Raw genomic sequence first — 57,127 nt, 5'->3', positions numbered from 1 at the left:
CCCCGCACCCCGATACGAAGCGTCCCTGCGGTCTGGGGTTGCTTGTCAAGGCATCTTTCCCGCCTTGACAAGCAACCCCAGACCGTCAGCACAATCACGCTTCGGGGTGCCCCACGCACGCCAGGGCCGATGTCGCCACCAGACGACGAGCCAAATCACCCACTCAACACCGAGCCGCCCACCCGCTCAGCAACCAGCTCCTCAAACCCGGGAAACTCCCCAGGCGCCAACGCCCGCACAACCCCGCTCCGTCGAGCCTCAGCCCCGCCAGGACGCCGAACCCGAACAGTCACCAAACCCGGCCCGCCGTCATGCCAATGCCGAACCCCAGCCGGAACCGTCAACACATCCCCGGCCTCGCACAGCACCGCATGCACCTCACGCCCCGCATGCAGATACCAAACCGCGGCCCCCCGAACGAAAAACCGATCCTCGGCGCCGTCCCCGAGACGCTCGACAAGCCCCGGCTCCCCAGTCACAACGCCAACCGAGCAACTCCCGCCGACCCGAGACTCGACCAACCCCCGGTACCGAGCCGACAAGTCGCCCTCGGAGCCGACTTCACCAACGGGGAACCGGGCAAACCCAGCCCCCACCCGCCCCAGCTCAGCGACGATCGCCCCCGTGTCCTCAGTCCGCAGGAGCACATGCCCAGGCTGATCGTCAGGCCACACGGTCAACAGCGTCATCGCCGCTCCCCTCTCCTTGAAGAGAAGCAACCGACGACACAGCCGAATGTTCCCGCCCACAGCACCGCCGAGCAGAAAGTGGCGCCCCTCACTCAGCCCACAAGACCGCTCAGGCTTGCCGCTCCCCCCGGATAGTCCGCCGCAACCGAGGCACCCGCTCCGCCAGCGTCCGCTCCCCGCCCCGCTGCGTGGGCTCGTAATAATCCCGCCCCACCAGCTCATCCGGCGGATACTGCTGCGCCAGCACCCCCTCCGGCACGTTGTGCGGATACCGGTACCCCTGCGCGTTGCCCAGTTGCTTGGCCCCCGCGTAGTGCCCGTCCCGCAGATGCGGCGGCACAGTCCCGATCGCCCCCTTGCGAACGTCACTCAACGCGGTGTCAATCGCCGTGACCACAGCATTCGACTTGGGCGCGGTAGCCAGATGGATCGTCGCCTGCGCCAACGCGAGCCGCCCCTCCGGCATCCCGATGAACTGCACCGCGTGCGCCGCCGCCACCGCCGCCTGCAACGCGGTCGGATCGGCAAGCCCGACATCCTCGCTCGCGTGCACCACCAACCGTCGCGCCAGGAACCGCGGATCCTCCCCCGCCTCGATCATCCGCGCCAGGTAGTGCAACGCCGCGTCGACATCCGACCCGCGAATCGACTTGATGAACGCGCTGATCACGTCGTAGTGCTGATCGCCGTCCCGGTCATAACGAACAGCGGCCTTGTCCACAGTGGACTCAACGACGGCCAGGTCGATCGTCTTGTTCTCCGTGGCAGACGCGGCATCCGCGGCCGCCTCCAGCGCGGTCAGCGCACGCCGCGCGTCCCCGCCAGCAAGCCGCACGAGATGCGCCCGGGCTTCGTCAGTGAGCGTAAGTTCCCCGCCGAGCCCGCGCTCGTCGGTCAACGCGCGCTCCAGCACAGCGACGATGTCGTCGTCAGTGAGCGGCCGCAGCTGCAGCACCAACGACCGCGACAGCAGCGGCGACACCACCGAGAACGACGGGTTTTCCGTGGTCGCCGCCACCAGCAGCACGGTCCGGTCCTCGACCGCGCCGAGCAGCGCGTCCTGCTGGGTCTTGGAGAACCGGTGCACCTCGTCGATGAACAGGACGGTGTTCTCGGTGTTGTACTGCCGGCGCCGCCGAGCCTCCTCGATGACGCCGCGCACCTCCTTGACGCCCGCCGACAGCGCGGACATCGCGACGAACCGGCGGCCGGTGGCGATCGACACCAGGTTCGCCAGCGTGGTCTTGCCGGTGCCGGGCGGGCCGTAGAGCAGCACGGACGCCGGGGCGGCCCCCTCGACCAGCCGGCGCAGCGGAGCCCCTTCCCGCAGCAGGTGCTGCTGGCCGACCACCTCGTCGAGCGTGCGCGGCCGCATCCGGACCGCGAGCGGCGACGTCGCCGGGTCGGCCTGCGGTTCGACCGGGTTCGCTCCGGTGGGTTCCGGCGGCGGCCCCGCGTCGGGGTTCACCGTGAAGAGTTCGTCCTGTGCCACGCTGACGACGGTAACCGACCACCCCGACAATCCCGCTCGCCCGGCCCCGCAGCGCCGCCGGAGGGGCAGACTGGGGCGATGGTCTCCTCGGTCGCGGTGTTGTCCGATATCCACGGCGTGCTGCCCGCCCTCGACGCGGTCCTCGCCGAACCCGACGTCCAAGCCGCCGATCTCGTCGTCCTCTGCGGCGACCTGGCCGCGGGCCCACTGCCCCGGCAGACCCTGGACCGGCTGGTCTCGCTCGGCGAGCGCGCGGTGTGGGTGCGCGGCAACGCGGACCGCGAACTCGTCACGCTCGCGTCCGGCGGCCCCACCAAGATCCCGGACCCGATCGGCCCATGGGCCGCGACCCAGCTGCGGCCGGACCAGGTGGCGCTGCTAGCCGGATTGCCGTTGACTGTCACCCTGGAAATCGACGGACTCGGCGAAGTCCTGTTCTGCCATGCCACTCCACGCGACGACGAAGAGGTCGCGCTCGTAGACAGTCCGCTGTCGCGCTGGGCCGAAGTCCTGGACGGCGTCACAGCGGAAACGGTCGTATGCGGCCACACCCACATGCCGTTCTTGCGGCTGGCCGACCGCTGCCGGATCGTGAACCCGGGCAGCGTCGGAATGCCTTACGGCACAACAGGTGCACACTGGGCTCGACTCGGCCCCGGCGTCGAACTGCGGCGCACGGCGTATGACGCGGAGGCCGTGTGCCGAGAGCTGACTGAAACGTCGGAGTTTCCCGGAATTCAGGACTGGAACGACTACTTCGTACGGAATCCGGCGTCAGATGCCGAGGCCTTGCGGGTATTCAGCCCACGCGCTCACGGAACGAGCGCCACATAATGACGGCGGCATAAGGCAGAAACTCGCGTCCACGTCGCCACAGCCACGGCACCCCCTTCGCGACGAGCCAGCCAAAGTGCCCGGCAGCGCTTGGCTCCACTCCCCCGGAGCAAGTGAGACTCACCGGCTCCGGGATCGCGTAACCCGCCGCTGCGGCGAGGTCCGTGAAGCCCTGGGCGAGCAAGCGGTGCCCCAGTTCGGACGGATGCAGCCGGTCAACGCTCCACACGGTGAGGTCGTAAGCACCGGGCAGGGCGTCCAGGTCCAGGCAAGCTATGCCTTCTGTTTCCACCACGCGGTCGATCGCCTCGTTCAGTTCCGCCACGCGGGCGCTCAAAGCCCGCTTGAGCGAGGGCGGAAGCCGAAAGACCTTGCTGTGGTCATGAAAACGTACTGGCAAGACGGTAGTTCCGACCGCCGTGAACTCACGGACGATCGCGGTGAGGTCAGCCGCGATGTCGTCCGGGTTGAAGTCTGGCCGGAGGGTGTCATTCATGCCCACGACGACCAGCGCTACGTCCGGCTTGTGAGCAAGCGCCAGCGGAAGCTGGTCGGTGCGCACGCAGGCCATCCTCGCGCCAGTAAAAGACGGATTCAGGTAGCCGGTTTCGTCGACGCCCAGGGCCTGCGCGACCAAGGGCCCCACTCCACGCCAACCACCGCGACGGGGAAGCGGATCGCCCAGCCCCACGGCGGTCGAGTCGCCGAGGATCACCAGACGTTCGGCTTGGCGGAGGGACGGGGCTCGTTCCGGGACAGGTTCTCGGGCTGCGGCTGGGGTGACTCCGACGCTGATCACGGTCACGACCAAGACCATCCGGTATCGAAACTCACCGCTGGTGATGGGAAGGTAACGCGGTATGGACGGAGGTGGGAACTTCCGGTACCTGACGAGGACGAGGTCTGATTTAGGGCATTTGAGCCTTCGCCGACAGCAGTCGCGCGCCGCCAACTGTCGCCGCCAGGCGACGACCGCCCCGCCTAGGACAGGAACTCAGCGAAAAGCCGGATAAAACGCCAGATCAGCATGCGGCCCCAACCGAGCACCCAACGCGGCTGCAACCCGAGTGGAGTGCTCAGCAACCTCAGTCAACCGCGAATACCCCGCATGCCGAGCCAACTCACGCCACCACGTGACCAGCGCCGCCTCCCGGCTGACCGGTGTGGCATGCCTGCTCAAGTCAAGATGGGGAAGCAAATCCCGAGCAGCCTGCCAAACCTGCAACATCTCGCTGACAGTCAACTGCCGAGCCAACTCAACGTCATCAGCGAACGACGGCCACACATCGACGATCTCAGCCCGCCAAGCAGCGATCATCGCCTCGCTCATCCCCGCGGGCAGGGCCATCGCACGAGGATCGGACACGAACGGCAGCCGCAGACAAGACGCATCCACCAGCGCAGTGCGAACCCGCCCCCGCTCGAAGTCCAAGAAGCGCACCCCGGACCCCGTGACCAGGTTGTTCTCCGGAGCAAGCTCAACAGGACTAAACGCCCGAAAGGCCGCCGACCGAGCCTGAGCGACAGCCTCGGCAAGGCGCTCGCGCACCGCCTCAGGAACGGGCACATCGAGCAACTCGGACAGCAGCTCTTCGACGTCGTCAACCAGCCCCGACAGCCCGTCGTTGTCGGTCCGCACCGGCCCGCCCAGCCGCCGCAGCAAAGCATTGAAATCAGCCTCGCGACTGGCAGTGCTGGCGTGCAAACGCCCCAACGACCGAGCCCAAGACAGCAAAGCCCGCTCAGCCGCACGAGAGTCCCGAGCAGCCAGCTTGTCCTGCAGGGTAGGCGCCCGCCCCAGGTCCTCGATCACCAGCACCCGATGCCCGCCGTCGTGGGCCAGCAGCTCAGGACACATCCGCTCGTCCGGAGCCAGCGCGGTGAACAGCTGGTAGCTCACCGCCTCCTGAGCGAACGGATCGACCCGCCCGGACTCCGGCGGATCCGGATAGTGCTTGACCACCAGCGTCCGCGGCAACGCGAACGAGGAAGACACGACTCGCGCCCGGACGACTGTCGCCGGTCCGCTCCCGGAGAGGTGCTCCGGCGAAACCAGCGTGATCGCACTCCCGAACCGGCGCGTGAGCACCGCCTCGCCCGCCGCGACGGCCGCGGCGACGGCGAGTTCCCCGGCTTCCGCCCGGACTCCGGCGTCGCCGGCGGAGGAGGTGTCGACTGTCATTGTCACCGACCCTACTCGTGACTGAGCAACCATGACCACAACGTTCCGGGCGCCGGGACGCGCCCGGATTCACCCACGGGAAAGCGGACGCAGCAATGCCTCGGAACGTTGCTTGCGTCGGCGAACTATCAGCACAATGGCCGCAGCAAGAACGATTCCGAAGAGGTTGACCAGCAGCTGCAGCACCGAAAAACCGGCCCGGTCCCACCGCCCCGCGACGGCCGCGACCATCGCGTAACCGGCCGCGGGAACGGTCGTCACCGAAATGAACACGCCGACCAGCGCGGCCGATTTCGCCGACGTCATCGCGAGCATTCCGGCCGCCCCGGCGAGCAATGCCACCACGAACGACGCGGGCCCGACCTGGTACACGAAATCGACCTGGTGGTTGTTGACGATCGCGTGCGGGTCGAAGAGCCCGGCCGTGCTGCCGAGCAGGACGCCGAGCAGCGTGATCGCCATGGAGACCGGGAATCCGACCGCCAGCGCGACCCCGGCCCGGCGCACCAGGTCCCAGCGGCTCAGCACCACGCCGACCGCGATCGCGGCGAGCGGGCCGAACTCGGGCCCGACCACCATCGCGCCGACGATCGTGACCGACGAGTCAGTGAGCACGCCGACCGCGGCGAGCAGGCACGCGATGGCGAGGAACGCCTGGAACGTGGCGTTCCACCGCGATTCCTCGCCGGTGCGGCCGAGCAGCTCCTGCCACACGACCGCGTCCGCGCCTTCGCCGGGAGCGGCTTCCTCGGCCGCGTCGGCGGCATCCGAAAGCGCCGTGTCCAGCGATTCCATGGTGATGCCGCCGCTGCGGTCGAGACCGAGCGCGCACAGTGCGTCGACGATGTCGTCGGCCGCTTCCCGCGCGATGTCCGCCTCGATGAGGTCGCCCTCGGGCGAGACGGACGCCCCGCGGTGCACGATCAGGTGCGCCGCGCCCGGGTGGGTGTGCAGCAGCTTCAGCGTCTCGTCAGTGCGCTCCGGCGGGCAGATCGCCCTGAGGTGCAGCACTAGCTCACCCCGCCCCGGCAGCCACCTTCAACGGACACGCTGTCCGTGGCCACTACTTCTCCTGTGCGGCAGCCGATTTGCTCTGCGGGACAACCGGTTTCGCGTCGATCCCGGCTTCCTTGCGCTGCTGCGCGGTGATCGGCGCGGGCGCCGCGGTGAGCGGGTCGTAGCCGCCGCCGGTCTTCGGGAACGCGATCACGTCGCGCAGCGAGTCGGCCTTGGCCAGCAGCATCACGATGCGGTCCCAGCCGAACGCGATGCCGCCGTGCGGGGGCGCGCCGAACTGGAACGCCTCGAGCAGGAAGCCGAACTTCTCCTGCGCTTCCTCCTCGCCGAGGCCCATCAGCGCGAACACGCGCTTCTGGACGTCCTCGCGGTGGATACGGATCGAGCCGCCGCCGATCTCGTTGCCGTTGCAGACGAGGTCGTAGGCGTAGGCAAGCGCGTTGCCCGGGTCCTGCTCGAACTTGTCGATCCACTCCGGGGTCGGCGAGGTGAACGCGTGGTGCACGGCGGTCCACTTGCCGGAGCCGACCGCGACGTCGTCGCCGATGTCCTCGACCGGCGCGAACAGCGGAGCGTCCACGACCCACACGAAGGACCAGGCGTCCTCGTCGATCAGGCCGAGCTTGCGGCCGATCTCGTCGCGCGCGGCGCCGAGCAGCGGCTGCGCGGCGGAAATCTTGCCCGCGGCGAAGAAGACGCAGTCGCCGGGCTTCGCGCCGGCGGCTTCCGCGACGTTCGCGCGCTCGGTCTCGGAGAGGTTCTTGGCGACCGGGCCGCCGAGCGTGCCGTCCTCGTTGACCAGGACGTACGCCAGGCCCTTCGCGCCGCGCTGCTTCGCCCACTCCTGCCAGGCGTCGAGCTGACGGCGCGGCTGCGAGGCCCCGCCCGCCATGACGACCGCGCCCACGTAGGGGGCCTGGAACACGCGGAACGGCGTGTCGGAGAAGAAATCGGTGAGTTCGGTGATCTCGAGGTCGAAGCGCAAGTCCGGCTTGTCGGAGCCGTACTTGGCCATCGACTCGCGGTAGGTGATCCGCGGGATCGGGGTGGCGATCTCGTGGCCGATCAGCTTCCAGAGCGACTTCACGATGGCCTCGCCGACCGCGATGACGTCGTCCTGCTCGACGAAGCTCATCTCGATGTCGAGCTGGGTGAACTCGGGCTGCCGGTCGGCGCGGAAGTCCTCGTCGCGGTAGCAGCGGGCGATCTGGAAGTAGCGTTCCATGCCGCCGACCATGAGCAGCTGCTTGAACAGCTGCGGCGACTGCGGGAGCGCGTACCAGGAGCCGGGCTTGAGGCGCGCGGGCACGAGGAAGTCGCGGGCGCCTTCCGGGGTGGAGCGGGTCATCGTCGGCGTCTCGATCTCGACGAAGTCCTGCCCGTGCAGCACCTCGCGCGCGACGCGGCTGACCTCGCTGCGCAGCCGGATGGCGGCCGCCGGACCGCTGCGGCGCAGGTCGAGGTAGCGGTACTTGAGCCGGACCTCCTCGCCGACGTCGACCCGGTCGTCGATCGGGAACGGCAGCGGAGCGGCCTCGGACAGCACGACGAGCTCGGTGGCGAGCACCTCGATGTCGCCGGTCGGAATGTCGGGGTTCGCGTTCCCCTCGGGCCGCCGCGACACCTCGCCGACGACCTTCACGCAGAACTCGGAGCGCAGCGCGTGCGCGCGCTCGGCCATCTCGCCCTCGCGGAACACCACCTGCGCGACGCCGCTGGCGTCCCGGAGATCGATGAAGATGACTCCGCCGTGATCGCGCCGCCGCGCCACCCAGCCGGTGAGGGTGACGGTCTGACCGGCCTGCCCGGCACGCAGAGTGCCGGCTTGATGAGTGCGGAGCACTGCGACTGCTCTCCCTAGGTCCACGAGTTCGGGTGCGGCGGCGTGTTCGGTTGTTTGGCCGAGCACGCATTTCGCCGGATACAGAGGCTAACGAACCCGGTGCTGGGGGGCGCGGGCAGGTTTGGGTCGGGGTGGTGGGGCGGGTGGGGTTGGGGTGGCGAGGGGCGGCGGGGCGGGTGGTCGGCGGGCTCGGGCTGGTGGGTGTGGCGGGGCTCGAGTGGCGCGTGGCGACGTGGGCTGGCTCGGACCGCACGGCTGGGACAGCGGCCGATTCAAGCGGCAGACCCGGCAGGCGAAGTGGCTCGGGCGAGCGGCAGAAGTCGGGCCGAAGTGGTGGGCGGGTGCGAGTGGTGACGCGAGTTAGCTCGGGCCGCGGGGCAGGCGCGGCGGCTGGTTCAAGGGCGGTGCGAACGCCCCGGAGCTGGGTCGGTGGCAGGTTCGGTCGGCCCGCCTCGCCGCATGGATCGCAATGCGGAATCCGAGTTGCCCGCGTCCCGGGATCGCCGTCCGCCTCGTGCCGCGGGCGGACTCGCCGCCCCAAGCCGCGGTCGCCCCGAACGGCGGTCGCCCGGCTTCCGGCTTCCGGCGCAGTCCGCACTGCCTCGATCGGCCCAGGCTGGGCAGACTCGAGCCGCCAGTCCAGCAAGTCACAAGAGCCGCAACTGCTCAGCCTCCCCCGCTCGCTGTTCCGGCACCGCAGTCTCTGTCTCCTCCGCCGGAGCCGCTTCCGTCCGGGTCTCCGAATGCGCCCGAGGTGCCCGCGGATCCAACCCATGCCGCCGCAGCAAGGGGCCGACCACCGTCGCCAGGCGTTCCCGGTAGCCGCGGTCGGCGTAGCTTCCTCGGGCGTACAGGCGGCGGTATCGCGGGGCCAGCTCGGGGTACTCCCGTTTCAGCCACTCCGCGAACCACTCCCGGGTGCCTGGTCGCAGGTGCAGCGGCAGCACCGTCACTCTGGTCGCCCCAGCCTCGGCTAGTTGGGCGAAAAGCGGGTCTAGCGCCTCGGCCGAATCCGTCAGGTACGGCAGCACCGGCGCGACCATTACTGAGCACGGCAGCCCGGCCGCCGCAGCCATGCGGATTAGGTCCAGGCGGGCGCGCGGGGTCGGGGTGCCGGGTTCCAGACGACGTTGCAGGTCGCCGTCCAGCAGGGCTAGTGACACTGCCAGGTGGACTGGGACGTCCTTGCTCACCGACTCCAGCAGAGGCAGGTCTCGGCTCAGCATGGTGCCCTTGGTGAGGATCGACAGCGGCGTGCCGGAGTCGGCGAGTGCGCGGATGATCCCGGGCATCAACCGATAGCGGCCTTCGACGCGTTGGTACGGGTCGGTGTTCGTGCCCATCGCGACCGGTTCTCGTTGCCAGCTCGGGCGTTTCAGCTGCGCGGTCAGCACTTCCGGGGCGTTGATCTTGACCACCACTTGCGTATCGAAATCCCGGCCGGCGTCGAAGTCCAGGTAGGTGTGGGTGTTCCGGGCGAAGCAGTTGTGCGACACCATCCCGTCTGCGATGAAATCGCTGGTGCCCGTGGTGATGTCGAACAGCGGCAGCTCCAGCCCCAGCGGCGAGACGCTCGTGACCGTGCGCCGGACGCCGCCGATGACGGTGCCGTCCAGGGAGCGTTTCCATTCGACCGCTGGGTCGACCAGGTGCAGGAAGCGCAGCACCTCGCCGGTGCCGCCGGTGAGCCGCGCTTGGCGGCGGCCGGGATGCTGACGGTGGCCGACGGTGTCGTAGCTGAACGAAAAACGGTCCAGCGCGGCGAACAGCATGTCCACGACTTCGTTCTCGTCGTGCGCGATGGAAAGCGTGCCGCGCCGGTAGCCGCCCGCGAGGTCGAACAGTCCGGCCAGGAATCCGCGCGCCCAGTGGGCGTCCGGCTCTCGCGGGATTCGCATGAAGCCCACTGACGAGCCGAAATCGGGCAGGTACGCCAGCGCTCGCGTGGCGGCGTCCGATTCCGCCGCGAAACCGCCTGAGCGGAGCATTCCGCACAGGTAACCGGCGCGGTAGCCGAGTGTGTCGTCCAGCGTGCGGGCGAACCGGCCGGCGCCGACCAGTTCCGTGCCGGGTTCCAGGTGCGGCCGTTGCGCGGTGCCGAGTTTGCTGCCGGTGACGTACTTCCAGCCGCGCGCGCTGAGGAACCGGTGGTCCGGTCCGGCGACGATCCGCGTGCCGTCGTCGAGCGTGACGCGGTACGCCGGGCGCACTGTGGTCCAGTGCGCGAGCACCTCGGTGGGCACGAGCCTGCGCGCGACGCCGTGCCCGCGCGTGCCCATGATCCGGTCGCCCACGCGCAGGTCGGCGATCGGCTTCGAGCGGCCGTCGGCCATCAGGACCGGCGTGTCGCCTTCGAGGCAGTACGTGCACGCGTGCGAACACCCGCGATACGGATTGACCGACCACCGGAACGGCACGGCGGACGACTCGGGCACCCGGTTCAGCACGGACCGGGCGCGCACCTCGTGAAAGGTGACGCCGCCGAACTCCGGCGCCCGCACCGAGCGCACCACATCCCCGAAGGCACCGAGACCGGGGAGCGCCGGCTCCTCCTTCCCCGCTCGCAACTGTTCCCAACGCACCCCAACAGTCGAACACATGTTCTAAAGCCGTGTCAAACATATGTTCGAACACCCCTCGAACGAGCGAGGCGGAAGCTCAGCCGGAGAACCGCTCCAAGGCACGGATCTTGTTCGTCGCGTCGAGCGCCGCCACCTTGTACGCCTCGGACAGCGTCGGGTAGTTGAACACCGCGTCCACCAGGTAATCCACCGTCCCGCCGCAGCCCATCACCGCCTGTCCGATGTGCACGAGATCAGTCGCGCCGGTGCCGAATACGTGCACTCCCAGCAACTTCCGGTCCGCAGTCGACACGAGCAGCTTCAACATCCCGTAGCTGTCCCCGGAAATCTGGCCGCGAGCGAGCTCCCGGTAGCGCGCGATACCGACCTCGTACGGCACCGAGGACGACGTCAGCTGTGCCTCGGTCGCACCCACGTACGAGATCTCCGGGATCGTGTAGATCCCGATCGGCTGCAACGCGCCGATGTCGTTCGCCGGTTCGCCGAACGCGTGGTAGGCGGCAAGACGACCCTGATCCATCGAGGTCGCCGCCAAAGCCGGGAATCCGATCACGTCGCCGACCGCGTACACGTGCTCGACCGACGTCCGGTAGTGCTCGTCGACCTCCAGCCTGCCGCGCTTGTCCGCGCTGAGGCCCGCGTTCTCCAGCGTCAGCGCGCCGGTCATGCCCTGCCGGCCGGCCGAGTACATCACCGCGTCCGCCGGGATCCGCTTGCCGCTGACCAGCGTCGTCACCGTCGCGTCGGCGGAGACCGCGACGTTCGCGACCTTCTCCCCGAACCGGAACGTGACACCCAGGTCGCGCAGCTGGAACTTCAGCGATTCCACGATCTCCGGATCGCAGAAGTCGAGCATCTGGTCGCGCTGCTCGACCACGGTCACCCGCGAGCCGAGCGCGGCGAACATCGACGCGTACTCGATCCCGATCACCCCGGCGCCCACCACGACCAGCGACGACGGGATCGTCTCCATCGCCAGGATCTCGTCCGAGTCGAGCACGCGCGCGGCGTCGAAGTCGACGTGGTCCGGGCGCGCGGGACGGGTGCCGGTCGCGATGACGACGTAGTCGCCGGTGATCGTGCGCCGGTCGCCGCGGTGCTTGCCGTCGACCAGGACGGTGTGCGGATCGGCGAACGAGCCGATGCCGCCGATGAGATCGACGTGGTTGCGCAGCAGCTGCGCGCGCACCACCTGGACCTCCCGCCCGATGACGTGCTGCGTGCGCGCCATCAGGTCCGCGATGGTGATGTCCTGTTTCACCCGGTAGCTCGCGCCGTACAGCTCGCGCTGGTTCATCCCGGTCAGGTACAGCACGGCTTCGCGCAGCGTCTTGGACGGGATGGTGCCCGTGTTGACGCACACGCCGCCGACCATGTCGTGCCGGTCGACGACGGCGACTTTCTTCCCCAGTTTCGCCGCCGCGATGGCGGCTTTCTGCCCTCCCGGGCCCGAGCCGATGACGATGAGGTCGTACTCGTATTCGCTCACGGCCCCGAGCCTGCGCACTCGCGGCGGTCCGCGCAAGTCCTCACGACCGGGTCGTCACCGGCTCGTCAGCAACAATTCGGCTGGTCAGGACCGCAAGGCGCCCCGGCGGCGGTGCAGATCGGCGACAGACCCGAGCGCGGCGTCGAGTTCCTCGCGCAGCAAGGCGGCCTGTTGCGCGGCGACGTCCTCCCCCAGCAACGCGGCGACCCGCCCCTCCCCCAGCAGCGCCAACGCCTCCCACGGCGACGACGCCAGCTGTCCGCTCAGGACACCCGCATCAGGCGGCGACAGCTGTTCGGCCAGACCAGCCGTACCCGCGGCGATCAGCGCGGCGACGACGAGGTGTGGCTGGGCGTCCGCACCCGCGAAGCGGAACTCCAGCCGCGGCGCGGACGACGTCCCGCACAGCCGGATCGACGCTGTCCGGTCATCCGGTCCCCAGCGCAGTTCGCGCGGCGAGAACGGAGCGGTCCGGAGCCGGACGTAGCTGTTCCAGGTCGGAGCCCACACCGCGGACAACGCTCGCGCGTCCCGGAGCACTCCGGCCAGAAATGCTCCTAGCGCGAAGGGAAACCCGACCGGCCCGTCTGAAGTGGACAGTGACAGATGGACGTGACAGGAATTCCCCTGGCCGCGTTCCGGCGCGGCGAGATAGTCGGCTTGCGCACCGTGCTCGGCGGCCACCCGCCGGGTCGCCATCTGCAGCAGCAACGCGTCATCGCAGGCCGCGAGCGCGTCCCGATGCCGCAGGACGACCTCGTACTGCCCCGGATGACACTCCGCCCGCGCCGATTCCACGCCCAGACCGGCCGTCGCGGAACGCAGATCAGCCAGCAGCGGCGCGAGGCGTTCGGTGCCGCCGACAGCGTAGTCCACGCCATGCGCGGTGAGCGGACCTCCTTCCAGGTCCCGGAAAACCACCTCGTGCTCGATCCCGATCGACGGAACCAGCCCGTGCTCCTCCAGCCTCGCCAGCTGCCTCCGCAACACCGTCCGCGGCGCGAGCCCGGCCGGTTCGCCGGACGGGAACTCCGCGTCCCCGACCACCGCCCACGTCTGGTCGCCGAGCGGGAACGCCGTCGCCGCGTCGAGCCGCACGCGCAGGTCGCCGAACCCGCCGAGATACGGCTTCAGCGGGCCGATCTCCGGCAGCGGCTCGCGCTCCGGCGTCCAGGCGAAGATGTAGCTGCACACGCCGTATCCGCTGTCCAGCACCTCGGCGGCGAACGGCGCGGCCAGCTCGACCGCCGCGAACCGCGCGTGCGGATCGGGCACCAGCAGCACCAGCCGAGCGCCGTCCTCGGCAAGCACTCGACGCAGCACCTCAGCCGCCGCCGAGCCCGCTTCGGCGCGCACGGCCAGCGACCTCGGCCCGACCGGACGGTCGAACGGGCTCACCAGGCACCGTCCGGATCGGGCGCGTGCAACGGGTTCGGCACGCGGCCCCAGCGGACGTCGAACTCGTCGTCGCGCTCGACCTTGTCGAAACCCTGTCCGGCGAGATGCTCACGGTTGAGCGTGACCCGCTCGACGTCCGGCGCGAACAGCCGGCAAGCGTCGAATCGCTCGGCTACCTCGGGGTTTTCGTCGCGATAGCGGCCTACTACTTCGCGCACCAACGCCCAGAAGTCGCCGCGAACCAGCCCGAGATCGTCCAGCAGCAGCTCCGCCCAGAACCGCAGCTGGCCGGAGAAAACCGAGCTGAACAACGATTGGGCGAGCAGATGCGCGGGCCAGCGCAGCATGTCGGCATCGGCGTCCGGGGGAAGGTCCGCGTAGCAGGGAAGTTCCTCGTCCAGCAGGTCGACACCCTGCGCGAAGTCCTTGATCGCGACCCGCAGCGGGCGGCCGTCCGCGTCCACCACCAGCACGAGATTCTGGCCGTGCGGGCAGAATCCGACGCCGTACTGGAGCAGCCAGTGCAGCAACGGCGTGAGCAGCAGGTCGAACAGCCGCGACAGCCACACCTCCGCACCGTCGCCGGACTGCGTGATCAGCCTGGTCAGCACGGTCTCGCCGGCGGCATCGCGGTACAGCAGCGCGGCGAAGGAGATCGCCTGCTCCCCCTCGTCGAGCCGGGCGACGAGCGGCTCCCGCCACAGCGCACCGAGCGTCTCGTGGAACCGGTACGGCAGCTCCTCCAGCAACCCGAACAGCGGGTGCTGCACCGAAACGCTCGCGACCTCGCCGAGCAGCTCGAAGCGGTACTTCTCGGACAGGAGTGGATCGGCCGCGTCGATCCCGCGCAGCCATTCGGTGACCGACGGCCCGGCGAGCGTCGCGGCGGAGTTCAGGCCGCGGTAGACGAGCGTATTCCGTACGGACACAGCGGTTTTCACGTCACGGCGGTCGGGCCGCGAACGGTTGGCCAAGGTCCGCACGGTCTGATGTGGACGGTAGACGTCGCTGCTCTCCCCCAGCTCGGCCATCCGGCCGGTCGCCAGCTCGGCCGCGTAAAGCGTGCCGATGATTTCGTCGGCCTGCCAAGGATGCACCGGCACCCAGACGTAGTCGGCGGGAGCGCCGAGACGCGCCGTGCGGGCGGTGAACTCGGCGCGGGTCGACTCGTCCAGCTCCTCGCGCAGCAAGGCTTCCGCGTCAAGTCCGGCGACGCTGCGGAACTGCGCCAGATCGCGATGCACGGCGTACCAACGCAACCGGATGTCGGCACCGGACTCCGGCGCGTAACGCGCGCGGTCGCGGGCGGAGAAGCCGACGCGACCCTTGTTGAGCACCAGCCGAGGGTGACCGGTGAGGTGGCCGTCGGCGAGGTTGTAGTCCATCGTGGACAGTGCGGCGGCGGTCGGTGCGCGGAGCAGCCGGGTCGCCTCGTTGGCGACCGTCGAGGTCAGCTCGGCGAGCACATCAGCGAGCCGGAGGCCGGTGAGCCCGAGCCGTTCCCGCGCGTCGACGACCAACGTGCGCGGGTCGTCCGCCGGGGCTTCCGCACCGCGAGCGACCCGGATTGCGCTGCCGGGCAACACTGTCCACGATTCGAACGCGCCTCGGCGTGCCTCGAAGCGGTACGAAACGTCGTCGGGAAGATCGAGCTGCCAGCTGCGATGCCCGGCCCGCGTCGGTTCGCCGGGCACCGGCACCAGCATCGCTTCGTAAGACAGCTCGCCGAGCATCTTATGCGTGACGAGCGAGCCCGCGGCCCGCCAAGCGGCGTCGTCGGTCAAGGTCACTGGTCCTCCGTCTGGTCGAGGCCGAACGTGGTGAACGCCGTCCGTTCGGGCAGGTCGTACACCGGTTTTCCGCATACCGCGTTGAGAATCGCCGCGGCCCGCCACGCGCCGAGCCCGAGATCCGGCGCACCGGGGCCGTGCGTGTGCCGTTCCGCGTTCTGCACGAACAACGGTCCCGGCACGTCGAGTTCGACGCGATAGTCGGCACCGATCACGAGCCGTCCTTGCGCGTCACGGCCGACCGCTTCGCCGAGTCCTTCCAGCAACGGCCCGGTCGGTGTTTCCGCGTAGCCGGTGGCAGCTACCACGGCGGCCGTCCGATGCACAGCGGTCGTCCCTTGCTGGGCATGCCGCAGCCCCAGCTCGATCCCGTCGCCGACGGTCGCGGACACCACCTCGACGCCCGGCGTCAGCACCGCGCCCGGCCAGCCGCCGCCGATGCTCCGCCGGTACAGCTCGTCGTGGATCTCCGCCATTGTCTCGGCGTCGATCCCTTGGTACAGCTGCCATTGTGTCGGAAGAAGCTTGTCGCGGGCCGCTTCGGGAAGGCCGTGGAAGTACGCCGTGTAGTCCGGGGTGAACTGCTCCAGGCCGAGCTTCGAGTACTCCATCGGCGCGAAGGCAGTCGTGCGCGCGAGCCAGCGCAGACCGTCCATAGTGGACCGCGAACGCAGCAGATCGAGAAACACCTCCGCTCCCGATTGCCCCGAACCGACGACCGTCACCGAATCCGCGGCGATCAACTCAGACCGGCGAGTGAGGTAGTCAGCGGAATGCACAGCAAGGACATCCGGCGCGGATACCAAGGGCTGCAACGGTTCTGGCACGCTCGGCTGCGTTCCGACGCCGAGCACGACGGCCGCCGCCAACACCGGATCCGCCCCAGAGACGGTCAGCTCGAACGCCTCTTCGCTCTCGATCCAGCGCAGCCCGGTGACCTCGTGCCCGAACCGGCACGACGGCAGCCGGGACGCCGTCCAGCGCGCGTAATCGTCGTACTCGGCGCGCGGCAGATGGAACCGCTCGGCGAAGTAGAACGGCAGCAACCGGCCGCGTTCCCGCAGGTAGTTGAGGAAGGAATGGCGACTGGTCGGGTCGACGAGCGTCACCAGATCGGCGAGGAACGGCACCTGCAGCGTCGCGCCGTCCAGGAGCAGCCCGGGGTGCCAGCGGAACTCGGGGCGCGCGTCGAACAGCACGGCTTCCAGCTGGTCGAGCGGATCCGCCAGCGCGGCCAGCGACAGGTTGAACGGCCCGATCCCGACCCCGGCGACGTCGTAGCGCCTCACGACGCGACCGGGCTTTCCCGCGAGACGTTCATGCGCGGGTCCGCAGCGACGATGGCCACCGCGTCGAGCAGCGCCCGGTAGTCGGCCGGTTCGGTGTGCGGATGCAGGAGAGTGAGCTTGAGCCACAGCTGCGAAGCACCGTCCGGACCAGTCGGCAACGCGCCACGACCGATCACCGCGGTGCCGTCTTCCAGCAACGTCCGGCGCACCTGCGCGACCAAGCCGTCCCCGGCCAACCCCGGCAGCTCGTCCGCCACCACCGGACGGAAGACCACTGTGGACAGTTCAGGCGCACCCCACGACCGCAACGCCGGATGGTCCTCGACCATCGCGTGCACTCCGGAAGCGTTGGCACAGCAGCGTTCCACGAGCGCGCCGATCCCGGACGTGCCGAGCGCGCGCAGCGTGACCGCCATCCGGAACGCGTCCGGACGCCGGGACGTGCGCAGCGAGCGACCGAGCAAATCGGGCAGTCCGGCTTCAGTGTCGTCGTCGGCGTTGAGGTACTCGGCGCGGACGGTAAGCGCCCGCAGATCAGCCTCCCCGCGCGCGCAGAGCACCCCGGCCGCGACCGGTTGCCAGCCGAATTTGTGCAGGTCAAGCGCGACCGAATCGGCCAGCTCCAGACCTGCGACGCGGGAGCGAAGGGTTTCGCTGCAGAGCGCGAGACCGCCGTACGCCGCGTCGACGTGCAGCCGCGCTCCAGTCCGGCGGCAGATCTCGGCAATCTCTGGCAACGGGTCGATCCGCCCGGTGTTGGTGGTGCCAGCGGTCGCGACGACCACGGCCTGCGCGCCGAGCGGTGCCAACGCCTCGGCCAGCGCGGACGGGACCATCCGGTCGTCCACGCACGGCACCACAACCGGCGCGGGCAGTCCCAGCAGCCACGCCGCGCGGGCGACGCTGTGGTGCGAATTAGCGCCGCAAACCGGTCGCGTGACACCGGATTCGCGAGCGAGCAGGAGGCCGAGGAGGTTGGATTCGGTGCCGCCGGAGGTGACGACGGCGTCCGGGCGGGCGGCGTCCGGGTAGTAGAGCCGGGCGAGGCCGGTGGTGAACTCGCGCTCGATCTCGCTGGCGACCGGGGCCTGGTCCCAGGAGTCCATGGACGGGTTCAGCGCGGAGGCGACGACGTCAGCGGCGACGGAAACCGCCAGCGGCGGGCAGTGCAGGTGCGCGGCGCACGCCGGGTCGGCGGGGTCGGCGGATCCGGCGGCCAGCAGGGCGGAAAGCTCTTCCAGCGCTTGTTCGGCGCCCACCCCGTGCCGCGCGAGCCCGGAGGACTGCCCGCGGGCGAGCGTCGCCGCGACCGCGGCCGGGCCACCGGCCGGGACCGGCCCGCCGCGTTCCGCCGTGCCCGCCGCCATCCCGCGCAACGCCGCGGGAAGCAGCCGGGCCAACCGGTCCGCGCCGCCGGACCCCCCGGCAAGCCACTCCGCCGAAGTGACGCCGGACCCGGGCCCGGAGGCCGCCGGCGCTGAGGGCGCATCCGCCATGGAACCGCCTTTCTTAGGGTAACCTTGCCTTACCCTGCGCAACAATACGGATACCCACCGACGTCCCGCGACCGGGGCCGCCCCCGTGCCCAGCATGCTGGGCAAACCGCCCCCACGCGTCGCCCCCGAACGCCGCAGCACACCAGGACCCGCCCAGCCCCATTCACCGCACAAAAACGGCCAGTGCCCCCGCGAAGGAGCACCAGCCGCTTCCTAAGATTTCAGCGCTTCAGACCAGCCCGAAACAACCGCCGACTTGAGTCGAGAGCGATTCCAACTGGACCGAAACGCGGGATCGCGTCGGCGAAGCCGGCGCAATCAGACACAGCCGCGACTACGAAGCCAGACCAGCCAATTCCCCGTGAATCCACTCGACCTGCGTCCGCATCAGGTTCTCCGCAACCTCCTCAGCCTGCGGAGTCATGTGCGTCGCACCAGCGAGCGGCAAGAATCCGTGCGCACGCCCCTTCGCCAACAGGGCCGACGAGAGCCGAAGCGCATGCGCCGGAAAAACATTGTCGTCAGCCAAACCGTGCACGATCAGCAGCGCCCGCTCGAGCGAACCGGCGCCCGCGATGAGCGAGTTGTGCTCGTAGCTTTCCGGTTCGTCGTCCGGCTTTCCGAGGTAGCGCTCGGTGTAGTGGGTGTCGTACAGCGACCAGTCGGTGACCGGTGCGCCCGCGACCGCCGCGTGGAAGACGTCCGGGCGCCGCAGCACGGCGAGCGCGGACAGGTAGCCGCCGTAGGACCAGCCGCGGATCGCGACCCGCTCCAGGTCCAGCTCGGGGTACGCCTCGGCGGCCGCGTGCAGGGCGTCGACCTGGTCGGCCAGCGTGACGTCGGCGAGCTTGCCGGCGATCTCCTTCTCCCACGCCGGTCCGCGGCCGGGCGACCCGCGACCGTCCACGACCAGTACGGCGAAGCCCTGGTCGGCGAGCCACTGCGGGGTCAGGAAAGCGTTGCGGCTCTGGAGAACCCGCTGCGCGTGCGGTCCGCCGTACGGGTCGAGCAGCACCGGCAGCTTGCCCTCGTCCGGCTCGTATCCGCGCGGCAGCACCAGAGCCCCGCGCAGCTGGCGCTCGCCGAGCGTCAGCCAGGTCAGGTTCGGCACGATCTCCGGGTCCACAGTGGACGATTCGATCGAACCCACCTCGATGCCGTCCCGCAGCACGGTCACCTTCGGTCCGCTGTGGTCGAGACTCCACGAGGAAAGCACCGTGAGCGCCGCGCTGCCCGAACCGACATGCACACCGTCCGTTGTGGACAGACGGCTCACCGTATCGCCTTCGGTGCGGTACAGGTGGATCTGCGTCGGGTCGGTTTCCGAAGCGGTGAACAGAATTTCATCGCCGACGTGCAACACCATCCGCAGCTGCATCCCCGGCGGCGTGACCGGCTTGCCGTCCACGAGGAGCCGGTGATCGCCGTCAGCCGCGCTTTCCACCACCAGCTTGCCGTCCGCCGTCCACGCGGGCACGCCCTGGAAGATCTCGACCCAGTGCTCGTCGGTCTCGGTGTGCACCTCGGCGACCGAGCCGTCGGCCGGGTCCAGCGCGAGCACGGTGAGCTGCTTCTGGTCTCGCGGCTGCACGGCCAGCAGCGGCTTGCCGCCCGCCGACCAGTGCACGGTGACCAGGTACTCCCAGTCGCCTTGTGCCACATCGACGCGGTTGCCGTCGAGATCCAGCACGGCCAGCGACACCTCGGCGTTCGGCGAACCAGCCGACGGATAGGCCACGACGTTCGCCGGCTGCTGCGGGTTCGCCGGGTCGCCGATCGTCCAGCGCGGCACCGGCCCGCGGTCCGCGCGCTCCACGATCACGCTGCGCCCGTCCGGCGCCCACCAGTAGCCGCGCGTGCGGTCCATCTCCTCGCCCGCGATGAACTCCGCGAGGCCCCAGGTGACGTCCTCGTCGTCCTCGCCGACGAGCACGCGGTCCTCGCCGGTCGCCAACTCGATCACGCGAAGCCGACGCTCGCGCACGTACGCGACGTGCGTGCCGGTCGGGTTCGGCCGCGGGTCGATGACGGACCCGTCGACCAGGATGCGCGTCTCGCCGCTCGCGAGGTCGAGTGTGTAGAGCTTCCCCGACAGGGTGAAGGTGACGACGGTGAACGCGTCGTCGACGCCGAAGGCCACCACGCCGCCGCCGGTCTCGCGGGCCCGTTCGCGGCGCGCCCGCTCCTCCGGCGGCAGGTCCTCGTCGCCGGACACCAGCTCGGCGGCGTCGATCAGCTTCGTCTCCTCGCCGGTCGCGAGGTCGAACGACCACAGGCTGTGCCGCGGATCGGTGCCGGTGGCGCTGCGCAGGAACAGCACCCGCGAACCGTCCGGGGCGACCCGGAACTGCTTGGGCGCGCCGAGAGTGAACCGCTGGGTGCGGGCCTGCTGGCGGAGGAACGGAACGTCGTCGAGTGCGAAATCGGTCACGACCAGCACTCTTTCAGATCATCAGCCGGGCACGCCAACACCCTGCAGCGCGGCCCGCTGCTCGTCGACGTCGTAGGCCGGCTCCGGGAACTGCGGGTCCATCTCGGTCAGCGTCTCGACCAGCAGCTCGGCGACCGCCCAGTTCCGGTACCACTTGCGGTCCGCGGGCACCACGTACCAGGGAGCGTGCTCGGTCGACGTGCGCTTCAACACGTCGGCGTACGCCTTCTGGTAGGCAGGCCACTGGCGGCGCGCCTCGATGTCCGACGGGTCGAACTTCCACCGCTTCTCCGGACGGTCCAGCCGCGCGGTGAGCCGGTTGAGCTGTTCCTCCGGCGAGATGTGCAGGAACACCTTCACGACGGCGGTGCCGCTGTCGGTCAGCTCCTTCTCGAACGCGTTGATCTGCGTGTAGCGCTGCCGTCGCTCAGCGGCGGGGAGCTGTCCGAGGACTCGCGGCACCAGGATGTCCTCGTAGTGCGAGCGGTCGAACACGCCGAGATGACCCGGCGTCGGGAGCTTCTTGCGGATGCGCCACAGGAAATCGTGCTTGCGCTCGGCGGCCGTCGGCTTCTTGAACCCGGAGTACTGCACGCCCATCGGGTTCACCAGGCCGAGCACGTGGCCGACGGTGCCGCCCTTGCCGGACGTGTCCATGCCCTGCAACACCAACAGCACGCTGCGCGCACCGCCGCCGATCCCCTCCGCGTACAGCGCTTCCTGCAACCCGGCGAGCTGTTCCCCCGCGGACTCGAGTTTCTTGCCGCCCTTCGCCTTCTTCTCCGGCCCCACGGGCGACGAAGCCGGGTCCGGCAGCTCGTCGCCCGCCCGGAGCACGTCGCGGACCCGGTTTCCGTTCTCCTGCTTCTTCGCCATCTCGGGACGATAACCGCACCGGCCGCCGATCCCGGGGACTTCTCCGCCGGTGCGGTCGGGTGTCATCCGGTCGAGCGAGCCGCGCAGCGAATCGCCGGGCAGACCCCTCGATTGCGCAACGAACGACGGGGGAAAGCAACGTTTCCCGGCTGAACTCCCCGCGAACGGGCTCTAGCCTGAACGCATGACAGCGTCCGTCCAGCCTGCCGGCACCGCGCGTCCCACCTCCTCCGACGGCTTCATCGCGCTCGACGAGCAATGGAGCACGCACAACTACCATCCGCTGCCGGTCGTGATCGCCGAAGCCGAGGGCGCTTCGGTGACCGACGTGGCCGGCAAGTCCTATCTGGACTTCCTGGCCGGCTACTCCGCGCTCAACTTCGGCCACCGCAACCCCGAGCTGATCGCCGCCGCGACCGAGCAACTGGGCCGCGTCACGCTCACCTCCCGCGCGTTCCACCACGACCAGCTGGGCCTGTTCTGCCGCGAGCTGGCCGAGCTGACCGGCACCGAGATGGTGCTGCCGATGAACTCCGGGGCCGAGGCCGTGGAGTCCGCGGTGAAGGTCGCGCGCAAGTGGGCGTACCAGGTCAAGGGCGTTCCGGCGGGCACGGCGGAAATCGTGGTCGCGGCGTCGAACTTCCATGGCCGCACCACCACCATCGTCTCGTTCTCCGACGACGAAACCGCGCGCGCCGACTACGGGCCTTTCACACCGGGCTTCGTCCAGGTGCCGTACGGCGACGCTGAAGCGTTGAAGGCGGCCATCACGCCGCGCACCGCAGCAGTGCTGATGGAGCCGATCCAGGGCGAGGCAGGCGTCGTCGTGCCGCCTGAAGGGTTCTTCGCCGCGGTACGACGGCTGTGCGACGAGAACAACGTGCTGATGATCGCCGACGAGATCCAGTCCGGTCTCGCACGCACCGGCACCGTGCTGGCGCTGGAGCACGAAGGCGTCCGCGCAGACCTGTACACGCTGGGCAAGGCCCTCGGCGGCGGCATCGTCCCGGTGTCCGCAGTGGTCGGCAGCCGTGCCGTCCTGGGTGTGCTGAAGCCGGGCGAACACGGCTCGACCTTCGGCGGCAACCCGCTGGCTTGTGCCGTCGGCCGCGCCGTGGTGCGGATGCTGCAGACCGGCGAGTACCAGAAGCGGTCCACCGAGCTTGGCGCACACCTGCACGAGCGGCTGGCGAAGCTGGTCGGCGACGGCGTTTCGGAGGTGCGCGGGCGCGGCCTGTGGGCGGGCGTCGACATCGCGCCGGACGGTCCGTCCGGGCGCGCGGCATCCGAGGCGTTGGCCGGGTTGGGCGTGCTGTGCAAGGAAACGCACGACCGCACGCTGCGCGTCGCGCCGCCGCTGGTGATCACCGAGGCCGAACTGGACCGCGGCATCGACGCGATCGCTCAGGTCGTGCGCGGCTGACTTGCCCGGTGACCGCCGTTTTCCGGGCGGCGGTCACCGGGTGGGCATCACCGCGACCGTCGATCCGTCCGGCGAGGCGGTCACGTCGATGCCGCGGCCGTACTCGTCCTGGACGGACGTGCTGAGGCTCCACGTGCCGTCGTTCTCCCGCAGCGCCACCGAAACCTTGTCGCGCGGGAAGCCGGGCATGCGCTCGTCCACCTTCGCGAGAATCGCGGGCAGCGCCTTCGGGGACAGCTCCGACAACGCGAACAGCGGCGCGCCCGGATCCGGCTGGATCGGCGAGGGCCGGTGCTCGACGAGACGTCCGCGATGCCAGTCGTAGTCGTCCGAAGTACCCGGGCCAGGGCCGGGTACCTGGAACTCGACGTGGTCGGTACGGATGATCGCTTCGTACGCTTGCGGACGGCCGCTCGACTTGGTCAGCAGTGCGGCGACCTCCCGGAAACCGTTCTCGGTGAACGCATCCGCGGTGAGCGCCGGGACGCCCTTCGCGTCCGCGACCAGCTCGCGGTTGCTGTCCTTGCCCGACCGGACGGTCATCGTGATCCCGACGTCCTCGCGGCTGATGCGCACGCGCGCGTCCGCCGGGTCTCCCCCGAACCTCGCGACGAGGCCGGGTATCGCAGCGAAATTGACCTCGCTCGCGGCGAACTGCTTCTCCCGCGCGCTGGTGCTGCTTGAGTCGCGTTTGACCGTACCGCCGCGATAGCTGAGATACGCACCGGGAATTGTGGCGCGCACCTGGTCCGATTCCACTGTCAGGTCTTCGAAACGCTCGCTCTCAGCGGACAGTTTCGCCACGGCAGTACGCAAATCGTCCGCAGTGAACAGGTCCGGCGGGGAGAGCAGCTGGCCGAGGACGTCGTCGCGGATCGGCACCAGCAACGCCGACGCGATGACGAGCGTGCTCACTGCTGTCATCGCCAGCCGTCCGACAGCATTCCCTAGCCGCGCTTCGGGTTCCGGCGTCCGGTCCGCGCCGACGACGCCGACCTGCCACGGCCGGTCAGCCCACTCTCGCGGCGGGTCGGCGTCCACCACGACGACACCGGGATACCGCGGACTGTGCTTGACCACGACGACCGTGCCCGGCTGATACGCGGCGGAACGGAGCGGATGGATCAGCTCCCGGGCGGGCGCCCGATACGCGGTCTCATTCGGCGGCGCGACGACGAGCTTCAGTTCGGTGACGTAGGCGTCGTTGATCTGCGTCCCGGTCGTTTTCAGGTGCTCGATCTTGGCGAGCGCGCGGTCGCCGTGCTGCTGGACGAAGCGCATGCCCTGCGGAGAGGCGGTCCCGCGCAGCGAGCGGGCGGTGCTGCCGAGCGTCAGCACCAGGATGGTGAGCCCGAGACCGATCGATGCGGCCGCGAGGTACCAGCCGTAGCCGAGGACGAACCCGCCGACGATGCCCGCGATCGCGAGCCCGAGCGGCAGCGCGTACACCAGCCGCAGGAACCGGATCAGCCGGATCGCCGGAGACCGCCGCGGTTCTGGTGAATTGAGCACAATTGGTGTGTTTACTGCACTCCGCGCGAAGCCACCAGACGGGGTGCCCATTCAGGCCGACGTCACCTCGACGCCGCTCAGCCCGGTGTTGTCCTGCTGCTGCCCGTCGCCGCCCGGCACCGTGGGGATGTCGCCGGTGCCGAGGCCGGACAGATAAAGCCCGGCCTCGGCGCCGGCTTCCGCGGACTGCCGCTTGCGGCGCGCGGTCTCGATCCTCGTCACCACGACCTCGCGGGCACCGCCGGGCAGCTGAACCACCGCGTTCGCGCCGACCTGGACGGTGCCGTCGACGACCGTGCCGGTGACCACGACTCCGCGCGTCGGGATCTGGTAGATCTCGGAGATCCGGAAGCGGAACGGGCCGGACGGGGTTTCAGCCGGACGGCGCGAGAACAGCGACATGGGACAAGCATCGCATCACGGCGGTTACCCGGCTTTCACCGGCTGGCCGCCGTGTGGACCGCCGCGGCCAGCTGGTCGTGTTCCGGATAGGACCAGGTCGCGGAGAACTGCCGCCGCGTGTACCCGAAAGCGATGCCGCTGCGCGGGTCCACGAAGGACTCGGAACCGGCGGATCCGTTGTGCCCGAACGCATTCGCGCTGAGGAACGGGTACCGCAGCCCCTTCGCCTGAAACCCGAGCGCGTACTGGCCCGCGTCGCCGGTCACCAGGTCGCGGCCGGTCGAATGGAGCATGGCGAACTCGCCGAGCGTGCCGGGTTCGAGCAGCGGCGGCCGTCCGTCCAAACCGGACACGGCAGCCGCGTACAACCCGGCCAGCCCGCGCGCTGCCGACCCCGCCAGCGGAAACCTGGCCCAGCGCCCGCACCCGCCGAGCGTTGACGAACGCCACCTGATCGAGCGGCGGCGTCGAGTCGAGCCCGTAGCCGATGCCGCCCAGACTGTGCGGTCCCGGAACGTACGCCTGGAACGCCGCCAGTTCCTCCGCACTCGCCTCCCCCGCCAGCACCTCGCGGTACCGGTGTTCTTCCCGCTCAGGCAGCCCGAGGTACAAGTCGAGTCCGTACGGCTCGCGCACCCTCTCCGCGAAGTGCTCCTGGACCGACTGCCCGGTGACCCGCCGGACCACCTCGGCAACAATCGAGAACCCGGCGAATCCGCTGTAGCCGTACGCAGATCCCGGCCGCCAGAACGGCCGCTGCCCAGCCAACCTTCGAGCAATCACCTGATCGTCCGCAAGGTCCTCAGCTGAGAAACCACCGTCCACCCCGATCACACCGGAACGGTGGCTCAGCACGTCTCGCACCGTGATCCCGCCCTTGCCCGCGCCAGCGAACTCCGGCCAGTGGCGCGCGACCGGCTCGTCCAGGTCAAGAACGCCGTCCTGCACGAGCAGCGCCACCACCAGCGTCGTCGCGCCCTTGGTCGAGGAGTACACGCCAGTCAGGGTCTCGCCCGTGACGTCACCCGCCCAAAGATCGACCACCAGCCGCCCGCGCACGCGGACCGCCAACTGCACGCCCGCACTCGCCTCGGCCGCCGCGGCGAACTCGTCGCGGACCGTCTCGAAGCCGTCCGCGACAGTCCCCTGGATTTCGATGTCCCCCATCAGTTCTTGTCCCTCCGATCGCCAGTTGTCGAAAGGAGGACCCGCGCGCCGCCGTGAATGTGACTAGGCTTCGCTTCGTGACCGCTAGGCGGACTCTCGCGCTCTTCGCCGCGCTCTGCGCACTCGCGACGCTTGTGCTGGGACTGCTCGTCGCGCCCTACGCACCGGGCACTGTGGACCAATGGGCCGACAGGTCCGCCTCAACGCTGAGCCCGGGCTTGCTCAACGCGCTCGTGCTGCCCACCGAGCCGTACGTGCTCATTCCCGCCGTCGCCGTCATCGCCGGAATCTGCCTCTACCAACGCTCTCGACGCGACGCTCTGCTCGCTGTAGCAGGCCCGTTCATCGCCATCGCCCTCAACAGCTGGGCGCTGAAACCCGTCTTCGACCGCTGGAAAGGCGGCACGCTCGTCTACCCGAGCGGCCACACCGTCAGCCTGGTGGCCGTACTCACTGTGGTGGTGCTGCTAGTCCGCTTCAAGGCGATCGCCGTCGCAGTGGGCGCGCTACTGGTCGCTTGTGCCGCCGTCGGCATGATCGGCCTCGGCTACCACTACCTGACGGACATCGCCGGCGGCGTCTGCTTCGCCGCCGCAGTGGTCACCGCGCTGCGGGCGGCGCTGTCACCGCGTCGCGCGCCAGAGCCGTCAACCGGCTGATCGCGCGCAGGTACTTCTTGCGGTAGCCGCCGTTCAGCATCTCCTCGCCGAACAGCTCGGGCAGCGGCACGCCGGACACGACCACCGGGATCGCCCGGTCGTACAGCCGGTCCGCCAGCGCGACCAGCCGAAGCCCGACCATCTGGTCCGGCACCGGCGTCACGTGCTTGAGGTGCACCCGCCGCACCCCGGCGAGCAGCTTCCCGTACCGCGAGGGATGCAGCCGCTCGAGATGCGTCATCAGCGCACTGAATTCGTCCACAGTGGACCCTTCGTGCGCGGCCGCCGAGGCGTCGATCTCGTCGTCACCGACCGGCGGCGGCGCGTCCGGCAGCCCGCGGTGCCGGTAGTCCGGCCCGTCGACCCGCACGACGCCGAACCGCCGCGACAACGCCTGGATCTCGCGCAGGAAGTCCTCCGCCGCGAAGCGCCCCTCGCCGAGCTTGTCCGGCAACGTGTTGGAGGTCGCCGCGACGTAGACGCCCGCGTCGGTAAGTTCCTGCAGCAACCGGCTGACCAGCGTGGTGTCGCCGGGATCGTCGAGTTCGAACTCGTCGATCGCCAGCAGCCGATGCTCGGACAGCCGCGCGACCGCGTTGGCGAACCCCAGCGCGCCGACGAGGTGAGTCAGCTCGACGAACGTCCCGTACGCCTTGGGCCCCGGAGTCTCGTGCCAGGTCGAGGCGAGGAGGTGGGTCTTGCCGACGCCGAACCCGCCGTCGAGGTAGAGCCCCATCGGCCCGTCCGGAATCGCCGCCCCGCCGCCGAACAACGACCGCAGCCGCGACTTCTTGGCTTTCGCCGCGCCGATCCGCGAAGCGAACGCAGAACACGCCTCGACCGCGGCCGCCTGGCTGGGCTCGTCCGGGTTGGGAAGGTAAGTGGAAAACCGAGCCTCGCCAAACCGCGGCGGCGGCACGAGGGACGCGATCAGCTCGTCGGCCCCAAGCTCGGGAAACCGGTCGGTCAGCGCAGCTGCGGGCATGGTGGAGGAGCCTATCCGGCCCGTTCCGGCGGGCTCGGCTCGCCTGGACGTCGCCGGACACGGCAAATCCCCCGGTCGGAGCCACTTTTGGCCGGGGACGGGGCGGGCAAGACGGGGTTCGTGTGGTGACTGTCACCGGGCCGCGTAGCTGGCCCGACGCACCTGGCGAACCGGGCCGAGCGAGGTCGGCCATCGGCGCGCGAATCAGCAGCATTGCCGCCAGGCAGCCATCGCAAGGCGGCTCGGACCCGCTGACCGCCGGTCGAGTCCGCCGCATAGCCGCGCGGATTGCCGACGGTGCGCACCGTCGACCTGCCGTCAGCGACGGCCTCTGGCCGAGGCCGCACTAGCGCCATGCCGAGCCGAACTGGCCCTACGAGTCGTCGCCTGGCTGCGCTTCGTCGCCTGGCGGTGCGCTTCTTCGCCGCGAGTCATCTCCTGGCTGTCCCGTCCGCGCCAAGCGCCGTCTTCAGGCCGCCCCGTCTGCACCCGAAGGCCCGAGCGCAGTGCGGTGAGCCCGGCGAGCCACCGCCGCCATCGCAGGACGGAAGTTCGGCCGCAGCCTCGCTGGCCGCTTGCCAACTCACCCATTCGAGGGATGCCGCGTGAGTTTTCGCCCGGTCGGGAGATCCTTTCAGCGAGCACGTCTCCGGCGCCGCGGGCCGCTCGCGGTGACACTGGACGCGCTATGTCCGCATACAGGGAGCGAGGAACCATGCCGACCCCGAACCGGCCCGATGTGCCGACCGCTGTTCCGTCTGCCGCGCTGACTTCGGTCGAGCAGACGGACACCGCTGGGCGCACCACGATTTCGTCGCTGGTCGTGCAGAAGATCGCGGCGCTTTCGGCGCGCGAGGTCGCCGGCGTGCACGCGCTCGGCGGCGGGGTCTCGCGGGCGATCGGGGCCATCCGGGACCGCATCCCGGGCTCGGCCGCGACCTCCACCGCGGGAGTCTCCGTGGAGGTCGGCGAGAAGCAGGCCGCGATCGACCTCGACGTCGTCGTCGAATACGGCGCGCGCATCGCGGAGGTCGCCCGCGACGTGCGGCGCAACGTCATCACCGCGGTCGAGCAGATCACCGCGCTCGAGGTGATCGAGGTCAACATCTCGGTCAACGACATCCACCTGCCCGGCGAGGAGGACGAACCCGAGTCGAGCAGGGTCGAGTGACCAGTCAGTCGCCAGTGCGTCGGCGCAGCCCGGTTGTCCCGCGGACTCGATACCTCGTCGGTCCTGGCGACCCAGGTGCGCCAGCGCTGCGGGCGCTGAAGCCGAAACGCTTCGGACCGCAGTGTGCCGACGCCAGCTAGACAGGACGAACGGCCTAGCGGCAGCTCCGGAATCCCGAAGCGCCGCGCAATCCGCCGCCGCGACGGCCACGAACGCACCGTCGTGCCAGTCACGGAACCGCTAGCCGCACCAACTGCTAGTCCAAGGACCACAGCACCTCAGATCAGGCAGCACAACCAACGCAGCACGCAATCCCAGGAGGGCGCACGTTGAACGCAACGCAGACCGGGATCCTCGCCGGGCTGATTCTCGGCCTGGCCGCCACTCAGGGGTTCACCGCCTTTCTGGTGACCTTCGCGGTCGGCATCATCGGGCTCGTGGTCGGCCGGGTCCTCGACGGCGAACTCGACCTCGGCGACCTGTTCGGGAAGGGCCGAGACAAGTGACCAGGGCGGTCGAGGCAGGGCCGTCCCGCAGCGATCTTCCGGAGCCCGCCGAGCGCGGTTCGCTGACCATCGCCCAGGCCGTGGTGCGCAAGGTCGCGCAGCACGCCGCCGACCAGGTGCCCGGGACGATGTTCACCGAGCGCCGCGTCGCGGGCGTCAGCACCGGGACTTCCGGTGCGTCCGCGAAGGTCGGCGGATCGGACAACGACGTGGAGCTGTCCCTCGATCTCGCGCTGCGCTATCCGGCCCCGGTGCGGGAAGTGACCGGGCAGGTGCGCGCCAAGGTCGTCGAAGAGGTCGAACGCATCACCTCCTATCACGTGCGTTCGGTCGCGGTGACGGTCACCGCGCTGCTGCCGGACGTGCCGCCGAGGGTGCGATGATGCGCGTCCTCGTCCGTCTTCTGTCCACGTTGCTCGGTCTGGCCGTCGCGGCCGGCGGCGCGTTGCTGGCGCTCGAGGTCGGCTGGGCCTGGTGGCAGCCCGGCAAGGAGCCGCTGCTCGTGCCGTGGCCGCGGTGGAAGACCGCGATCGCCGAGCTGGACTGGACCAGCACGCCGGTGCGGATCGCCGCCGGGATCGCGGTGCTCGCCGGGCTCGTGCTTCTGTTGCTGGCGCTCGGTGCGGGCGACCGTGCGGTGCGGATGACCGATCCCGCCGACGGCATCACGGTGAGCACCTCGCCGCGGGCGCTCGCGCGGTTGGTCGGGCTGGCGGTGCGCGCGGAGGACAACGTGCGCGGCGCGTCCGTGACCGCCAGCTCTCGCAGGGTGCGCGTGCGCGCGACGAGCCGTCTCGAAAACGAGGAACAGCTGCGGCCGCGACTGTTGGAGACCGTCTCCGGGGTGCTGGACGATCTCCCGTTGCAGCGCCGCCCGAAGGTGTCTGTGGTCGTCGACTCTCCGAAGGACCGGTGATGAGTGCTTCCGCGGCGCGTCGCGCGCAAGGTCGTTCGCACGGTGCCGAGCGCACGCTGACCTCCCTGGTCGGCGTACTCGGGCTGCTGGCTGGTGCCGGTGCGCTGGTAGTCGGCATGGGGTGGCTCGGGCAGTTCCGCGGGCACCGCCCGGTGCTCGACCCGATCGCGGTCGGCTGGCTTGGCGACCACGCGCTGTACGCGCGGATCGGCGCGCTCGTGCTCGGAGTGCTGCTGCTGGCGTTCGGGCTGTGGTGGTTTTTCCGTTCGCTGCGCCCGGAACGCCGTCCGGACCTGAAGCTCGACGAGACGATCGGCTCGGAGCTGACCGTCACCGCCGGGGCACTGGCCGGGGCCGTGCAAACGGATGTGGAGAGCGTTGACGGGGTCACCCGGGCCCGGGTCCGGTCGGTGGGCACGGTGGCTGAACCGGCGTTGCGGATCACGCTCTGGCTGGCCGAGGGCACGGAAGTCCGGCGGGTGTGGGAAGACCTCGACTCGTACGTGCTGACCAGGGCCAGGGAATCGCTCGGCGTCGAGACGCTGCCGACCGCGGTGCGGCTCGAACTCGACACGGCCGGCTCGGCACGCGTGCGCTGATCCCGCGTTTCGCCCAGAATGCCCGCATGGCCCTCCCCGTGCAGGCACCGATCAAGCCCATGCTGGCGAAACCGGCGAAAGCGATCCCCGATTCCGGCGGCCTGCTGTTCGAGCCGAAGTGGGACGGGTTCCGCTGCCTGATTTTCCGCGACGGCGACGAGATCACCCTGCAGTCGCGCGCGGAAAAGCCGCTGAACCGGTACTTCCCGGAGGTGCTCGCCGCGCTGCGGGAATCCTTGCCAGAGCGGGTCGTGCTCGACGGCGAACTCGTGGTGGCCCGCGACGGCAAGCTCGATTTCGACGCGCTGACCGAGCGCATCCACCCGGCGGAGAGCCGCGTGCAGCTGCTCGCCGAGCAGTCGCCCGCGCAGTTCGTGGCTTTCGACCTGCTCGCGCTGGGCGACGAGTCGTTTGTGGACGAGCCGTTCTCGGCACGCCGCGAACGACTCGAGTCGCTCCCGGGCATCGCGCTGACGCCGGCGACGACGGATCCGGAGACCGCGCGGCACTGGTTCGAGCTGTTCGAAGGAGCCGGGCTGGACGGCGTGATCGGCAAGCCGCTGGGCGAGCCGTACTCGCCGGGCAAGCGGGTTCTGTTCAAGTACAAGCATTCCCGCACCGCGGACTGCGTGCTGGCGGGCCTGCGCTGGCACGTGGACGGCGAACCGGGCGAGGTGGTCGGCTCGTTCCTGCTGGGCCTGTACGACGACAACGGGCTGCTGCACCACGTCGGCGTGGTCGGTTCGTTCCCGGTCGCGCGTCGCCGCGAGCTGGCGCAGGAGCTGGCCCCGCTGATCACTGACGGCGAAGGACATCCGTGGCTGGGCGACGCGGTCCGCGAGGGACAGCGGATCCCGGGCGGCATCACGCGCTGGCGGTCGAAGGAACAGCCGTGGGTGCCGTTGCGGCTGGAGCGCGTGGTGGAGGTTTCGTACGAGCACACGGAGGGCGGCTATCCGTCGCGCTTCCGGCACACCGCCCAGTTCGCGCGCTGGCGGCCGGACCGGGAGCCGTCGTCGTGCGGCTACTCGCAGCTGGACGAGCCGGCGCGCTACGACCTGTCGGCGGTGTTCCGGGGCGAGGTCGTGCGGACCCGCTGACCGGGCCGCCCGGACCGGCGCGAGCCGGACACGCCGCAGGACCCGCTCACTGGCTTCCCACACCAGGCGTGCCAAGCTCGTCCGAGAGTTCCGCCGAGCAGACGTGAGGATCAGCCCGTGCACCGCCGTTCCCCCAGCCGTTCCCGTTCGCGCGCCCGGCTGGTGGCGGCGACGCTGGGAGTGCTCCTGCTGGCCGGCTGCACCAGCGGGCCCTCCGTGCGGCCCGCGGTGATCGACAACGACGGGCGCGCTACCACCGCGCCGCCCCCGAGCGCCGCCGCGGTGCCGCTGCCGCCGCTGGCCGAGCCCAAGAAGTCCAATGTGCGGTGGGCCAACTGCGACGCGGACACCCGGCAGCGGATGGCCGCTCCGGCGCTGCCCGATTCGCTGCACGTCAGCTGCGCGCGCCTGACCTCCCCGCTCGACGCGCCCGACGACTCGCAGCATCTGCTCGCCCGCGTCCTCGTGCTCAAGGCAGGCGACGGCCCGATCCCGCTCGTGGTGGTCAACGACATCGGCGGCGAGCCGGGGTCGCTGTTCGCCGCGCGCCTGGCGACGAAACTGCCGCCGGAGTTCCTCAAGAAGTTCTCGCTGATCGGCGTGGACCGGCGCGGCACCGGGCTGTCCGGCGGAGTGCAGTGCGTGCCGCTGGAGGTTCGTTCCGACCTGCTGGGCGCGGACCCGGCCGAGGGCGGCCTCGGCGAGGTGCTCGACGCGGCCCGCCGAGCAGGCCAGCAGTGCGCTCTCGATCTCGACACCGCGCAGACCGCGCTGGACAGCTGGCGCACCGCCGGAGACCTCGACCAACTGCGCAAACAGCTGGGCCTGGACCGGCTGAACGCGCTCGGCCGCGGCGACGGTTCGAAGGTGCTTTCGGAGTACGCCGTGCGCTATCCGGCGCAGGTGGGCCGCATGGTGCTGGACGGCATCCCGGACCCGGGCGCTGACCGAGCGGCCGTGCTCGACGCGGTGGCCGCTGGTGCCCAGTCGACGTTCGACGCCTTCTCCGCGGACTGCGCCGCCCGCAACTGCCCGATGGGCGATGCGAAAGCCGCGCTGAAGACGGTGACCGACCGGCTCCGTACGTCCCCTGTGGACACTGACGACGGCGTGACGATGAGCCCGGGCGTGGCGACCTACGCGGTGTACCAAGGACTCGCCGACCGTTCGAACTGGCCAGCTCTCGCCGACGCGCTGAACGCCGCGAAGAACGGCGACATCACCGCACTGGCCGGCTTCGCGAATCCGATCGTCGCGGACATCCGCGGACGCACGTCGCGCATCGGCGGCACCATCGCGACCCGCTGCAACGACTCGACCACCCGGCTGCCCGCCGATCAGCTGGACCGCGCCGCGGCGGCGATGCGCGCGAAATACCCGCAATTCGGCGCGGCGGTCGCTCAGGAACTCGCCTGGTGCGGCGCTTGGCCGGTCCGCCGAGAGGCGCTGCCTCCCGCCGGTGCGCCCGGCGCCCCGCCCATCCTCGTGGCCGCCACCGCCACCGACCCGGTGACGCCGCAGATCGGCACCACCCGGGCCGCGGACCAGATGCCCAGCGCCGTGACTGTCACCTGGCAGGGTGTCGCGCACGGCGCGGTCGGCCAGTCCCCCTGCGTCACATCCGCCGCGCAATCCTTCCTGATCGACGGCAAGATCCCGGACAACGGCACTCTCTGCCCAGCCTAGGGATCGATCGCTCTTCCGCCGGTGCCGCGCGGTTTCCGCCGCGACGCAGTTGCCGAGCGATGCCATCCGACCGAGACAGCGCCGCCATCCAACGCGCAGCATCCGGCCGAGTCGTTCGCCCCGCTGTGGTCTGAGGTGGCGGGACCGGGGCTGCCCCGCCGAAGTCGTTTCGAACACCCCACCAGTATCTCGAACACTTGTTCGAGGGCGCATCACTCGAAGCGGCTGGATTACCTCACCCACCCGAGAACGCAGATCTCACCGCGAGTGCCGAAAACCCCGGCAGCGCGCCAAATTCCGCCACTCGCGGCCGGGAACCCGGCAAGCCAAGGCCGCCCCAGAGCCCGACCGTCCTAACGGGACACAGCAGGACTGGCAGCCGCCCAAGCCGCCTCGATCATCCGGAACACCTCGTCCACCGCGGCCTCCGGATCAGCCGCCTCGCGGGCCACCGAATAGGCGTCGACCACGAACCGGGCGATCGCGCGGCACGCCGTCGGAGTCCGCCCGAGCCCGGTATCGGCCGCCATCGCGGCCGCCAGCGACTCCGCGTGCCGCAGCCGCATCGATTCCTCGTACTCCCGCAGCGCGGGCGATCCGTCGATCATCCGCCAGACCGGCGCGACGCTGTCCGCCGTGCAATGCCGCACCAGTGCCTGGATCTCGCCTCGCAACGCCGGGATCAGCGGCTCTTCGGGCTCCCGCCCCTCGACCGCTCCCCGGAGGTTCTCCTCGAAGTTCGAGTCCTGCTCGAAGACCAGCGCTTCCTTCGAGGCGAAGTGCGAGAAGACCGTGGTCACCGCGACATCGGCCTCGGCCGCGATGTCCCGGATGCCCACCTCGTCGTACCCGCGCTCGAGGAACAGCCGAAGCGCGGTGTCGGCGATCTTCTGGCGGGTCGCAGCCTTCTTGCGCTCGCGCCGCCCGGACGGCTCAGTCATTCGCGGATGCTATCAGCCACAAAACCTGGCCGATTACCAAAAGCTAACAGTTAGCTTTTAATCGGGCGGAGGGCTACTGCCGGTACCCCTCGACCTCGCCCACCGACCGCACCGAAGCCTCGTCGGGGTCGTCGTCGAACTCGACGCGGGCCCGCCGCTGCCGCAGAAGGTCCCAGCACTGGTCGAGCTCCTCTTCGGCCCGGCGCAACCGCTCGCGGTCGTCCGAGGACAACCCGACCCCGATCGCCCGGTCGCGCAGTTCCTTCTCCTCCGCGATCAGCTCGTCGATCCGCCCCAAGATCCCGTCAGCCACATCAACCTCCAAGACAGCGTCGGACACCCACCAGGACGCTACCGCGCCCCGGGGAATTCCCCACCCGGCTCGTTCGTTGAACCACCCATGAGCACAGTGGAACTGACGGCGGACAACTTCGACCAGACCGTGACCGACAACGAGTTCGTGCTGATCGACTTCTGGGCAAGCTGGTGCGGCCCGTGCCGCCAGTTCGCGCCGGTGTTCGAGAAGGCGTCGGAAAAGCACGGCGACATCGCCTTCACGAAGGTGGACACCGAAGCCGAGCAGCAACTCGCCGCGGCGTTCAACATCCGCTCGATCCCGACGCTCGCCGTGATCCGCGACAAGACCCTCATCTACTCCCAGCCCGGAGCCCTTCCGGAAGCCGCGCTGGAGGACCTCATCCGCCAGGCCCGCGAGGTCGACATGGACGAGGTGCGCAAGGCCGCCGCCGCGCAAGAAGCCGAGCAGGCCTGAGCCCAGCCACCGCAGGCGCACTACCCGGGGAAACACGAAGGCCCGGCACCCACCAGGGTGCCGGGCCTTCGCGGTGATTCAGGACCGGGTGACGAGCCCGCGCAGGAAGAACGCGAGGTTCGCCGGCCGCTCGGCCAGCCGCCGCATGAAGTAGCCGTACCACTCGTCGCCGCAGGGCACGTACACGCGCATCGTCTCGCCTTCGCCGGCGAGCCGCTTCTGCTCCTCGGGCCGGATGCCGTACAGCATCTGGTACTCGTGGTCGCCGGTCGCGCGCCCGGCGTCGGCCGCGAGCTTGCCAGCGATCGCGATCATCCGAGGGTCGTGCGAGGCCACCATCGGGTAGCCCTTGCCCTCCATCAGGACGCGCAGGCAGCGCACGTAGGACTTGTCCACTTCGGACTTGTCCTGGAACGCCACCGATTCCGGCTCGGCGTAAGCGCCCTTGCACAGCCGCACGCGCGACCCGGGACCGGACAGCTCGCGGCAGTCCTGCTCGGTGCGGTGCAGGTAGGCCTGCAGCACCGCGCCCACCCACGGGTACTCGGCGCGCAGCTCGCGGAGGATGCCGAGCGTCGAGTCCGTGGTGGTGTGGTCCTCCATGTCGAGCGTCACCGTCGCGCCGACCGCGTCGGCCGCCGCGCAGATCTTCCGCGCGTTCTCGAGCGCGACGCCTTCGCCGTCGCCCGGCAGGAACTGCCCGACCGCGGACAGCTTCACCGAGACATCCGCGCCCTTGGCGAGGCCCTGTTCGGACAGCGCCGTCAGCAACTCCTCGTACGCCTGCACCGTGGCGGTGGCCTGTGAGGCGTCGGTGGTGTCTTCGCCGAGGTGGTCGATGGTGATCTTCCGGCCGTCGGCGGCCAATTCCCGTGCGGCGCGCACGGCGTCGGCGGTAGCCGAGCCGGACACGAACCGGCGCACTACGGACCGGGTGACCGGTACCGCTTCGATCAGCGCACGCATCCGCTGCGAACGAGCGGCGGCGAGCAACGGGGCACGCAGCATGGCGGTGTCTCCTTCTCAGCCCTGGTGCGGGTAGCGCACGGAGGTCGGCGGCACGAACGTCTCCTTGATCGAGCGGGGGCTCGTCCAGCGGAGCAGGTTGAAGACCGAACCGGCCTTGTCGTTCGTGCCGGAGGCGCGCGCCCCGCCGAACGGCTGCTGGCCGACGACAGCGCCGGTCGGCTTGTCGTTGACGTAGAAGTTGCCCGCGGCGAACCGCAGCGCCTGAGACGCCTTCGCGACAGCCGTGCGGTCGTTCGCGATCACGGCGCCGGTCAGGGCGTACGAAGCGGTCTCGTCGACCAGGCGCAAAACTGAGTCGAACGCAGTGTCATCCCGGTCTTCGTACACGTACACCGACAGGATCGGGCCGAAGTACTCAGTGCTGAAGATTTCGTGCTTCGGGTTCGTCGACACGAGAACGGTCGGCTGCACGAAGTAGCCGACGCTGTCGTCCGCAGTGCCGCCGACGAGGATTTCGACCTCGCTGTCGTTCTTAACGCGCTCGAAGAGCGAAGCGTGCTTGTCGAAGGCGCGACGGTCGATCACGGCACCGCCGAAGTGCGACAGGTCGGTGACGTCGCCGTAGCTGAGCGCGGCAGTCTCGGAAGCAAGGCCGTCCTTCAGCTGCTCCCAGAGACTGCGCGGCACGTACGCACGCGAAGCGGCGGAGCACTTCTGGCCCTGGTACTCGAAGGCGCCGCGGACAAGCGCGGTGCGAAGCACGTCGATGTCCGCCGACGGGTGCGCGAGCACGAAGTCCTTGCCGCCGGTCTCGCCGACGAGACGCGGGTAGCTGCGGTAGCCGGCGATGTTCGCGCCGACAGTGCCCCACAGGTGCTGGAAGGTCGCGGTGGAGCCGGTGAAGTGGATACCCGCCAGATCGCGGTGCGTCAGCGCGACCTCGGAGACGGCCTTGCCGTCGCCCGGCAGCAGGTTGATCACGCCCGGCGGCATGCCTGCCTCTTCGAGCAGCCGCATGGTCAGGTGCGCGGCGAAGCTCTGCGTCGGCGACGGCTTCCACAGCACGGTGTTGCCCATCAGCGCGGGCGCGGTGGGCAGGTTGCCGGCGATGGCGGTGAAGTTGAAGGGCGTGATCGCGTACACGAAGCCCTCGAGCGGACGGTGCTCCATCCGGTTCCACACGCCCGGCGAGCTGATCGGCTGCTGGTCGAGGATGCTGCGGCCGAACTCGACGTTGAAGCGCCAGAAGTCGGCGAGCTCGCACGCGGAGTCGATCTCGGCCTGCGTAGCGGTCTTCGACTGGCCGAGCATGGTGGCCGCGTTCAGCGTCGCGCGCCACGGGCCGGTCAGCAGATCAGCGGCACGCAGCAGGATGGCCGCACGGTCGTCGTAAGACAGCGCGCGCCACTCCGGAGCGGCCTTCGCGGCAGCGGCGATCGCGTCAGTCGCGTCCTGCTTCGTGGCGCTCTGGATGGTGCCGAGGACGTGGCCGTGGTTGTGCGGCTGGACGACGTCGATCTTCTCGCCGCCGCCCGCGCGCTGCTCGCCGCCGACGGTGACCGTCAGGTCGACGGGACCGGCCTGACCCAGTTTCTTCAGCGCACCCTCCAGCTCGGCGCGCTCGGCGCTGCCCGGTGCGTACGTCAGCACCGGCTCGTTCTTCGGGGCGGGGGTCTGGGTCACGGCGTCCACTGCGGCTCCCTCGTTGGCTTACTCGTCGGTTGCCCGAAAGATAACGCTGCGCGGCGTTCAAGGGTTTGTTCAAACGGCTAGAATCGCCCATATGGTTTTGTCCGATCGGCCTACGCGATGACGACCGCTGAGCCCTTCGCCGGCGCCTCGCTGCGGCACGTGCTCGCGACCCTCGGCGAACCGCTCGTGCGGGTGCTCGTCGCGCCGCGCGGACTGGGCGTTCCGGTGCAGGACGTGGTGATCCTCGATCCCGAGGACCCGCCCGAACCCCACCCCGGCGACCTGGTCCTGGTGATCGGCGCGCGGGGCCGGTCCGCGGCCGCGGCGATCCGGGCGGCCGGACGCGCGGGAGCGGCCGCAGTGGCGGTGAAGGGCGAAGGCGGCACGGACGTCGCGGCCGACGCTGGCGTCGCGCTGCTGACGGTCGGCGCGGAAGCCCGGTGGGAGCAGGTCGAGGCCCTAGCGCGCGGGGTGGTCGACGCGGCCCGGGCGGGCGGCGAGGCGGAAACCGGCGAGGTGCTTGGCGACCTGTTCGCGCTGGCCCAGACGGTCGCGACGCTCACCGGTGGCCTGGTCAGCATTGAGGACACCGCGAGCCGCGTGCTGGCGTATTCAAGAGCCGGCGACGAGGTCGACGAACTGCGGCGGTTGTCGATCTTGGGCCGTGAAGGACCGGAACGGTACCTCGCGATCCTCCGCGAATGGGGCGTCTACCAGCGGTTGCGGGCCGGCGAAGGAATCGTGCGCGTGGACGAACGCCCGGAGCTGGGAATTCGCCGCCGCATCGCCGCCGGAATTCACGCCGGGTCGCAGCCGCTCGGCACGATCTGGGTGCAGGAAGGCGCGCAGCCGCTGACCGAACAAGCCGAGGTCGCCCTGCTCGGCGCGAGCCGAACGCTTGCCCCACAACTGATCCGTGCCCGAACCCTGCCCGATCCGCAACTGCGGCTGCGCGAGGATTTGCTGGCCGGGCTATTGGAAGGACGCGTCGACGCCGAATCTGTCGCGGACGACATCGGCGCCGATCCGGCGCGCCCCGCGCAGGTGTTGGCGTTCACCCTCTCCCGCCAGGAGTCCGCCGCCGCTTCGAACCGGTTGCTGCGCCGGGCCGAACTGGTGCACCTGATCGCCGTGCACACGGCGGCCTACCGGCGGACCGCCCTCGTGAGCGTCCTCGGCGGCCGGGTGTACGCGTTGCTCCCGGATCTGCCGGAACACTCGGATGCCCCCGTGCTCGCGTTGGCGAAGGAAATCGTTGGTGCAGCGCGAAAACACCTCGATGCACCCGTCCGCGCCGCACTCGGCGGAATTGTGCCGCGACTGTCCGACGCGGCATTGTCGCGCGGCGATGCCGACCGAGTGCTGATGGCGATGACGCGCGGTCATTGGCCGTCCGAAGTCGCGTCGCTGGCCGACGTCCGGGCCGATGTGCTGCTGTCGGAAGTGTTGTCCTACTTAGGAGATCAGCCCCGCCTGCGCGATCCCCGGCTCGCTGAACTGCGTGCCCACGACGCCGACCACGGCGACATTCTGGTGCCCGCGGTGCTGGCGTACCTGAACGCTTTCGGCGACGTCCGCACGGCCGCCCGCTCGCTCAACATCCACCCGAACACCGTGCGCTACCGGGTGCGCCGGGCGTCGGAGGTGTCCGGGATCGACCTGACTGATCCAGCTCAGCGGCTGCTCACCGAGTTGTTGCTGCGGCTGTAAAACCGGATGCCGAGGAGGTTCGTGATCGCTAAAGTGCCGTCGTGGACCTCTTCTTCCGCTCCTGGAACGCACTTCAGAACGCCGTGAAATCGCTTGAAGGCGGGCAGTGGCTGGCCCCGTCGGGCTGCACCGGCTGGGTGGTGCAGGACCTGGTGTTCCACCTGGTCATCGACGCGCAGGACATCCTGATCACGCTCGCGACCCCCGCGGAAGGCGAGCCGACGCACACCGCCGCCCAATACTGGGAAATCGGCACCGACCTGCCGACCGGCATGGACGAAGAAGGCCTGTTCACCCGCCGCGCGGCGGTCAGCTACGGCACCACCGCCTGGCTGGCACACCACTTCGACGACCTGGCCCAGGCAGCCGGACGCGCCGCGAGACTGGCGGACCCGGCGTCGAAGGTCGAAACCCGCGACTACGTGCTGACGGTCGCGGACTATTTCGAGACCTACGTCGTGGAGGCCACGCTGCACCACCTGGACCTGGTCCTGCATCTGTCCGGAGTGGACGGTCCAGACGCGGACTGCCTGGCAGCGACCCGCCGGACGGTGGAGACCGCGCTGGGTTCGCCCCTGCCGTCGGCACTGGACGACCGGAGCGCACTCCTGATCGCGACCGGCCGCCGCGCCGCAACCGACGCCGAAAAGGCAGCGCTGGGGTCGTTGGCGGAGAAGTTGCCGATCGTCCTCGGCTAGACCGAAAGCCGTTCCGCCGCAGTCAACTCAGCAAGCGCGGCAAACGATTCGACGCGCGCGGCCGGATCGTAAGTACTGGTGCTAATGAGCAACTCGTCCGCCCCAGTCGCGGTGACCAGGTCATCGAGACGCGCGCCGACCTCGTCCGGAGTGCCGCTGATCTGCCCAGCCAGCGTGTCGTCGAGCCGACGGCGTTCCCGATCAGTCATCGGCAACGCCAAAATCTCGTCCGCGGACGAAAGCGGCGGGAACACGCCATGGCTGCGCGAGTACACAGTGGACCAAGCCTCGGGCACCAGCAGCCGCCGAGCCTCCGCCGCGGTATCCGCCACCGCGACCGCTGTCGACACGACGACATAGGGATCGTCCACATCGGACCGGAACGCTTCGCGGTACCGCGAAATCGCCTCCGCCATCGCACGCTGACCATGCGCAGGAGCGATCACCAGGGGCAACCCCAACGCCGCGGCGAGGTCCGCGCCCGCACCAGTCGCGAGCAGAAACACCGGCACCGACAACCCCTCGGCCGGGATCGCGTGCACCCCGTCGTGCTCGCCACGGAAGAACGCGAGAAGCTCGCGAACCTGGCCGTCAAAGCCGTCGGCCGCGTCCTTGCCCTGCCCGAGCGCGCGCCGCACCGGCTCGATGAACCCGACCGAGCGCCCGATCCCGAGGTCGACCCGCTCCGGGAACAAGGACTCCAGAATCCCGAACTGCTCCGCAACCACGAGCGGCCGATGATTGGGCAACATCACGCCACCGGACCCGACCCGGATACGCGAAGTCGCAGCGGCAACGGCTGATGCGAGCACCGCAGGCGACGACCCGGCGACCCCAGGCACTCCATGGTGTTCGGAGACCCAAAACCGGTGGTAGCCAAGCTCCTCGATGTCACGCGCGAAGGCGACGGTGTCCCGGATCGCCTGCGCGGTCCCCCGCCCTCGCCGCACGGGCGACCGGTCCAGCACGGAAATCGGAACGTCCACGCTCAGGCCAACGCCCTCCGCACGGCCCGAATTCCCGCCCTCCACCGTCCGTGAGGGCCACCTTCACGGACTCTGAGTCCCTCAGGGTTCCCCTCACGACCCGCCGCAGTCCGTGAGGGGCTCCTTCACGGAATCAGATTCCCTCAAGGAGCCCTTCACGGACCACCGCCACTCGCTCGCCGCCGCGATGCGCCCCAATGCCGCATTGGGTGCATCCCACGCACCCAATGCGGCGTTCGGTGCATCCAACGCACCCAATGCCACATTGGGGCGCTAGCCCCGCCCGAAACCGCAGCCGGTGCACCCAACCATCGAGGCACCTACACCACCCCCGCACCCCGATACGAAGCCAAAAACGCGGACGGCGGGTGCTTGTCAAGGCATCTTTCCCGCCTTGACAAGCACTCGCCGTCCGTCGTCACAATCAGCTTCGGGGTGCCCCACGCAACCACTCAAAAGCAATGTCGCCGCCAGGCGACGAGCCGCCCCTACGGCCTCCACCGCTCGCTGTAATCCGGATGCTCCGCATACGGCAACGCCAGCAACCGCAACGTCAAACACCAGTTGGACCCGGCCTCATCCGCGGGCACATGACAGGTCTCGCACCAATACTCACTGCCGTACAACGGAAACCCGGGCACCTTCTCCGACACCGTGGTCCGATGGGCGAGCATGATCCGCCGAGTCGCCTCGATCTCGTTGATCATCTGATTGACCACGTCAAGCTCAAGATCGCCGAGCGAACGGACCCGCTCCTCCAGCCCGACCTTGGCCTCTCCGCGGTTGAGCGGCTCTCCGGCCTTGCCCTTCTGCACCGCCTGCATGATCAGCGCCTGCCGCTGTCCGACGCGCGCGGCGAGGAACGCGATCAGGTCGTCCACGACGTCTCCCTCCTCCGGGTCCCGGCCCCCTCCCGGCCCCGGCAATAGTCGCACCTCGACCCCGGCGCGTTACCATTCAGCAGCGCACTCCATGGTAATCGACCTCGGAAAAATCGGTACGACCTGCGGAAACATCACAGAAATTCCCCGCGATGTTGATCACCCAGAGTGATCACGCCCGGCAATCGGACGATCACGCCTGGTCGGATCGAGCCTTGCTCGGCTGCACCCGCTTCGGTTCGCCGGGCATCTTGGGATAGTCCGGCGGGTAGGGGAGCTCCGCGCCGCCGAGGTCGCGGTCGTCGCGCTCGTACCACTCCAGCAGCGTCTCCAGCCCGAACGCCGTCTCGTCCATCGGCGCGTGCAGGTCGCCGCGCTCGGCGAGGAACTTGGGGACGGTCAGCACGTCGAAATCGTCCGGGTCGACGTCGGTCAGCAAATCCCAGGTCAGCGGCGTCGAGACGGTCGCACGCGGGGTGCCGCGGACCGACCAGGACGACGCGACCGTCCGGTCTCGCGCCGCCTGGTTGTAGTCGAGGAAGACGCGGCCGCCGCGTTCCTCCTTCCACCAGGACACCGTCGCCTTGTCCGGGATCCGCCGTTCGACCTCGCGGCCGAGCGCGATCACCGCGTGCCGCACCGCGATGAAGTCCCATTCCGGGCGGATCCGGACGAGGACGTGCACGCCGCGGCCGCCGGAGGTCTTCGGGTAGCCGGTGAGCCCGGCGTCGGCGAGCACCTCGCGGACCACGCCGGCGACCTCGACCGCGTCGGCGAACCCGGCGCGTTCCGGCGGGTCGACGTCGATCCGCAGTTCGTCCGGATGGTCGACGTCGGACCGGCGCACCGGCCACGGGTGGAAGTCGAAGGTGCCGAGGTTGGCCGCCCAGGCGAACACCGCGGGCTCGGTCGGGCAGACCTCGTCGGCGGTACGGCCGGACGGGAAGGCGATCCGCGCGGTTTCGAGCCAGTCCGGCGCGCCCTTGGGCACGCGCTTGGCGTAGAACCACTCGCCGGTGACGCCGTCGACGTAGCGTTTCAGCGTGGTCGGCCGTTCGCCGATCGCCCGCAGCAACGGGTCGGCCACGGCGAGGTAGTACTCGACGACCTGCCGCTTCGTGATGCCGCGTTCGGGGAAATAGACCTTGTCCGGGCTCGACACCCGGACGGTGCGCTCCCCCACCTGGTATTCGACCGGATCGCCGTTTTTGGCCATGCGGCCACCGTAGCCGCGAGTGCCGTACCGTGGCGGGGTGTCCGGGAGAACCAAGCTGATCGTCGCCCTGGTCGTGCTAGCTCTTCTCGGCGCCGCCGCGCTGTGGCTGCCGATCCCGGGTCCGGCGCAGCTGCGCACCTGGGCCGCGGCGACCGGCTCGATGACTCCGCTGGTGCTCCTCGTGGCCTACTCGTTGCTCACCGTCGCGCCGATTCCGCGCACGGTGTTCAATCTGGCCGCCGGATTGCTCGTCGGGAGCGTCGCGGGAGTGCTGATCGCCTTGGCGGCCACCACGATCGCCGCAGCGCTGGCGTACGGACTGGCCCGGCTGCTCGGCCGGGACCTGATCCTCCGGCACCTCCACCGCGCACCGGTGCGGGCCGTCAACGACCGGCTCTCCGACGGCGGCGTGCTCGCCATCACATCGCTGCGGTTGATCCCGGTCGTCCCGTTTTCGGTGATGAACTACCTGTGCGGCGTTTCGTCCGTGAAACTCCTTTCCTACCTTGCCGGAACGGCGCTCGGCAGCGTCCCCGGGACGATCGCGGTGGTGGTTTTCGCGGACGCGCTGACCGGCGACACGCCGCCCGCTTTGCTGGCCTGCTACGCGGTCTTCGCGGCGCTCGGCGCGGCAGGATTGGTGCGAGTGCTCAGGAAGCGCGTCCCAGCCGCCGAGCCGGAGGCTCCCGTGCCGTCGGCACCGGCTGGCTGACGGCGGGCAGGTACTTCCGACCGCTACACTCGTCCGGGTGCGCGAGGGGCATCCGTGCTGCGCACGAACACGATCACGGGACTTTCGTCAGGAGCGGGCGTCATCGACACCGGGCAGCTGATCGCGGGGCACTACCGCCTCGTCGAGCACATTGGTAGCGGTGCCATGGGCGTGGTGTGGCGCGCCGTCGACGTGCGCCTGGAGCGGTCCGTGGCGATCAAGCAGATCCTGCCGCAGCCGGGCGTCTCCGAGGCAGAACGCGACAACATGCGCCAGCGCGCCATGCGCGAGGCGAAGAACGCCGCCCGCTTCCAGCACCCCAACGCGATCGTCGTGTTCGACGTCGCCGAGCACGGCGGCGACCCGTGCCTGGTGATGGAGTACCTCAACGGCCCGAGCCTGTCCGCGGTGCTGTCCGACCAGGGCACGCTGCCGGTCGGCCAGGTCGCACGGATCGGCGAGCAGGTCGCCGCGGCGCTCGTGGCCGCGCACCGCGCCGGGATCGTGCACCGGGACGTCAAGCCCGGCAACATCCTGATCGACGAAACCGGCACCGCGAAGATCACCGACTTCGGTATCTCCCGCGCGGCTGGCGACATGACGCTCACCCAGACCGGCCTCATCGGCGGCACCCCGGCATACCTCGCGCCGGAGCTGGCCCGCGGCGCCGACCCGGTGCCCAGCTCGGACGTCTTCGCCCTCGGCGCGACGCTGTACCAGGCGATCGAGGGACAGACCCCGTACGGCAATACCACGAACCAGCTCGCGCTGCTGTACGCGGCGGCGAACGGCCAGGTCAACCCGCCGACGCAGGCCGGCCCGGCGACCGCGTTGCTGATGAGCCTGCTGCGCAGCGAGGCTTCCGAGCGGCCGAGCATGGCCGAGGCACGCGAGCGGCTTGCTTCGCTGGCGACCGGGGAACCGGCTGCGCCGCAGCAGCTGCTTTCGGGCAATCGCGGTCCGGGGAGCAACGGGTCTCGCCCGCCGTGGGCGCGTGCAGGTGCCCCGGCGGCTGCTGCCGCGTCCGCGCCGAAGGCTCCGTCGAACCCGCCGCGGACGCCGACTGCGGCGTTCATGCCGATGAACGCACCTTCGCGGCCTGCTCCCCCGCCGAACACGCCGCCGCGTGCGCAGCCCGCGGTGCGGCCTTCGCCTACTGCTGCTGCGCCGAATTACTCCGGTGCCGGGTCGGGCGAGCGGGTTTCGGCCGCTGCGGCGCGGAAGAAGAAGCTGGCGTTCCTCCTCGGCGGGGCTGCGGCTGTTGTCGTGGTGGCGTTGGTGGTGTTCCTGGTGCTGAGCAGCAGTCAGGACAAGGGCGGCAGTTCGTCGAACGCACAGTCGTCGGTGACGAACTCCTCCGCTCCGGCGACTCCGTCGAGCACGCCGAGTTCTTCGGCACCGCCAGCCAAATCCAGCGGCAACGTCGAGTGGAAGCCAGCAGGCGACCGCGTCGTGGACTTCTATTCGGGTGTCGGGACGCCAGGTGCGTGGGCGATGTTGACGCCGTCGGCGCAGGCCGCGTTCGGCGATCAGGCCGCGTTCGCCTCTTACTGGGGCCAGAACGGGCTGTCCTCCTACAAGGGCGCGAGCGTTTACAAACGCCAAAACAACCCAGACGGCTCCGTCGACGTGCAGATCATCCTCACGCCGAAAGGCGGCGCGCCGACGCCGAAGGTCGTCCAGGTCATTTCCACAGACGACGGCACCTTGATGATCAACAGCGATCCCCGCCTCGGAGGCGGCGCGCCCGCTCAGTGACACTCGCCGCAGAGGTGGGTCCGACGGGGCGAATAGCCTACCGTTGAGGCATGGCCGAGAACGGAGCTCTGCCGCCGGGCTGGAATCCTCGGTTCCACGAGGATCTGGTCGGGCTGGATCCGTACGACCCGGATGCCCGTGCGTTCGCCGCTCATCTCGACCGGATGGAGCGCACCGGGCCGACTTTCACCGTCGAGGCGTGCCTGGACCAGGTCGCCGACTTCGCCGAGTCCAGCAACCGCACCGGCGGGCTCCGCTACTGGGTGTCCGCGCTGGTCGTGGTGCTGATCGTGCTGGGGCTGCTGGTCACCGCCTGGGACATCGCGCTGCACACGGTCGCTTTTCTCTCCAGGTAACGTGGGAAGGGTGAAAGGTATGAAACCCGTCGTCGGCACCACTCCCCGCGTGGTGAAGTCCGACCAGGAATGGCGGGAGCAGCTGGGCCCCGAGGAGTACGCGGTGCTCCGGCAAGCCGGCACCGAACGGCCGTTCACCGGCGAGTACACCGACACCAAGACCACCGGCGTGTACGAGTGCCGGGCTTGCGGCGCGGAGCTGTTCCGCAGCGACACGAAGTTCGAAAGCCACTGCGGCTGGCCGTCGTTCTACGACCCGGCGGACACCGACGCGGTGCTGCTGCGCGAGGACCGCACCATGGGCATGCGGCGCATCGAGGTGCTGTGCGCCTCGTGCCACAGCCACCTCGGGCACGTGTTCGAGGGCGAGGGCTACGCCACTCCCACGGACCAGCGCTACTGCATCAACTCGATTTCCCTGAAGCTCGTCGAGGAATCCGGCGACTGACGCCCGGGTCCCCCAAGACCGCCCTTCCCGTCCCGGGGAGGGCGGTTTTTCGTCCGGCGGCAACCCGCGCGGAGCAGGTAGCGTGGATTGTTCATCCGGAGGGGGTCCGTGATGGAGTGGACGATCGAACGCGCGACGCCGGCCGCGCTGATCCTGGTGCTGGCGCTGGTCTGCTGGTGGCTCGGGCTGCGGACCGCCGCCCGGTTGCGCCGCGGCAGGCATCCCGAAACCCGGCTGACGTCCGCGGCGCAGGTCGCGTTGCTGACCAGCGGCCCGATCCGCGTCGCCGAAACGACAGTCGCTTCAATGCTGGAGCGGGAGCAGCTGCGGGCGGATTCCGTGGGACGGCTGTATCGCACGCCGACCGAACCGTCCGACGATCTGAGCCGGGAAGCCGCTGAGCTGGCTGGCACGGGCGTCGGGATCGCGACGGTGCTGCGCGGTCTGGTCTGGGGAGACGCTGTCCGCGAGCTGGTCGACGACCTGACCAAGCGCGGTCTGCTCGTCGACGGCCAGGCGCTGCAACGGGTGTGGAAGTGGACCGCGATCGAAGAAGCAGTGCTGGCGGCAGCCGGGGTGGCGGCGTTCGTCGGCGGGCTCAACGGCTTTGTGCTGATCTCGGTTCTGCTGCCGGGGTGGTTCGCCTTTGCCGCGCTCTCCCGTCGCCGGGCGGCCAGGTGGGTCCGCCCGACCGACGCCGGGCGCGAGACGGTCGAAGCGGCGTGGCCGGACCAGAGCCTGATCAGCGGCTTGACCGGGAACGTCGCGGTCGGCGGGCTTTCGAATCATCCGGATCGCGAGCTGCGGGTCGCGCTGCTCCGCGGGCTCCCGGCGACCCGGCAGGCGCGGGCGGCCGTCGCGGGCACCGGCGTCGCGGGCGGGTTCTCCGGAGCGGCGGGGTACTGGGCCGCCGGGGCTGGCTGCGGATCGGGCTGCGGCGGCGGAGCGGGCTGCGGGTCCGGCTGCGGCGGTTCGGGGTGCGGATCCGGCTGCGGCAGCGGGTGCGGAGGAGGCGGCGGGGGCTGCGGCGGCGGGAACAGCTGAGCCGGGGAACGAATCGGACAGCGGCTGCGTCAGTTCTGCCGACAGCCTCCGGCGACGGTCCGGTTAGGGTTCCGGCAAAGCGGAAAAGAGGGGGAACCGTGGACGAACCGTGGGGCATTTCCGGCCCGCAATTCCTGCTGATCTTCGGCCTGGCGCTAGCCGTCGTGCTGCTGGTGCAGCTGAGCTGGCCGTCGATCGCGCGGAAGCGGCAGCGGGACGCGCCCGCCGTCGTCGAGGCACCGCCGCAGCCGGACGTCTACCAGCTCGCCTACCTGGCCGGCGGCGCGGATCGCACGGTCGACACCGCGATCGCGACCCTGCTGGAACAGGAACTCCTGCGGGTGAGCAGCAAGGGCAAACTGAGCGCGATCGGCAAGCGACCGTCTCGCAAGCGGCTGGAACGCGCGGTGCACGACGCCGCGAAGAGCGGCACCGCGACTGTTGCCATGGTGCGCAAGTCGCCGGTGGTCCGGCCGGAAGTGGAGAAGATCCGCGAGGACCTCGAGCGGCGCGGGCTGATGACCGTCGTCGGCGACGGACTGGACGGCTTCCGCACCGGCGTTGTGGCGGCGTACGCGGCGCTGGTGCTGATCGGCGTCGTCCGCGCGGTCAACGGGGCACAGCTGGACCGGCCGATCGGCGGGTTGATCGGGCTGCTGGTCGTGGCCGGGATCCTGACGTTGATCGCGTTCACGTCCCGAAAGGGCAAGAAAACGTCCCAGGCGACCGACGCCGGCCACGCGGTCGTGGTGCGGGCCCGCGAAGACGCGAAAGCCGCGCAGGAACGGCCTGAGGAGTTCGCCTCCACGAGCCGCAACGGCGGCGGAACGTTGCTCGTCGGGGCCGCGGCGGTGGTCGCGCTCGGCGGGATCGCGCTGTACCCGGACGACGAGATGAGCACGGCGCTGCTCAGCGGCGGCGGAGGCGGCTGGACCGGAGGCGGCGGATCGAGCGGCGGATCGTCGTGCAGCAGTGGTTCCTCGTGCAGCAGCGGGTCTTCGTGCGGCGGAGGCAGCAGTTGCGGCGGCGGGGGCGGCTGCGGCGGATAGACGCAACGAACCGCGCGGTCCGGGCGTCAGCAGGGTATCCGGACCGAGGAGGGAGACGCCGTGCACGAGCCGTGGGGGATCTCCGGCCCGCAGTTCCTGGCAATCTACGGAGCGGCGCTGGCCTTGACGCTGGCGGTGCAGTTGGCCTGGCCGCGAGTCGGGCCGAGAGCGCCCGCGGACGTGCACCGACCGCTCGACGTCTACCAGCTCGCCTATCTCGCAGGCGGGCACCATCGCACGGTCGACACGGCGATCGCGGCGCTGCTGGAGCGCGGGTTGCTGCGGGTCGACACCAGGGGTCAGCTCACCGCTGTCTCCGGAGCGCCGACAGGGCCGGTTGAGCAGGCGGTTTACGCGGCCGTGCGGAAACGGCCGCAGACAACCGCGACGCTGCGCACGGCAGAAGTGGTCTCCACTCCGGTGCGCAGCATTGGGAACGACCTCCGCCAACGCGGTCTGATCACGGCCGCTTCGGCCCGCTTCGCGACGGGTGTGGTTCTCGTCTACGTCGCCGTGCTCCTGGTCGGTCTGGCGCGCTGGGCGAACGGCTCTGCGCTGCACCGGCCGACAGGCGGGCTGGCGGTGCTGCTGGCGGTCACCGCGATTCTCCTGGTACTGGCGGTGACCAGCCGCAAGCGGCCGAAGGTCCAGCTGACCAAGGCCGGGCGAGCGATGGTCGCGGCAGTTCGGACGGACCGGGCGGCCCAGCGGGCACAGGCCGGCGCGCTGCTCGTCGGTGCCGCTTCGCTGGTCGCGCTGGGCGGGTTCGCGGTGTATCCGGACCATGCGACAAGCTTGGCGCTGAAAAGCGGTGCGGGAAGCTCGTCCGGCGGCGGATCGTCCTGCGGCGGTGGCGGCGGATGCGGAGGCGGAGGTGGGTGCGGTGGCTGACCGGCTGGGGATCGGCATCGGCTGGCGGCCGGAACTGGACCTGTCGATCGCGCGGCTGCCGGGCGTCGACTGGGTCGAGGTGGTCGCGGAGAACCTGCACGCCCCGCACCTGCCGGAAAGCCTGCTGGCGCTGAAGGATCGCGGGATGCCGGTGCTGCCGCACGCGGTGTCGCTGTCGCTGGGCGGGGCCGAGCCACTGGACACCGCGCGGGTGGAACACCTGGCCGAGCTGGCCCGGGTCCTCGACGCGCCGCTCGTCAGCGACCACGTGTGCTTCGTCCGCGCGGGCGGGCTCGATTCCGGGCACCTGATGCCGCTGCCGCGCACGCGCGAGGCGCTGGACGTGCTGGTGGACAACGTCCGGCTCGCTCAGTCCATTGTGGACGTACCGCTGGCGCTGGAGAACATCGCCGCGCTGCTGGAATGGCCGGAAAGCGAGCTGTCCGAGGAACAATTCCTCACCGAGCTGACCGAACGGACCGGCTGCCTGCTGATCATCGACGTGGCGAACCTGTACGCGAACGCGCGCAATGTGGGTACCGATCCGGTGGCGTTCCTGGACGGGATTCCGTGGGAGCGGCTGGCTTACGTGCACATGGCCGGCGGCGTGGAGCGCGACGGGGTTTACCACGACACGCACGCGCATCCAGTGCTGCCGGAGGTGCTGGATCTGCTCTCCGAGCTGCGTCGGCGCACAGATCCGCCGGGTGTTCTTTTGGAGCGCGACGACGACTACCCCACCGATTCCGAACTCGCTGCCGAACTGGTCGCGTTGCGGACCGCGGTGACCCTGTGAGCCGGGAAGAACTGGCTGCTCGGCAGGCTGCGTTGCTGGACAGCCTGTTGACCGGAGCCGAAGCACCGTCCGGCTTCGATGCCTCGCGGTTGCGCATCGAGGCCGACGTGCTGCTCGCCAAGCGGCGGCGACTAGTGGCGTACCTGCGACCGGACCTGCCTGAGACGCTCGGCTCGCGGTATCGGCCGTTGTTCGACACCTACGCCGCGGAGCGGCCAAAGACGACTTCGATCCGGGCGCGGGAGTATGCCGACGCGTTCGCGGAGTGGCTGATCGCCCGCGGTGACCTGCCCAAACCCCGGCGCACATGGTTCCGCCGCTGAGCCCGTTCCGGTTTTGTCGGTGGTGCTGGTTACGCTGACGACATGTCTGGTTACGGCAGTGTTGTCCAATCTCTGCCGGACCGGGAGGGAGGGAACCTGTCGTGAACGGATTCTGGGCTGCCTTGAGCCCGATCTATCTCGTCTACGCGGCCACCGCCGTGGGCGTGTTGAGCATTCTGGCCATGGGCAAGAACAAACTGGCCACGCAGGCGTCCGCGCCGGAGTCGGCCGCCGTGCCGCGCGATGCCTACGACGTCGCGTACTTGGCCGACGGGCGGCCTCGGGTGGTGGAAACCGCGATCGCGGCACTGCTCTCGCGCGGCCAGCTGCAGGTCGGGCCGCTGGGCGAGGTCGCCGCCGCCGGTCCGCCACCGGCGTCGCCGCCGGTCGAACAAGCCGTGCACCAGGCGGCTGGTCGAGGTCTGCTGGCGTCGTGGATCGCGCGGACCTCGGCGGTCAAGGCTGCGATACGGACGCTCGAAACCGATCTGGTCCAGCGGCGACTGGTCAGCCGGCGCAGGCCGTTGACGAGCCTCGGGTACACGCTGACCGCGATCGCCGTGGTCGTGCTGGCGATCGGCGTGGCGCGGCTGGTCTACGACGTCGGCCGGTCTCACCTGAACGTCATGGTGCTGCTTGTTTTCATCGAGACCGGGCTGACGCTCTGGCTCTGCCTGGTCGGCAGTCAGCGGATCACCAAGACGTTCGGCGAGCGGACGGTCAAGTCGCTGCCGCCGACGACCGCTGGGGCGACGGTGCTCGCCCAGGCCGAACAGCAGGGTGCTGGGGGCCGTCGTTCAGGACCGGCCGAGCTTGTCGCGTTGGGCGGGCTGGCGGCTTATCCGGACAAGCGGATCGCGGGAGGGCTTATGCCGATTTAGCCGATGTGGCGCGAGCGGCGTTGGCTGGTGGGATTCGCGAGGCTGATGGTGCTCACGCGACCGGCGCGGTGCCTACGGGACTGGCGGTGCTTGCAGATCGGCGCGGTGCTCGCAGGCCGCGACGCTCGCAGGCCGGGGTGCTTGCGGGATCGGCAGCGCTCACGGGAGTGGAGGTACGCACAGGACGGCTGCGCTCATGGAACTGTGTGCGCTTAGGAGACCGTCTGCCCGCGGGACCGGCGCGGTGCCCACCGTCCGGTGGCGCTGACGGGACTGGGCGCGCTCACGAAACCGGTACCGCGCTGACCGGCCGGTGCGCTCGCGGGATCGGCAGCACTCGCAGGACTGGCTGAACGCACGGGACCGGCGCGGCGCTGGCGGGCCAGGGCATCCGCGAACCTGCCTGCGCTCACGAGACCGGCGGTGCCCACCAGGCCGGTGCGGCTCCCACCGTCCGGTGGCAACTCGCGGAGCTGGTTGCGCTCACCGGACTGGCACAGCGCTCACGAAACGGCTGCGCTTGCGGGACCGCCAGCGCTCACGAAACCAGCTGCGCTCACGGGACCGACGGCGCTGGCGAAACCAGCTGTGCTCACGGAACTGGCTGCGGCACAACCGGCGACCACACCGCCGTATCCGCGCCAGGTTTGGGCGACGGGTGGTCCCAGTGCGGCGGCGCGCCCGGCAGTTCTCCGGCCATCCGTACCCGGGTCATCTGGCCGAAGTCGCTGTCGACCGTCTCGAGCACGTCCGTGTAGTCCACTTCGGACGGTGTCGGATCCTTGCGGCCCAAGGAATCCAGCCATCGTCCGGTGCCGGCGAGGGACAGGCGGGCGTGCCAGCTGCCGCCGTCGGTGACCGTGCGGCGGATTGCCGTCATGATCGCGGCGGCGGTCAGCCAGCCGGTCGCGTGGTCGAGTGCTTGTGCGGGCAGCGGAGCGGGAGCGTCGGTGGCGTATTCCTCGGCGATGCCGGACGACATCTGCACGAGGCTGTCGAAGCCGCGGCGGCGGGCCCACGGGCCGGTCCAGCCGTACGCCGAGATGTCCGCGACCACCAGGCCGGGGCGCAGTTCGGCGAGTTGTTCCGGGCCGAGGCCGATCCGGGCCAGCGCGCCGGGGCGGAACGACTGGACGAGGACGTCCGCGCGGGCGATGAGCTTCTTCAGCTTCGCGCGGCCGCCCTCGGTGTCGAGCGCGACGAAGGCGGAGCGTTTGCCCTGGCCGGTGTCCATGGTCAGCATGGGGATCCGCGGCAGGTGCGCGGCACCGACGTGCAGCACGTTCGCGCCGTGCGCGGCCAGCACGCGGCCTGCGACGGGTCCGGCGAGCACGTGCGTCAGTTCCAGCACGCGGACGCCGCCCATCGGGCGGTCCGAGTCGAACAGCGTGCGCTTTGGCGCGTCGCCGATTCGGTCCAGCTCGACCAGGGGCAGTTCCGCGACGGCCTGGCCTTGCGGGTGCGCCAGCCAGTCCTCGCGCGAGCGCATCAACGCCGCCGCGCCGCCCGCGGTCACCACGGCGGATTCGACCTCTGCCATGGATTTCGCGGCCACGGTCTTGGTCACGGCTTCGCGGGTCGCCGGGACGCCGAGCGCCCAGCAGACCGCCGCTTCATGCCGTGGGGTGTTGCAGTGCAGCTTGATCCAGCCGTCGGCGGCGCGGTAGTCGCCGGCGATGGGGCCCCACGGGCTCGGCGCGGGTTCGCCGTCGATGCGCAGCAGTTGCTCACTGCGGAACGCGGCCGCGGCGTGCCGGGTGTCGACCGACACGGTGCCGGGGTCGATGCCGCGCAGGCGCAGCAGTTCGCCTGCGGACAGCGTGGCCGCGGCGATGCTGGCGCTCGCCATGGCGGGGACCCGGAAGTGCCCGGGCAGCACGGATTCGTCGCCGGTCAAGGACACGGCGGGCAGCGGTTCCCCGGCGAGCGACTGCCAGGCCCCGGCTAGTACGTCCTGCACCGGCGGTTACGGCAGAGCCGCGACGAGCTCGGCGGGCGGCACCTTCGTGCCGGTGTAGAACGGGATCTCGACGCGCACGTGGCGACGGGCCTCGGTGTTGCGCAGGTGGCGCATCAGGTCGACGATCCGGTGCAGTTCGTCGGCCTCGAAGGCGAGGATCCACTCGTAGTCGCCGAGCGCGAACGACGCGACGGTGTTGGCGCGCACGTCCGGGTAGTCCCGCGCCTCCTTGCCGTGGTCGGCCAGCATCTTGCGGCGGTCCTCGTCGGGCAGCAGGTACCAGTCGTAGGACCGGACGAACGGGTACACGCAGATGTACTTGCGCGCCTCCTCGCCGGCCAGGAACGCGGGCACGTGGCTCTTGTTGAACTCGGCGGGCCGGTGCAGCGCGGTCTGGCTCCAGACCGGCGTGGACGCGCGGCCGAGCGGCGTGCGCCGGAACCCGGTGTAGGCGGCCTGGACCTGCTCGATCTCCTCGGCGTGCCACCAGATCATGTAGTCCGCGTCGGCACGGAGGCCGGACACGTCGTACACGCCCCGGACGACGACGCCCTTGGCCTCGAGCCCGTCGAGGTACTCGGCCGTCTCGCGGCCCGCGGCGCCGCGGTCCTCCCCCAACTTCCCCGGTTCGATCCGGAAGACCGACCACGTGGTGTAGCGGATCGTGTCGTTGAGTTCGTTGTAATTCAGCCGCGCCATAGCTCCATCCTGGCACTGTCGCCGCGGCGATCGCCACGGGGCTCCGTCACACGAAGAGCTGCTCCGCGATCCGCCGGGCGGCGGCATCGGCCGTGGCCACGCAGGCCGGCAGCCCGACGCCGTGCAGCGCGGCGCCCGCCACGGCCAAGCCTGGGATGTCCGCCACCGCCGTCTCGATCCGCGTCACCCGCTCCAGGTGCCCGGTGCCGTATTGCGGGAGGCCGCCGCCCCAGCGCGTCACCAGGGTGTCGATCGGCTTCGCGGTGACCCCGGCGAGCCGGGCGAGGTCCGCGCGGACCGCCGCGACAAGCGCATCGTCGTCGCCGTTCAACGCGCCGGGCTCGCCGAATCGGCCGACGGAGCCGCGCACCAGCACCGGTCCGGAACCGCCGAGGTGAGCCCACTTGTTCGACGAGAACGTGAACGCCTTGGACGCGTACGGCACGCCTTCCGCGTCCCGCTCCCCCGCGCCGATGAGGATTCCGGACGCCTCGGGCAGTTCAGTGCCCGGCGGGAACGCGAACGCGACGACCGCCATCGACGCCAGTTCGACCGCGCCGAACGCCGTCGAAGCCGCCGGGACCACGCCGTCGAGCAGCTTCCGCGCAGCCGGGGCGGGCACCGCGAGCAGCACCGCGTCCGCGTCGACGGGGCTGTCGGCGGGCGCGTGTGCGGGGGCGGCGGCGCCGAACTCCAGCCGCCAGCCGGACGGCGTCCGCGTCAGCGCGCGGACCGTCGACGAGGTGCGCAGTTCAGCTCCGGACAGCTCCAGCAGCCGATCGAGCAATCCCCGCAGGCCGCCGGTGAGACTGCCGAAAACCGGTGCGGTGCCTGGTGTTTTCGGCAGCAGCGAGGAAGCGGCCTCGGTGAGCGAACCCGCGCCGCCTTCGATTGCGTTGGCCAGGCCGGGCATCGTCGCGCGAAGGCCAAGACCGTCTGCCCCGCCTGCGTACACGCCGCCCAGCAGCGGGTCGACCAGCCGGTCCACCAGCTCGTCGCCGAACCGGGTTCGCAGCAGCGGTCCGAGCGGCACATCGCCGTCGCCCAGCTCGACCGCGCCTAGCGAACGCTCCTTCTCGACCGCGCGCAGTCCGTCGTCAGACAGCACGCCTGCGACCGAATCGGCGGAAGCCGGGACTCCCATCACGGTGCCGGGCGGCAAGCTCTGCACCGAACCGCCCGCGTGGATCTTGGCGCGCGCCTTCGTCGGATGCACCAGGCGATCGGCCAGCCCGACCTCATCGACCAGGGAGACCATCTCGGGCCGCCGGGCGAGGAATGCTTCGGCTCCGACGTCGTAGCTGACTCCGCCGACCTCAGCCGTGCGCAGCTTGCCGCCGATCGCGTCCGTGCTCTCGAAAACAGTGATCGTGACCCGGTCGCCGAGCAGCCGGTGCAACCGGTACGCCGCGGCCAGCCCGGAGATCCCGCCGCCGACGACCGCGACGTGCTTCACAGCGAGTGCACCAGGTCAACGACGCGCTTCAGTACCTCCGGGTCCACGCCCGGCAGGACGCCGTGGCCGAGGTTGAACACGTGCCCGCGAGCGGTGCGGCCCTCCTCGACGATCCGGCGCACCTCGGCCTCCAGGACCGGCCACGACGCGTACAGCAGCGCCGGGTCGAGGTTGCCCTGCACCGAAACCTTGCCGCCGAGCCGGTGGACCGCGACGTCGAGCGGGATCCGCCAGTCGACGCCGACGACGTCCGCGCCCGCCTCGCGCATCGCGCCGAGCAGCTCGCCGGTGCCCACGCCGAAGTGGATCCGCGGCACGTTGTACTCGCCGGCCACGGCCAGCACCCGGGCCGAATGCGGCAGCACGAACTCGCGGTAGTCGCGCTCGGACAGCGCACCGGCCCACGAGTCGAACAGCTGCACCGCGTCCACGCCCGCGTCGAGCTGGGCGCGCAGGAACGTGGCGGCGATGTCGGCGAGGCGCGCGGCGAGGTCGTGCCAGACCTCGGGCTGCGAGTGCATCAGGGCTTTGGTGTGCTCGTGGTTGCGGCTCGGGCCGCCCTCGATCAGGTAGCTGGCCAGCGTGAACGGCGCTCCGGCGAACCCGATCAGCGGCGTTTCGCCGAGCCGGTCCACCAGCAGCCGGACGCCCTCGGCGACCTTCGCCACCTGCTCGGCTTCGAGCTTCGGCAGCGCGCGCACCGCCTCCGCGTCGCGGATCGGCGAGGCCACGACCGGGCCGGTGCCGGGAACGATGTCGATGTCGAGGCCGGCCGCCTTGAGCGGAACCACGATGTCGCTGAACAGGATCGCCGCGTCGACGCCGAGCCTGCGGACCGGCTGCATCGTGATCTCGGCGAGCATCTCCGGGTCGAAGCACGCGTCGAGCATCGGGACACCCTCGCGCAGCGCGCGGTACTCCGGCAGCGAACGGCCGGCCTGGCGCATGAACCACACCGGGACGTGCGCGGGCCGCTCGCCGCGCGCGGCGGCGAGGAAAGCCGAGCCGGGCAGGGCGCGACGGGGCGAAACGGACGGAGCGCCGACGGGCGCGGACGAAACCTGAGGCACGACCCCCATGGTCCCACGCGGGTCCGACAGTCCCGGGCCGCCCCGTGTCCAACGAGCCCGGACGCGGCTGCGGGCGGCCGCGGCTGCCGAGGATCCCGCACGCCTCGGCACCGGATTCGGCATCGCTCGCCTGGCGCGAATGCCGGATTCGTTGCGCATTACGCACCCCAGCGTGGCATTGGGGCTTTCTTGGAGCGGATGCCGTGTCGACGGCGCGGGGTTCTTCCCTGCCCCTGAGTAGGTCCGTGAAGGGCTCCTTGAGGGAATCTGATTCCTGCAAGGAGC

At 70.1% G+C, this 57,127-nt stretch carries 52 protein-coding genes; 23 read left to right on the top strand and 29 right to left on the bottom strand.

The features are described from left to right. Positions 1-155: 155 nt before the first annotated feature. Together ABZX37_RS39450 and ABZX37_RS39445 are read right to left on the bottom strand one after the other, a co-directional pair. Complete coding sequence (locus ABZX37_RS39450; protein ID WP_354748494.1) at positions 156-689, bottom strand: cupin; 534 nt, start codon at positions 687-689, stop codon at positions 156-158. A gap of 109 nt (positions 690-798) precedes the next feature. Then, positions 799-2,181, bottom strand: coding sequence for a replication-associated recombination protein A (locus tag ABZX37_RS39445; RefSeq protein ID WP_354748492.1), 1,383 nt, complete (start codon positions 2,179-2,181; stop codon positions 799-801). 78 nt (positions 2,182-2,259) lie between these two features. On the opposite strand from ABZX37_RS39445, the gene ABZX37_RS39440 reads away from it, so the two are divergent. After that, positions 2,260-3,015: a metallophosphoesterase family protein gene (locus ABZX37_RS39440; RefSeq protein ID WP_354748490.1), complete on the top strand. Its 756-nt coding sequence runs from the start codon at positions 2,260-2,262 to the stop codon at positions 3,013-3,015. Here the strand turns inward: ABZX37_RS39440 and ABZX37_RS39435 are convergent. The 12 genes from ABZX37_RS39435 to ABZX37_RS39380 all read right to left on the bottom strand — a co-directional run bounded on the left by ABZX37_RS39435 (position 2,981) and on the right by ABZX37_RS39380 (position 21,408). After that, positions 2,981-3,832, bottom strand: a complete 852-nt coding sequence (locus ABZX37_RS39435) for an SGNH/GDSL hydrolase family protein (protein ID WP_354748488.1) — start codon at positions 3,830-3,832, stop codon at positions 2,981-2,983. The genes ABZX37_RS39440 and ABZX37_RS39435 overlap by 35 nt on opposite strands. Before the next feature lie 177 nt (positions 3,833-4,009). Next, positions 4,010-5,197, bottom strand: a complete 1,188-nt coding sequence (locus ABZX37_RS39430; RefSeq protein WP_354748486.1) for a phosphotransferase — start codon at positions 5,195-5,197, stop codon at positions 4,010-4,012. A 69-nt stretch (positions 5,198-5,266) separates the two neighbouring features. Further along, positions 5,267-6,208, bottom strand: coding sequence for a DUF389 domain-containing protein (locus tag ABZX37_RS39425; RefSeq protein WP_354748484.1), 942 nt, complete (start codon positions 6,206-6,208; stop codon positions 5,267-5,269). A gap of 52 nt (positions 6,209-6,260) precedes the next feature. Then, the gene (gene aspS / locus ABZX37_RS39420; RefSeq protein ID WP_354748482.1) at positions 6,261-8,057 is read right to left on the bottom strand and encodes an aspartate--tRNA ligase; all 1,797 of its coding nucleotides are present in this window, start codon (positions 8,055-8,057) and stop codon (positions 6,261-6,263) included. A 647-nt stretch (positions 8,058-8,704) separates the two neighbouring features. Then, positions 8,705-10,639 carry an intein-containing Rv2578c family radical SAM protein gene (locus ABZX37_RS39415; protein WP_354748480.1) on the bottom strand — a complete coding sequence of 645 codons (1,935 nt, stop codon included), beginning with the start codon at positions 10,637-10,639 and terminating at the stop codon, positions 8,705-8,707. A gap of 76 nt (positions 10,640-10,715) precedes the next feature. Continuing rightward, the gene (sthA, locus tag ABZX37_RS39410) at positions 10,716-12,128 is read right to left on the bottom strand and encodes a Si-specific NAD(P)(+) transhydrogenase (RefSeq protein ID WP_354748478.1); all 1,413 of its coding nucleotides are present in this window, start codon (positions 12,126-12,128) and stop codon (positions 10,716-10,718) included. A gap of 84 nt (positions 12,129-12,212) precedes the next feature. Next, positions 12,213-13,526 (bottom strand): glutamine synthetase, encoded by a 1,314-nt coding sequence (locus tag ABZX37_RS39405; protein ID WP_354748476.1) that lies wholly within the window; start codon positions 13,524-13,526, stop codon positions 12,213-12,215. After that, positions 13,523-15,316 (bottom strand): IucA/IucC family protein, encoded by a 1,794-nt coding sequence (locus tag ABZX37_RS39400; RefSeq protein ID WP_354748474.1) that lies wholly within the window; start codon positions 15,314-15,316, stop codon positions 13,523-13,525. The genes ABZX37_RS39405 and ABZX37_RS39400 overlap by 4 nt, the downstream gene beginning before the upstream one ends. Beyond that, complete coding sequence (locus ABZX37_RS39395; protein WP_354748472.1) at positions 15,313-16,605, bottom strand: SidA/IucD/PvdA family monooxygenase; 1,293 nt, start codon at positions 16,603-16,605, stop codon at positions 15,313-15,315. The genes ABZX37_RS39400 and ABZX37_RS39395 overlap by 4 nt, the downstream gene beginning before the upstream one ends. Further along, positions 16,602-18,101 (bottom strand): aminotransferase class I/II-fold pyridoxal phosphate-dependent enzyme, encoded by a 1,500-nt coding sequence (locus ABZX37_RS39390; protein ID WP_354748470.1) that lies wholly within the window; start codon positions 18,099-18,101, stop codon positions 16,602-16,604. The genes ABZX37_RS39395 and ABZX37_RS39390 overlap by 4 nt, the downstream gene beginning before the upstream one ends. Before the next feature lie 334 nt (positions 18,102-18,435). After that, complete coding sequence (locus ABZX37_RS39385; RefSeq protein ID WP_354748468.1) at positions 18,436-20,532, bottom strand: prolyl oligopeptidase family serine peptidase; 2,097 nt, start codon at positions 20,530-20,532, stop codon at positions 18,436-18,438. A 21-nt stretch (positions 20,533-20,553) separates the two neighbouring features. Then, a complete protein-coding gene (locus ABZX37_RS39380; RefSeq protein WP_354748466.1) occupies positions 20,554-21,408 on the bottom strand; it encodes a PPK2 family polyphosphate kinase in 855 nt (284 codons plus the stop codon). A gap of 184 nt (positions 21,409-21,592) precedes the next feature. Between ABZX37_RS39380 and rocD the strand changes: the two genes are divergently transcribed. Next, positions 21,593-22,831 (top strand): ornithine--oxo-acid transaminase, encoded by a 1,239-nt coding sequence (gene rocD / locus ABZX37_RS39375; protein WP_354748464.1) that lies wholly within the window; start codon positions 21,593-21,595, stop codon positions 22,829-22,831. Positions 22,832-22,864: 33 nt separating this feature from the next. Here the strand turns inward: rocD and ABZX37_RS39370 are convergent, their stop codons facing one another. From ABZX37_RS39370 to ABZX37_RS39360, 3 genes are read right to left on the bottom strand one after another with little or no spacing between them, the layout of a single operon-like run. Further along, positions 22,865-24,343, bottom strand: a complete 1,479-nt coding sequence (locus ABZX37_RS39370; protein WP_354748462.1) for a hypothetical protein — start codon at positions 24,341-24,343, stop codon at positions 22,865-22,867. Positions 24,344-24,394: 51 nt separating this feature from the next. Beyond that, positions 24,395-24,745: an EF-Tu/IF-2/RF-3 family GTPase gene (locus ABZX37_RS39365; protein ID WP_354748460.1), complete on the bottom strand. Its 351-nt coding sequence runs from the start codon at positions 24,743-24,745 to the stop codon at positions 24,395-24,397. A 24-nt stretch (positions 24,746-24,769) separates the two neighbouring features. Next, complete coding sequence (locus ABZX37_RS39360) at positions 24,770-25,912, bottom strand: serine hydrolase domain-containing protein (RefSeq protein WP_354748458.1); 1,143 nt, start codon at positions 25,910-25,912, stop codon at positions 24,770-24,772. Between the two features lie 77 nt (positions 25,913-25,989). Between ABZX37_RS39360 and ABZX37_RS39355 the strand changes: the two genes are divergently transcribed. Then, the gene (locus ABZX37_RS39355) at positions 25,990-26,571 is read left to right on the top strand and encodes a phosphatase PAP2 family protein (protein ID WP_354748456.1); all 582 of its coding nucleotides are present in this window, start codon (positions 25,990-25,992) and stop codon (positions 26,569-26,571) included. Here ABZX37_RS39355 and zapE read toward each other — a convergent pair. After that, complete coding sequence (zapE, locus tag ABZX37_RS39350; RefSeq protein WP_354748454.1) at positions 26,513-27,556, bottom strand: cell division protein ZapE; 1,044 nt, start codon at positions 27,554-27,556, stop codon at positions 26,513-26,515. The two genes, ABZX37_RS39355 and zapE, sit on opposite strands and share 59 nt — an antisense overlap. Before the next feature lie 715 nt (positions 27,557-28,271). Here zapE and ABZX37_RS39345 point away from each other — a divergent pair. From ABZX37_RS39345 to ABZX37_RS39315, 7 genes are all read left to right on the top strand, one after another. After that, on the top strand, positions 28,272-28,727 hold the full coding sequence (locus ABZX37_RS39345) for an Asp23/Gls24 family envelope stress response protein (RefSeq protein ID WP_354748452.1): 456 nt from the start codon (positions 28,272-28,274) through the stop codon (positions 28,725-28,727). A gap of 329 nt (positions 28,728-29,056) precedes the next feature. Further along, positions 29,057-29,233 (top strand): hypothetical protein, encoded by a 177-nt coding sequence (locus ABZX37_RS39340; protein ID WP_009075692.1) that lies wholly within the window; start codon positions 29,057-29,059, stop codon positions 29,231-29,233. Next, complete coding sequence (locus ABZX37_RS39335; RefSeq protein WP_344267437.1) at positions 29,230-29,616, top strand: Asp23/Gls24 family envelope stress response protein; 387 nt, start codon at positions 29,230-29,232, stop codon at positions 29,614-29,616. The genes ABZX37_RS39340 and ABZX37_RS39335 overlap by 4 nt, the downstream gene beginning before the upstream one ends. Then, on the top strand, positions 29,616-30,149 hold the full coding sequence (locus ABZX37_RS39330; protein ID WP_354748449.1) for a DUF6286 domain-containing protein: 534 nt from the start codon (positions 29,616-29,618) through the stop codon (positions 30,147-30,149). The genes ABZX37_RS39335 and ABZX37_RS39330 overlap by 1 nt, the downstream gene beginning before the upstream one ends. Continuing rightward, on the top strand, positions 30,149-30,748 hold the full coding sequence (locus ABZX37_RS39325; RefSeq protein ID WP_354748447.1) for an alkaline shock response membrane anchor protein AmaP: 600 nt from the start codon (positions 30,149-30,151) through the stop codon (positions 30,746-30,748). Before ABZX37_RS39330 ends, ABZX37_RS39325 begins: the two co-directional genes overlap by 1 nt. Before the next feature lie 26 nt (positions 30,749-30,774). Beyond that, positions 30,775-31,848 (top strand): ATP-dependent DNA ligase, encoded by a 1,074-nt coding sequence (locus ABZX37_RS39320; RefSeq protein ID WP_354748445.1) that lies wholly within the window; start codon positions 30,775-30,777, stop codon positions 31,846-31,848. A gap of 117 nt (positions 31,849-31,965) precedes the next feature. Then, positions 31,966-33,534 carry an alpha/beta hydrolase gene (locus tag ABZX37_RS39315; RefSeq protein WP_354748443.1) on the top strand — a complete coding sequence of 523 codons (1,569 nt, stop codon included), beginning with the start codon at positions 31,966-31,968 and terminating at the stop codon, positions 33,532-33,534. A 353-nt stretch (positions 33,535-33,887) separates the two neighbouring features. Here ABZX37_RS39315 and ABZX37_RS39310 read toward each other — a convergent pair whose 3' ends face one another. Together ABZX37_RS39310 and ABZX37_RS39305 are read right to left on the bottom strand one after the other, a co-directional pair. After that, entirely contained in the window at positions 33,888-34,475 is a 588-nt protein-coding gene (locus ABZX37_RS39310; RefSeq protein ID WP_354748441.1) for a helix-turn-helix domain-containing protein, read from the bottom strand. 73 nt (positions 34,476-34,548) lie between these two features. Next, the gene (locus ABZX37_RS39305) at positions 34,549-34,788 is read right to left on the bottom strand and encodes a DUF2630 family protein (RefSeq protein WP_182890496.1); all 240 of its coding nucleotides are present in this window, start codon (positions 34,786-34,788) and stop codon (positions 34,549-34,551) included. 87 nt (positions 34,789-34,875) lie between these two features. Between ABZX37_RS39305 and trxA the strand changes: the two genes are divergently transcribed. Next, entirely contained in the window at positions 34,876-35,247 is a 372-nt protein-coding gene (gene trxA / locus ABZX37_RS39300; protein ID WP_116205014.1) for a thioredoxin, read from the top strand. A 78-nt stretch (positions 35,248-35,325) separates the two neighbouring features. Here the strand turns inward: trxA and ABZX37_RS39295 are convergent, their stop codons facing one another. Beyond that, positions 35,326-36,255 (bottom strand): proline dehydrogenase family protein, encoded by a 930-nt coding sequence (locus tag ABZX37_RS39295; protein ID WP_354748439.1) that lies wholly within the window; start codon positions 36,253-36,255, stop codon positions 35,326-35,328. Between the two features lie 15 nt (positions 36,256-36,270). Then, a complete protein-coding gene (gene pruA, locus ABZX37_RS39290) occupies positions 36,271-37,908 on the bottom strand; it encodes an L-glutamate gamma-semialdehyde dehydrogenase (protein WP_354748437.1) in 1,638 nt (545 codons plus the stop codon). Between the two features lie 117 nt (positions 37,909-38,025). Between pruA and ABZX37_RS39285 the strand changes: the two genes are divergently transcribed. Both ABZX37_RS39285 and ABZX37_RS39280 read left to right on the top strand, forming a co-directional pair. Further along, on the top strand, positions 38,026-39,618 hold the full coding sequence (locus ABZX37_RS39285; protein WP_354748435.1) for a helix-turn-helix domain-containing protein: 1,593 nt from the start codon (positions 38,026-38,028) through the stop codon (positions 39,616-39,618). A gap of 41 nt (positions 39,619-39,659) precedes the next feature. Continuing rightward, on the top strand, positions 39,660-40,316 hold the full coding sequence (locus ABZX37_RS39280; RefSeq protein WP_354748433.1) for a maleylpyruvate isomerase N-terminal domain-containing protein: 657 nt from the start codon (positions 39,660-39,662) through the stop codon (positions 40,314-40,316). On the opposite strand, the gene ABZX37_RS39275 is transcribed toward ABZX37_RS39280, so the two are convergent. The 3 genes from ABZX37_RS39275 to ABZX37_RS39265 form a co-directional block, all read right to left on the bottom strand. Next, the gene (locus ABZX37_RS39275; RefSeq protein ID WP_354748498.1) at positions 40,313-41,308 is read right to left on the bottom strand and encodes an MsnO8 family LLM class oxidoreductase; all 996 of its coding nucleotides are present in this window, start codon (positions 41,306-41,308) and stop codon (positions 40,313-40,315) included. The two genes, ABZX37_RS39280 and ABZX37_RS39275, sit on opposite strands and share 4 nt — an antisense overlap. A 482-nt stretch (positions 41,309-41,790) precedes the next feature. Beyond that, positions 41,791-42,183: a DUF6221 family protein gene (locus ABZX37_RS39270; RefSeq protein ID WP_116206681.1), complete on the bottom strand. Its 393-nt coding sequence runs from the start codon at positions 42,181-42,183 to the stop codon at positions 41,791-41,793. Positions 42,184-42,376: 193 nt separating this feature from the next. After that, positions 42,377-43,399, bottom strand: a complete 1,023-nt coding sequence (locus ABZX37_RS39265; protein ID WP_354748431.1) for a DNA polymerase domain-containing protein — start codon at positions 43,397-43,399, stop codon at positions 42,377-42,379. A 37-nt stretch (positions 43,400-43,436) separates the two neighbouring features. On the opposite strand from ABZX37_RS39265, the gene ABZX37_RS39260 reads away from it, so the two are divergent. The 10 genes from ABZX37_RS39260 (at position 43,437) to ABZX37_RS39215 (ending at position 51,657) form a co-directional block, all read left to right on the top strand. After that, entirely contained in the window at positions 43,437-44,111 is a 675-nt protein-coding gene (locus ABZX37_RS39260) for a TVP38/TMEM64 family protein (protein ID WP_354748429.1), read from the top strand. A gap of 117 nt (positions 44,112-44,228) precedes the next feature. Further along, positions 44,229-45,869 carry a serine/threonine-protein kinase gene (locus tag ABZX37_RS39255; protein WP_354748496.1) on the top strand — a complete coding sequence of 547 codons (1,641 nt, stop codon included), beginning with the start codon at positions 44,229-44,231 and terminating at the stop codon, positions 45,867-45,869. Positions 45,870-45,919: 50 nt separating this feature from the next. Then, a complete protein-coding gene (locus ABZX37_RS39250; RefSeq protein ID WP_354748427.1) occupies positions 45,920-46,225 on the top strand; it encodes a hypothetical protein in 306 nt (101 codons plus the stop codon). A gap of 19 nt (positions 46,226-46,244) precedes the next feature. Further along, on the top strand, positions 46,245-46,673 hold the full coding sequence (msrB, locus tag ABZX37_RS39245) for a peptide-methionine (R)-S-oxide reductase MsrB (RefSeq protein ID WP_354748425.1): 429 nt from the start codon (positions 46,245-46,247) through the stop codon (positions 46,671-46,673). Positions 46,674-46,784: 111 nt separating this feature from the next. Beyond that, complete coding sequence (locus ABZX37_RS39240) at positions 46,785-47,717, top strand: TIGR04222 domain-containing membrane protein (RefSeq protein ID WP_354748423.1); 933 nt, start codon at positions 46,785-46,787, stop codon at positions 47,715-47,717. Between the two features lie 98 nt (positions 47,718-47,815). Continuing rightward, positions 47,816-48,766 (top strand): TIGR04222 domain-containing membrane protein, encoded by a 951-nt coding sequence (locus tag ABZX37_RS39235; RefSeq protein WP_354748422.1) that lies wholly within the window; start codon positions 47,816-47,818, stop codon positions 48,764-48,766. A 60-nt stretch (positions 48,767-48,826) separates the two neighbouring features. After that, positions 48,827-49,657 (top strand): TIGR04222 domain-containing membrane protein, encoded by an 831-nt coding sequence (locus ABZX37_RS39230; protein ID WP_354748420.1) that lies wholly within the window; start codon positions 48,827-48,829, stop codon positions 49,655-49,657. Further along, a complete protein-coding gene (locus tag ABZX37_RS39225) occupies positions 49,650-50,453 on the top strand; it encodes a DUF692 domain-containing protein (protein WP_354748418.1) in 804 nt (267 codons plus the stop codon). The genes ABZX37_RS39230 and ABZX37_RS39225 overlap by 8 nt, the downstream gene beginning before the upstream one ends. Further along, positions 50,450-50,776 carry a hypothetical protein gene (locus tag ABZX37_RS39220; protein ID WP_354748416.1) on the top strand — a complete coding sequence of 109 codons (327 nt, stop codon included), beginning with the start codon at positions 50,450-50,452 and terminating at the stop codon, positions 50,774-50,776. The genes ABZX37_RS39225 and ABZX37_RS39220 overlap by 4 nt, the downstream gene beginning before the upstream one ends. A 101-nt stretch (positions 50,777-50,877) precedes the next feature. After that, a complete protein-coding gene (locus tag ABZX37_RS39215) occupies positions 50,878-51,657 on the top strand; it encodes a TIGR04222 domain-containing membrane protein (protein WP_354748414.1) in 780 nt (259 codons plus the stop codon). Between the two features lie 592 nt (positions 51,658-52,249). On the opposite strand, the gene ABZX37_RS39210 is transcribed toward ABZX37_RS39215, so the two are convergent. Genes ABZX37_RS39210 through hemE form a run of 4 tightly spaced genes read right to left on the bottom strand, consistent with a single transcriptional unit; the run spans position 52,250 to position 56,851 of the window. Continuing rightward, entirely contained in the window at positions 52,250-53,617 is a 1,368-nt protein-coding gene (locus ABZX37_RS39210; RefSeq protein WP_354748412.1) for a CoA transferase, read from the bottom strand. A 6-nt stretch (positions 53,618-53,623) separates the two neighbouring features. Continuing rightward, positions 53,624-54,316, bottom strand: a complete 693-nt coding sequence (hemQ, locus tag ABZX37_RS39205) for a hydrogen peroxide-dependent heme synthase (RefSeq protein ID WP_037819061.1) — start codon at positions 54,314-54,316, stop codon at positions 53,624-53,626. Positions 54,317-54,362: 46 nt separating this feature from the next. Further along, positions 54,363-55,772, bottom strand: coding sequence for a protoporphyrinogen oxidase (gene hemG, locus ABZX37_RS39200; RefSeq protein ID WP_354748410.1), 1,410 nt, complete (start codon positions 55,770-55,772; stop codon positions 54,363-54,365). Next, on the bottom strand, positions 55,769-56,851 hold the full coding sequence (gene hemE / locus ABZX37_RS39195; protein WP_354748408.1) for a uroporphyrinogen decarboxylase: 1,083 nt from the start codon (positions 56,849-56,851) through the stop codon (positions 55,769-55,771). Before hemE ends, hemG begins: the two co-directional genes overlap by 4 nt. Positions 56,852-57,127: the final 276 nt, after the last annotated feature.

This window comes from Amycolatopsis sp. NPDC004079, from assembly GCF_040610415.1.
Taxonomy (GTDB): Bacteria; Actinomycetota; Actinomycetes; order Mycobacteriales; family Pseudonocardiaceae; genus Amycolatopsis; species Amycolatopsis halotolerans.
Note: the sequence above shows the minus strand (reverse complement) of the source record. Positions and strands in the feature narration are given on the sequence as shown.

Bases quoted from the DNA above. Each gene is read 5' to 3' on its own strand.
- ABZX37_RS39450 (WP_354748494.1), bottom strand. From the start codon at position 689: ATGACGCTGTTGACCGTGTGGCCTGACGATCAGCCTGGGCATGTGCTC.
- ABZX37_RS39440 (WP_354748490.1), top strand. From the start codon at position 2,260: ATGGTCTCCTCGGTCGCGGTGTTGTCCGATATCCACGGCGTGCTGCCC.
- ABZX37_RS39435 (WP_354748488.1), bottom strand. From the start codon at position 3,832: ATGGTCTTGGTCGTGACCGTGATCAGCGTCGGAGTCACCCCAGCCGCA.
- ABZX37_RS39430 (WP_354748486.1), bottom strand. From the start codon at position 5,197: ATGACAGTCGACACCTCCTCCGCCGGCGACGCCGGAGTCCGGGCGGAA.
- ABZX37_RS39390 (WP_354748470.1), bottom strand. From the start codon at position 18,101: ATGGCGGATGCGCCCTCAGCGCCGGCGGCCTCCGGGCCCGGGTCCGGC.
- ABZX37_RS39380 (WP_354748466.1), bottom strand. From the start codon at position 21,408: ATGGCGAAGAAGCAGGAGAACGGAAACCGGGTCCGCGACGTGCTCCGG.
- rocD (WP_354748464.1), top strand. From the start codon at position 21,593: ATGACAGCGTCCGTCCAGCCTGCCGGCACCGCGCGTCCCACCTCCTCC.
- ABZX37_RS39365 (WP_354748460.1), bottom strand. From the start codon at position 24,745: ATGTCGCTGTTCTCGCGCCGTCCGGCTGAAACCCCGTCCGGCCCGTTC.
- ABZX37_RS39360 (WP_354748458.1), bottom strand. From the start codon at position 25,912: ATGGGGGACATCGAAATCCAGGGGACTGTCGCGGACGGCTTCGAGACG.
- zapE (WP_354748454.1), bottom strand. From the start codon at position 27,556: ATGCCCGCAGCTGCGCTGACCGACCGGTTTCCCGAGCTTGGGGCCGAC.
- ABZX37_RS39345 (WP_354748452.1), top strand. From the start codon at position 28,272: ATGCCGACCCCGAACCGGCCCGATGTGCCGACCGCTGTTCCGTCTGCC.
- ABZX37_RS39330 (WP_354748449.1), top strand. From the start codon at position 29,616: ATGCGCGTCCTCGTCCGTCTTCTGTCCACGTTGCTCGGTCTGGCCGTC.
- ABZX37_RS39325 (WP_354748447.1), top strand. From the start codon at position 30,149: ATGAGTGCTTCCGCGGCGCGTCGCGCGCAAGGTCGTTCGCACGGTGCC.
- ABZX37_RS39320 (WP_354748445.1), top strand. From the start codon at position 30,775: ATGGCCCTCCCCGTGCAGGCACCGATCAAGCCCATGCTGGCGAAACCG.
- ABZX37_RS39310 (WP_354748441.1), bottom strand. From the start codon at position 34,475: ATGACTGAGCCGTCCGGGCGGCGCGAGCGCAAGAAGGCTGCGACCCGC.
- trxA (WP_116205014.1), top strand. From the start codon at position 34,876: ATGAGCACAGTGGAACTGACGGCGGACAACTTCGACCAGACCGTGACC.
- ABZX37_RS39295 (WP_354748439.1), bottom strand. From the start codon at position 36,255: ATGCTGCGTGCCCCGTTGCTCGCCGCCGCTCGTTCGCAGCGGATGCGT.
- ABZX37_RS39285 (WP_354748435.1), top strand. From the start codon at position 38,026: ATGACGACCGCTGAGCCCTTCGCCGGCGCCTCGCTGCGGCACGTGCTC.
- ABZX37_RS39265 (WP_354748431.1), bottom strand. From the start codon at position 43,399: ATGGCCAAAAACGGCGATCCGGTCGAATACCAGGTGGGGGAGCGCACC.
- ABZX37_RS39250 (WP_354748427.1), top strand. From the start codon at position 45,920: ATGGCCGAGAACGGAGCTCTGCCGCCGGGCTGGAATCCTCGGTTCCAC.
- msrB (WP_354748425.1), top strand. From the start codon at position 46,245: ATGAAACCCGTCGTCGGCACCACTCCCCGCGTGGTGAAGTCCGACCAG.
- ABZX37_RS39240 (WP_354748423.1), top strand. From the start codon at position 46,785: ATGGAGTGGACGATCGAACGCGCGACGCCGGCCGCGCTGATCCTGGTG.
- hemQ (WP_037819061.1), bottom strand. From the start codon at position 54,316: ATGGCGCGGCTGAATTACAACGAACTCAACGACACGATCCGCTACACC.
- hemE (WP_354748408.1), bottom strand. From the start codon at position 56,851: ATGGGGGTCGTGCCTCAGGTTTCGTCCGCGCCCGTCGGCGCTCCGTCC.